The sequence below is a fragment of the Streptomyces sp. NPDC040622 genome, assembly GCF_055593965.1.
The window spans coordinates 1-57,671 of the sequence record NZ_JBVIXD010000004.1; the positions used below are offsets into that span (position 1 = coordinate 1).

Here is a 57,671-nt window from a genome sequence, read left to right on the forward strand (position 1 = left end):
GGGTGAGGAAAAAAGGGCAAAGAATTTTCCACCCCACGCGAAAAAGAGAAGAGAGGGGCGGGGTGGGGGTCTCCCCCTTTGTTTTGTGGGCCGCCCCCCGCCGCGGGGCCGTAGGAGTGGGTCTTCCCGGCCCGGTGCACGGCGTTCGACGTGCCCCGGGCTCCCGGTCGAAGCCCGTGTCCGCCCCGGCAGTTGACATCGGCGACGCGGCCCGGCGGGTCCTAGGACTCGCCCTCCCCCTCGTCCGCCTCCGCCGGGGGCCCCGGAGGCCACGGCAACGCGGTGAAGATCGGGAGCAGGGATTCCTCCTCGTAGTCGAGGTGTGCGGTCAACTCGTCCGACATCCGGGTCAGTTCGGCGCGGAAGCGTACGGGGTCCGCGCCACCGACGTCGGCGAGGAGCGCGGCGAGTTCGCCCTGGATGCGGGCGACCGTCCGGTGTTCCTCGGCGAGCCGGTCGAAGGTCTCGCGCAGCTCGGGGTGGTAGCCGGCCATCACCGGGAACAGATGCGTGTCCTCGCCGGTGTGGTGGAACTCCAGGGCGTCGCAGAACGCCAGGCAGTGCTGGCGGATCTGCAGGCCGAGGCCCGGCGACGGCGGCACCCCCGGCCCCTGGTGGGCGGCGAGCGCGGCGAAGTGCGCGTCGGTCTCTTCGCGCACGTGCCGCAGCTGTCCGCGCAGCCAGCGGTGGACCTGGACCATCTTGTCCGCGAAGTTCGCGGGCTCCGCGGGGATGTCCGCCTCGTGCGCGGGACGTTCCAGGACGACGACGGGCAGAGTCCGGCCGGTCCGCGCCTGGTAGTCCCCGTATCCGGGTTCGGCGGCGACCACCCGCGCGAAGAGCCGCTCGCGCCGCTCCCCTTCGGCGGGGACGGCGACGGCCTCGAACTCCTCGGTGCCGAGCTCGACGGTCACCGTGGGGTGGGCGAGGACGTTGCGGTACCAGTCGGGGTGGCGCGGGCCGCCCAGGTTCGACCCGACGATCAGCAGCAGGCCGCCTTCGCGGACGAGGCCGAGCGGGGTGGTGTGCGGCTTGCCGGACTTCGCGCCGGTGGTGGTGAGCAGCAGGAGCTCGCTGCCTTCGAAGGGGCCGCCGACCTCTCCGGCGTGGGCGCGGAACTCGTCGATGACGGACTGGTTGAAGGGTGTGGGCATGACGGTGTCAGGTCTCCGTACGCAATGTTCGGGACCGCGTCGGACGCGGTGAAGGGGAGAGAGGGCCGCGCGAGAGGCGTGGCCGGGGCGCGCGAAGGCGCACGGGTCAGGCGAATGCCTCGGAGGGTGAACTCACGACGTACTCATCGGCGTCGTCCTTGAGTGAAGGTGCTCGCCCGGTTCGCCGACCTGCCCACTGCTCTGTGGTCGGCGCCACGCGGCACGAGCACCATTACAGACACCCACTCCCCCGTGTGTCAACGCGGGGCCTCTCGCCCCCGGCCCACGCGGTCCCTCACACCTGCGACCGGTACAGGCCGAACTCCGCGATCCGCACCGTGGCCCGTGACCGCGTCACCCGCAGCCGCCAGCGCCGCGCCGTCACCGGCTCGGGGAGCGTCAGGACGCGGCTCGCGCCCACCGTGTCGACCTCGGTCACGGTCCGCCAGCCGTCCCCGGCGCGCGCCTCGACGACCGCGTGTTCCAGCTGCTGGCCGTGCCGGATGTCCTCCCCGAGCCGGATCCGGTCGACCTCGCGGTCCCTGCCGAGATCGAGGGTGACCGTGCCGGCCGAGCGGTCGTGGTGCGGACGCCTGCCGCCCGCGAGGTCCCGCGGGAGCTCGCGCCGGATCCGCTCGCGGAACTCCCGCAGGCGCGTCACGTCCGCGTCGGGCAGCAGGCCGCGCCTGTCCGGCGGGACGTTCAGGAGGAGGACGGAGTTGCGCCCGACGGAGCGGAACCAGATGTCCGTCAGCTCGTCGACGCTCTTGGGCTGTTCGTCCGCGTGGTAGAACCAGCCCGGCCGGATGGACACGTCGCACTCGGCGGGCCACCACTGGAGGTACTGGGCGACGGCGCGCGCTGCGGCGAGCGCCTCGCGGCTGCCCTGGTCGGGGGCGTCGTACCGGAGGGCGTAGTCGATGCTGCCGTTCCCGGAGTCCTTGACGGGGACGACGCTCCACTCGTTCTCGCGCGCAAGGCCGCCCTCGTTGCCCACCCAGCGCACGTCCGGGCCGCGCACGGCCATGGTGGCGTTCGGCGCGAGCGCACGGATCAGCGTGTACCAGCTGTCCCAGTCGTACGTCTCCACCTTGTCCGGCGGGATGCGGCCCTGCGCGCCGTCGAACCAGACCTCGTCGACGGGGCCGTACTCGGTGAGCACTTCGTAGAGCTGGTTGAGCATGTGGGCGCCGTAGTCGGTGGCGTCGAGGGTGAAGGTGCGCGGGCCGTCGCCCGCCCGGTCGTCGTCCGGGACCAGAGTGGGGATGGTGCGGGCGGAGCGTTCGCTGCCGTTGGCGTAGACGCCGTCGAGGTACTGGTTCTCGTCGGCGGGCGAGATGTAGACGCCGACCTTGATGCCGTACCGGCGCAGCGACCCGGCGAAGGAGCGCAGTACGTCGCCCGCGCCGCCCTGCCAACTGCTGCTGATGACACCGTGCTTGGTGTAGCGCGAGGGGTAGAGGACGAACCCGTCGTGGTGCTTGACGGTGAGGATGGCGAGCTTGAAGCCGCCGTCGCGCAGGGCGCGCGCCCACTGGTCGGTGTCCAGGCCCGACGGCTGGAAGACGTCCGGGTCTTCGTCTCCCGTACCCCATTCGAGGCCGGTGAACGTGTTGACGCCGAAGTGCAGGAAGGCGGTCTGCTCCAGCTTCTGCCAGGCGATCTGGCGTGCGGTGGGGCGGACTTGGGAGGCCTTCGCCACCAGGGTCTCGGGCGAGTCGCCGGGGCCGAGGCGGATGCGGTACGGCGGTTCGGCGCCGCCTGGCCCGGCGGTGGCCGCGGCGGCGAGCGAGGTGCTCGACGCGGCGGCGGCCGTGGTGACGGCGGCGGCCATGAAGAGGCGTCTGCTGACGGTCATGGTGGCCGGACTCCTTCGGGACGGAACGGGGGGCGGGGAGCGGAAGGCGGGAATCAGCGTGCGGCGGTCAACGTCCAGGTGCTGGGCGCCTGTTGGTCGTCCGGGTACTGCAGGAGCCGGCCGTCCTTCGTGACGTGCGCGGCCATGCGCGTGATGGCGTTGGTCAGGCGGTGCCCACCCGGGGCCTGCGCGATCTCCCACCGCTGCAGGGTGTTCTTCGCGTCGCACGTCTCCTCGGTGACGGCGGTGCCCGGCTCCAGCGGCACGTTGAGCGTCAGCTTGCCGCTGCGGGTCTCCAGGCACTTTCCGCCGGCCGTCGTGCGCAGCGTCACGTAGCCGTCAGCGGTGTGCGCGACCTCGACGTCGCGGGGCTCGGCACGGCCCGCCGTGTCGCGCAGGGTGTACGTCCCCTCGGCGACGGAAGCCTTCGCCAGGTCGCGCCAACCGGGTGCGTGGCCGACGGATCCGGCGCGGGACACGAACTCCGCGTACGTCGGGTCGGGGTGTGCGGCACCCCAGGTGACCTGCGCGATGTGGGCGAGCGGCAGCTCGGTCGCGGCGGCGACCTCGTTCTCGGTCTCGCCGCGGCCGTTGTCCGGCCACAGGCTGATCTTGGCGCCGGTGATGCCGTCGCTCGTGGCGAGCTTCTCACCCTCGAAGCTGCGCGGGTCCCACCGCCGGCCGTACAGCTTCCCGGTATCGGTGTGGAAGCCGCCCCGCACGAGGTAGAGGGAGTAGGCGGCGTTCATCACCGGGTAGCCCTGCTCGATGAGCCGGCTCGGCTTCGTCTTCACGTCGAGCCAGTGCTCGACGGTCGTACCGGCTGCCACCGGAACGGTGTTGTCGCCCGTAAGACCGTCGTTCCAGATGCGCAGGCGCTTGCCCTTGCTCGCCGCATGGGCGTACACGCGGTTCACGAAGTCGATGAAGGCGTCCTGCGGGGTGGCGTTCTCGCCGTACTTCTTCTTCGCGTACTCCAGGACCTGCGGGTACTTGGCGAAGTCGGAGCCGAGCATGTACTCGTCGGCGCCCATGTGCCAGGACGTGGCCGGGAAGACTTCGGCGTACTCGTCGACGAGGCTCTTGTAGTAGGTGAGGGCCGCGTCCTTCGTGATGTCGAGGCGGGACGGCTGCGGTTTTCCGTCGGAGTCGGTGAGCTGCAGGTCCGGGCGCTCCGCCAGCCACGGGTCCATGTGGCCGGGTGAGTTGATCTCCGGGACGATCGTGACGTGGTACTTCTCGCCGAGCGCGACGAGGCGGCGCAGCTCGCCCTTGGTGTAGTAGCCCCAGGAGTTGGCCTCGGGGTGCCGGTCGCTCTTGACCTTGAGCTCCAGGAGCAACTGGTTCTGCTTGCGGTACGCCATGTCGCGGACGAGGTTCTCCAGCCACGGCACGGAGACGTGGACGTAGCAGGCGCAGACGCCGACACCGCGCTCCTTGTAGCGCGGCACGTCGACCGTGCGCCCGGCCGGTACGCGGTCGTTCCCGACGAGGAGCTGCAGCAGGGTCCGGCTGCCGTAGAAGGCGCCGGTCTCGCCCGCGCCGGTGATCTCCAGGCGCTTTCCCGCGCGGAGTTCGTACCCCTCGGAGCCGAGGGGCTTTCGCGCGCGATCGACGTCGATGACGATGTCCCCGGTCCGCGGAGCGCCGCGCGTCAGGGCGGGGCGGCCCTTGCCCGCGTCCGACAGGTCGTCGGCGAGGGTGTCGGCGACGCGCCGGGACTCGGGGTCGCGGGCGACGAGCCGGGTACCGGGCCCGTAGCGGTAACTCCCCTCGGCGGGCGTCCAGTCGGTGAGGGCGGGGACGGTGCGCGGCGTGTCGGGGGCGGCGCCTTCCTCGGCACCGAGCGCCGGTACCGGGGCCGCGACGATGAGCAGAGCGGCAGCGAGAAGCGAACGCAGTGCAGTCATGAGGTCCGATGATTCAAGCGCTCCACAAGGGTGTCAATGCACCGTTCGTCAAGAGGACTTGGATATTTGCGTGGCACCCACGGGCCCCACGCGGGTGACCTCACCGCCACCCAACACCGATCCATCGGATGTATTCCGGCTGCATCGGCCGGAACCGACCCGCGATCGGACTCTACTTCGGCGGCGGACCCGGGTTGTAGAGGATCTGCCGGCACACAGTGGCGGTGACGAGCCAGACGATCGCCCAGGCGGGCAGGCCACCGCCGAACGCTCCCAGCAGCAGGGAGAGGAGTACGCGGGGCACGGCCCAGCCGGCGTACCAGCCCCGCGGACGGGGGCCGTGGGCCAGCGACGCGACGAGACCGATGAGGAAGTAGCAGCCCATCGCGCCGCACAGGAGCCGGCGGGCCGTGCCCGGCAGGTGGCTGTCGGCGTGGGCGACGGCGGCCCCGAGGGCGGCGGCGAGCACCGCCATGGCGGCGGTGACCAGCGCGTGGAGAAGCATCGTCAGCCGCGGCGCGAGGGTCCCGTCGTGCAGCTGGGGGATGCCGTTGGAGCCGTACAGGAGGCTGAGGGCCCAGATCGCGGCGAGGAGCGCGAGCGCGCCGAGCCCCGTGGCGGCCAGGGGGAGGTTCCACCGCTCGTGCTCGGCGGTGGCGTCGATGACCTGGATGACGCCCTCCCCCAGCACCAGGATGATGTAGAGCCCGAGGCGCTCCGCCAGATGTGCGGGGTCGACCCGCGCCTCGACGAGCTCCGGCGCCGGGCCGTCACGGTGGTGACGGGGTGCCGGCCGCTCGGCGTGCTGGGCCTGCTGGGCTTCTGCGTGCCGCAGGAAACGGTCGCGGCTGGAGACCAGGAGCACCACGAGGTCGACGACGAGGCCGAACGCCCACAGCCAGTACCGCCACGGGTCGGCGACGAACAGGGAGATCAGCCAGGGCAGGGCCCCGGCGCCCGCCTGCGCCAGGGGCCAGTCGGTGACGATGCTGCCGCGCCGCCAGATGTGGCCGGCGAACCAGCGCAACCCGACGTAGGCGACGACGAAGGCCGTGGCGTGGGCGGTGTGGACTCCGGTCGAGGGTCCCTGCGCCGTCGTCGGTCATGGACCGATCATCCTCCGGAACAAGGCCCGGAGCACGTGGAGCAGGGAGTACGGGGCCACCGGCCCGGGCCGGACACAGCGGTGCCCCCGAGCCGTGGCAGGCCGGGGGCACGTGGCGAAGCGCTGCGGTCCGATGCCGGGCCGGGCCCGGGATCAGTGCCGGATCAGTCGATACCGGGGAGGATGTGAGGCTCGGCGAGGTCGTCCTCGTAGCCGGCCAGACGGATCGGGGCCGCCTTGGCCCACGCCTCCAGATTGCGGAGCTTCTGGGGCCGTCCGGCCCGCTCGCCGCCGCGTTCCGCCGGTCGCTTTTCGTGCTTCGTCAGATCTGGTGTCACCGCGCACTCCTTTGTGTCGCGTAACGAAAGGGCAGAGGCAGTTCGGTCGCGGTGGCGCCGGTTTCTGGCGGGACCGCAGCCGTGGTGCCGGCCTGTCCCCGGGGCGGCCGAGGGATGCTTGTGGATCTCTCGTGGCCGCCCGTTCGCACTACATTAACCAAATGAGCGGCGCCCCGCTCGATGGGGGCCTGAGTCGGGGTGGAATCCGGACAACACGCCTGCTCGGGCGTGCGGGGCCCGTGAGGCCGGGGATCCGGGAGAACGACGTGGGGCGGGGTGCCGGCCGGGCCCGGCGCATGCCGGGCACACGCCGCCGCCGATCGGCCACCGCCCGTGACGGCGGCGGGCGTTGGTGTCCATCGGGCGCGCCGGTCACGCATCGCGCCCGACCGGTCACGACTGGCTGAAAGGGGACAGCCGGTCCGGTCCGCGCTCCGCGCGCCGACCGAACCGGCTGTCCGAGATCCGAGACGCCCGTCTCAGCCGCCTGCCGTAACCAGCGGCCTGGCCGCTGGTTACGGAGCGTCGGCTACCACTTGCCCGGCTCGTAGTCCTTCAGGAAGACGCCGTACACGTCGTCGCCCGCCTCGCCGCGCACGACCGGGTCGTAGACGCGGGCGGCGCCGTCGATCAGGTCGAGCGGGGCGTGGAAGCCCTCCTCGGCCAGGCGCAGCTTGTCGTAGTGCGGGCGCTCGTCGGTGATCCAGCCGGTGTCGACCGAGGTCATCAGGATGCCGTCGGACTGGAACATCTCCTGGGCGCTGGTCCGCGTGACCATGTTCATCGCGGCCTTCGCGGCGTTCGTGTTCGGGTGTCCCGCGCCCTTGTAGCCGCGACCGAAGACGCCCTCCATCGCCGAGACGTTGACGATGTGGGCGCGGCCGCTCGGCGCCTTCTTCGCGGCGTCGGCCATGGCCGGGCGCAAGGCGCTGATCAGGATGAACGGCGAGGTGTAGTTGCACAGCTGGGTCTCGAGGAGCTCCACCGGGGAGATCTGCTCGATGGTCTGCACCCAGGTGTTGGAGTCGACGACGTCCGGGACCAGGCCGCCCGCGTCGATGGCGGTGCCGTCGAGGTGCCGGGCGACGCTGGCGTTGCCCGCGACGAGGGCGAGATCGGCGACCTTCTGCGCGTCCAGGCCGCTGGTGCCGATGGGCAGCGCGGCGATGCCGTCGACGGCGCCCGAGTTGAAGGCACCGATGACGGAGTGGGCGGGCAGTTCACCGGCGGGCAGCGGCGCGCTCTCGCCCTCGACCAGGGCGGCGTAGGCGGAGGGCAGGCGGCGCACGGTCTGCGTGGCGTTGTTGATCAGGATGTCGAGCGGTCCCGCGGCGGTGACCCGCTCGGCGAGCGCGACGGACTGGGCCGGGTCGCGCAGGTCGATGCCGACGACCTCCAGCCGGTGGATCCAGTCCGCGGAGTCGTCCATCGCCTTGAAGCGGCGGATGGCGTCCTTGGGGAACCGGGTGGTGATCGTCGTGTGGGCGCCGTCGCGCAGCAGCCGCAGCGCGATGTACATGCCGATCTTGGCGCGGCCGCCGGTGAGCAGCGCGCGCTTGCCGGTGAGGTCCGCGCGGGCGTCGCGCTTGTTCCGGTTCAGGCGGGCGCAGTCCGGACAGAGCTGGTGGTAGAAGTAGTCGACTTCCACGTACCGGGCCTTGCACGTGTAGCAGGAGCGCGGGCGCTGGAGTATCCCCGCGATCCGGCCCTCCTCGGTCTGCGAGGAGGGCAGCAGCCCCTCGGTCTCGTCGTCGATGCGCTGCGCGGAGCCGGTGGCGGTGGCCTCGGTGACGGCCTTGTCATGGGCAGTCTTGGCGGCCCGGCGCTCCTGGCGGCGGCGCTGCTTCACCGTCCGGTAGATGCCGGCCGTGGCCCGGCGCACGGCGATCGCGTCCGGGTGGTCGACGTCGAGCTTGTCGAGCTCGTCGAGCACGCTGAGGCAGACGGCGAGACGGTCCGGGTCGATGCCGGGGCCGTGCACGACGGCCTCCTCCTGGCTTTCGTCTGTCACCGTCATCGCCGCTGTCCTCGTGTCCATCCGTGCCACGGCGCATCTGGTCGTCCGCGGAAGCTCCAAAAGGAGGAGTTTACGTAGCGGTCGGTCCGCTCACCAAACCCGTGTCCCGTGCGCACACCGCCGCGAGGGCGTCGAGCTCGTCCCGCAGGCCGCGCGCGAGGAGCTCCAGGTCGGGCACGGCCGCGGCGTCCGCGATCAGGCCGTAGTGCACCCGGCCCCGGTAGGTGGAGACGGCGACGGCGAGCGACTGCCCCCGCGCGAGCGGCGCGAAGGGGTAGACCTCGGTGAGGCGGCAGCCGCCGAGCCGCAGGCCGATGCCGGGCAGCGGAACACTGGTGACGAGGATGTCGAAGAGCAGCCGGGCCGCCTGGGCGACGACGGGTCCGCCGAGCCGGTGCCCGAGCGAGGGCACGTGTTCGGCGAGCAGCGCCACGGCTCCGGCGCCCCGCTCGGGCCCCGCCTCCTTGTTGCGGTCCATGGCGGCGCGCACGCCGCGCAGCCTGGCCAGGGGGTCCTCGTCCCCGACGGGGAGGCGCACCAGATAGCCGGAGAGCCGGTTGCCCGGGGGCTGCGCGGTGCGCGGCCGGCGCCGGGAGACGGGGATCAGGGCACGCGGCTCGACGCCCTCGCTGCAGTCGCCGCGCTCGTCGAGCCAGCGGCGCAGGGCGCCGGCGACGACGGCGATCAGCACGTCGTTGACGGTGCCGCCCACGACCTTGCGCACCTGGTGCACGTCGTCCAGGTCGAGGACGACGCCTGCGGTGCGGCGGGTGCCGGACGCGTCCGAGGTGAGCGCGGCGCAGGAACGTACACCCAGGCTCGCGCGAGCGACGGAGGTACCGATGCCGAGCGCCTGGCCCACCTCCGCGACCGTGCCGCGCACACGATCCGGCAGGGTGCGCGGGTCCAGGACGGACCACGGGGAAGGGGCGGGGGCCGGCCGCCGTTCGCGCGAGGGCGGCAGGTCGACGGGGTCGAGGAGGGCCGCACCGAGCGTCAGCGCGCGCAGCCCGTCGGCGAGGGCGTGGTGGAACTTGAAGAGCACCGCGAACGACGTGCCGTCGGCACCCGGCAGCACGTGCACCTCCCAGGGCGGCCGGTCCCGGTCGAGGCGCTGCCGCATCAACTCCCCTGCCGCGGCGTGGAAGTCGGCCACCGGCGCCGCGAGCCGCACGTGTTCCAGCGGGTCGAAGGCGGGCACCGGCACCCGCATCGCGCCGCCGACGGGCAGCCAGACGGAACGTATGCGCATGCGAAGCCCGGGGACGGCTGCCGCGCGGGCCGCGAGGAGCCCGGCGGCGCGGTCCGCCGCGCCGGGCCCTTCGGCCTCGAAGACACCGAGTGCGCCCAGATGCATGGGGTGTTCGGCGGTCTCGATGTTCCAGAAGGCCAGATCGAGAGGTGCGAGCAGGTCAGAGCTCTGAGCAGAGGATGAAGTCACGGACTCGCTCTCGCGTCGAGGACGATGCGGGGGATGTCGAACGTGAAGTCAATCGCTCCGGACAACTACGGTCAAGTACGGTCGCGCTACGCTGAGTTAACAGCAGATTAAGACCCCGTCCCCCTGGGGACGGCGAGGCCTCTGCGACCCGTGTGGTGCAGAAGCGAACCCTCCGGCACGCCACCGGCGCCCTCTTCGGCCATGAATAAGCGCGCCTTCAATAAACCTGCACATCGAATGCGCACTCCGGTCACTCCATTCGGCGCACACGCACCGCTTATTTTCTTGCAGTGACCACCGAACTTGAGTTTTGGCGTGGAGGTGTCCGATTTGTTGGAAGGAGTCGCTCCGCTTCCTTGATTTCCTTCTGTGAATCTTGTGAAGGAGCTGCCACCACGCGGTGAACCCGCCTGCACGCAGCGGTGATTCATGACCGCCAGGGCGGTCGGCCGTCGCTTCGTCGATTGGATGTACGAGCTGCGAACGTGCTTTGATCCTGGCTCCGCGGAAATCGAATCCCCAGATTCCGTGGAACTGGAAACACCTCCGCAATATTCATGAGAAGGGCTGCTCACACCATGAACAACGTCCCCCAGGTCGAGACCCTCGAGATTTCCGACGCCGACCTCGACAACGTCTCCGGTGGCCTCGTCGCCGGTGTCGCGAGCAACGTGACCAGCACCGTTGACTCCGTCGCCCCGGTCTCCGACGTCGTCGGCGGCGTCGTCGGCACGGTCGAGGGTGCCACCGGCCTCAACACCGGCGCCGTCTCGGGTCTGGCCTCCGGCCTGACCGCCGGTCTCTGAGCCTTCCGCTCATCGAGACGCCATGATTCGTGAGCCCCGGAGCCTTGGGCTCCGGGGCTCATGGACGCGACAGGCACAGTGAGGAAAGCGTTCCGTGCAGTTCCGCCAACAGGCCCTGTCCAAGCTGCAGTCGCCCGAGGAACTCGACCTTCCGGTGCGCTACGCCCGTCCCCAGGGCCTGCTCGTCCTCGCCGTCACCCTCGTCGTCATGGCCGCCGCGGGCGTCTGGGCCGTGACCGGATCGGTCTCCTCGACGCTCCGGGCACCCGGCATCCTCACGCACGGCCGGGGCAGCTACGTCCTGCAGAGCCCCGTCACCGGCCAGGTGACCGACGTCCTGGCCGAGGAGGGCAGGCAGCTCGCCGCGGGCGCCCCCGTGCTCAAGGTCCGTACGGAGAAGGGCGACAGAGTCGTACGTGCCATCACCTCGGGACGGGTGACCTCGCTCGTCGCCCGGATCGGCACCGTCGTCACCACCGGCGCCGACGTCGCGACCCTCGAACGCGTCGCGGGCCGGGACGACCCCCTCCTCGCGATGCTCTACGTACCCGCCGACAGCGCGGCGACCGTGCCCGTCGGCGCCTCGGTGGACCTCACCGTCCAGTCCGTGCCCGCCCAGGAGTACGGGACGCTGCGCGGACACGTGAAGGCGATCGGGCGCGCCGCGCAGAGCCGGCAGAAGATCACCGGCTTCCTCGGCGACCAGGAACTGTCGGGACGGTTCACGAAGGACGGACCCCCCGTGGCCGTCCTCGTACGCCTCGACACGTCCGCTCACACCGAGTCCGGCTACGCCTGGTCGACCGACGGCGGACCGCCCTTCGCGCTCGACTCCATGACCCTGGCCACCGGCGCCTTCCACCTCGCCGAGCAGCGCCCGATCGATTGGCTGCTTCCGTGACCGCACCGCTCCCCTCCCCGGCGCACCAGCAGCAGCTGCCACCGCCCGGCGGCCGCCGCAGGCACCGCCCCGAGCCCCCGCGGCGCGGCCGCCGTGCGGCGCCGCGCCCCGCGTCCAAGGGCAGGCGCCCCGAGACCGTGCGCACGCCCACCGTCCTGCAGATGGAGGCCGTGGAGTGCGGCGCCGCCGCGCTCGCCATGGTCCTCGCCCACCACGGACGGCACGTCCCGCTGGAGGAGCTGCGCATCGCGTGCGGCGTCTCCCGCGACGGCTCGCGGGCCAGCAACGTCCTGAAGGCCGCGCGGAGTTACGGCCTGACGGCGAAGGGCATGCAGATGGAGCCCGCCGCGCTCGCCGAGGTGAAGGCGCCCGCGATCCTGTTCTGGGAGTTCAACCACTACGTCGTGTACGACGGTGCGGGGCGACGCTTCGGCCGCCGGGGCGTGTACATCAACGACCCGGACAAGGGGCGCCGGTTCGTGCCCTCCCAGGACTTCGACACCAGCTTCACCGGTGTGGTCCTGGTGCTCGAACCGGGTGCGGGCTTCCGTCCGGGTGGCCGCAGGCCCGGCGTCCTGCGGGCCCTGCCCGCCCGGCTGCGCGGCACCACGGGCACGATGGTCGCGGCCCTCCTCGCCAGCCTGCTGCTCGTCGCGGTCGGCGCGGCGCTGCCGGCGCTCAGCCGGACGTACATCGACATGTTCCTGATCGGACATCAGACCTCGCTGCTCGGCGCGCTGTTCACCTCGATGGGCACGATGGTGGGCCTCACCGTGGTGCTGACCTGGCTGCAGCAGGCCAATCTGCTGCGCGGCCGCATCATCTCCTCCACACTCGGCAGCGCCCGCTTCCTGCGCCATCTGCTGCGCCTTCCCGTCACGTTCTACGCCCAGCGCAGCCCCGCCGACCTCGTGCAGCGCCTCGCGTCCAACGACACGGTCGCCGAGACCCTGGCCCGTGACCTCACGGCCGCCGGGGTCGACGGCGTCGTCGTCCTCCTCTACGCGGCCCTGCTGTGGACGTACGATCCGCAGCTCACTCTCGTCGGTGTCGGCATCGCCCTGCTGAACGTCGTGGCCATGCGCGTCGTCATCCGGCTGCGCGCCACCGGCACCCAGAAGCTGCGCGCCGACAGCGCGAGGCTCACCAACACCTCGTACACCGGCCTGCAGTTGATCGAGACGATGAAGGCCACCGGGGGCGAGAACGGCTACTTCCGGCGCTGGGCGGGACAGCACGCCACCACCCTGGAGGAGCAGCAGCGCTTGGGCGTGCCGAGTGCCTGGCTCGGGGTCGTTGCACCGACACTCGCGACTCTCAACAGCGCGCTGATCCTGTGGATCGGCGGGCTGCGCGCGGTCGAGGGCCATCTCTCGATCGGGCTGCTCGTCGCCTTCCAGGCGCTGGTCACGCGGTTCACCGCGCCGATCACCCGGCTCAACGGCGTCGCGGGCCGCATCCAGGACTTCGCCGCCGACCTCGCCCGCCTCAAGGACGTCGAGAACTTCCCCGTCGACGCGCTGTACTCGCGCTCCGAACCGGCCGCGAGCACCCGGCGTCTGAAGGGCCATGTCACCCTCGACGACATCACCTTCGGCTACAGCCCTCTCGACAAGCCTCTCCTGACCGGTTTCTCGCTGTCGGTCGGTCCGGGGCAGCAGGTGGCGCTCGTCGGCGGATCCGGCAGCGGCAAGTCGACGGTCTCCCGGCTGATCTCGGGCCTCTACAGCCCGTGGGAGGGCACGATCCGCATCGACGGGCAGCGCCTTGAGGACATCCCGCGCGGCGCGCTCTGCGCCTCCGTCTCCTTCGTGGACCAGGACGTCTTCCTCTTCGAAGGCACGATCCGCGACAACGTCGCCCTGTGGGACCCCTCCATCCCGGACGACGCCGTCGTCGCCGCCCTTCAGGACGCCTGCCTGTACGAGGTCGTGGCCCGCAGGCCCGGCGGCATCCACGGCCGCGTCGAGCAGGACGGGCACAACTTCTCCGGCGGACAGCGCCAGCGCCTGGAGATCGCGCGGGCCCTGGTCCGCCGCCCGAGCGTCCTCGTCCTCGACGAGGTGACCAGCGCCCTGGACGCCGAGACCGAACAGGTCATCATCGACAACCTGCGCCGCAGGGGCTGTGCCTGCGTCGTCATCGCCCACCGCCTGAGCACCGTGCGCGACAGCGACGAGATCGTCGTCCTCGACCACGGCCAGGTCGTCGAGCGCGGACGCCACGAACACCTCGTCACCGCCGGCGGCCCGTACGCCGACCTGGTCAAGGAGCACTGAGGTGAGCTCGGTACCGCAGCAGCACGGCGCCCATGCCCACGACGCGGTCGCCGCGGCCTTCGGCGCGCTCGGCACACACGCCGACTGCACGGGCCTGCGCAGCGTGCACCTCGAAGGCCCGCAGGTCCTGTGGCTCGTCGTGGCCGGCGCCCTCGACCTGTTCGCCGTCGACGCCGCCCAGCAGGGCCACTGGCACTACCTGGGGCGTCTCGAACCGGGCACGCTGCTCCTCGGCCCGGTCGAGGGGCCCCGGCACACCCTCGTCGGCCGCCCCCTCCAGGGCTGCGAGCTGCGCCGCATCCCGCTGCGCGAGCTGTACCGCCCGGACTACGGCGACACCTGGTCCTCCGAGCAGCGGTTCCCCACCCAGTACGACTCCCAGGACGCGGCCCTCAGCATCCTGGAGCACGCCTTCGCGCTCGGCATCGGGCGCGGCCACCGGGTCCTGTTCGAGGCGCCGCTCGACGGCCGCACCGCGGGCGACGAGGTGGCGACCGACGACGACGTCCTCTGGATGCCGGTCGCGCCGGGGAGCGTCCAGTACGGCGCCGCCTACAGCGAGCAGGCCACGGGCGACCTGCTCGTCGACGCCGCGATGTGGCAGCGGATGGTCAATCAGCAGTACCGGCTGCTCGCCACCCTCGACCGGTGGATCGAACGCCTGGAGCGGGCCCACGAGGACCGCACGGCGGCCGGCATCAAGGCGGGCGAGAACGTCCGCGAGCAGGCCGACCGGACCCTGATCGCCTCGATCGGCCGCTCGGGCGGGCGCGGTGCGCGCCGCGCGGGGGCCGGGGGCGACCACGACGCGACGTACGCCGCCTGCCGCCTGGTCGCCGAGGCCTCGGGCATCACGCTGTCCGGCGCGGTGCGGGGCGGCGCGGTGAGCGAGCGGATCGACCCGGTGGAACAGGTCGCGGTGGCCTCCCGGATCCGCACCCGCGCCGTCCGCCTCGACGGCGCCTGGTGGCGCGAGTATGCGGGCCCGCTGGTGGGACACCGTGCCGCGAGCGGCGCGCCGGTCGCGCTGCTGTGGCGGCGCGGCGGGTACGAGTCGGTGCATCCCACGTCCGGGCGGCGCACCCGGGTCGGGCGGAGCAACGCCGACGAGTTCGAACCGCAGGCCGTCATGTTCTACCGGCCGCTGCCGGAGCGGCCGTTGACGCCGTGGCGGCTGTTCCGCTTCGGGCTGCGGGGCACCGGCGGCGACCTGCGCAATCTCGCGCTCGCCGGTCTGGTGACAGTCGCGGTCGGTGCCCTGGTGCCGATCGCGACGGGCCAGGTGCTCGGCGTGTTCGTACCGAACGCCGAGAAGAGCCTCATCGTCCAGGTGTCCCTGGCCGTCATGATCAGCAGCATCGTCTCCGCGGCGTTCATGCTGCTCCAGAACCTCACCGTCCTGCGGATGGAGGGGCGCATGGAGAGCACGCTCCAGCCGGCGGTCTGGGACCGTCTGCTGCGGCTGCCGACGCGCTTCTTCGCCGATCGCTCCACCGGTGAGCTGGCGAGCGCGGCAATGGGGGTCAGCGCGATCCGCCGGGTCCTCTCGGGAATCGGACCCGTCGTCCTGCAGGCCGGGTCGGTCGGCGCGATGAACGTGGTCCTGCTGCTGGTCTACAGCGTGCCCCTCGCCCTGGCCGCGCTGGCGATGCTGACCGTCATCGCCGCCGTGTTCCTCGCCCTCGGCCTGTGGGAACTGCGCTGGCAGCGGCGCCTGGTGGAACTCGGCAACAAGCTCAACAACCAGGCGTTCCAGACCCTGCGCGGCTTGCCGAAACTCCGGGTGGCCGGGGCGGAGAGCTTCGCGTACGCGTCCTGGGCCGGGGAGTTCGCGCGCAGCAGGGAGCTGCAGCAGCGGGCCGGTCACGTCAAGAACCTCACGACGGTCCTGAACTCGGTCTACCTGCCGCTCTGCACGCTCGTCATGTTCGTGCTGCTCGCGGGCCCGGCCCGGGGCAGCCTGACCGCGGGCGAGTTCCTCACCTTCAGCACCGCCGTGACGATGCTCCTGACGTCCGTCACCCAACTCACCGGCGCGCTGCTGTCGGCGGCCTCGGTGCTCCCGATGTTCGAACAGATCAAGCCGGTGCTCGACGAGGCACCGGAGGTGCGCGCGGGAAGCACGCAACCGGGTGAGCTGCGGGGGGAGATCGAGGCACGCGGCCTGTCCTTCCGTTACACCGACGACGGCCCGCTGGTCCTGGACGACGTGTCCCTGGCGATCCGCCCCGGCGAGTTCGTGGCCGTCGTCGGCCCGAGCGGCTGCGGCAAGTCGACGCTGCTCCGCCTCCTGATCGGCTTCGACGAACCGGTCTCGGGCAGTGTCCTCTACGACGGCCAGGACCTGTCGGCGCTGGACCGTTCGGCGGTGCGCCGCCAGTGCGGGGTGGTCCTGCAGAACGCCCAGCCGCTCACCGGATCGATCCTGGACTGCATCTGCGGCGCCGAGTCGTTCACGCAGGAGGAGGCGTGGGAGGCGGCAGCGATGGCGGGGCTCGCCGAGGACATCAAGCGGATGCCGATGGGCCTGCACACGATGATCTCCGGCGGCGGGGCGGTCTCCGGCGGCCAGCGCCAGCGGCTGATGATCGCCCAGGCCCTGATCCGCCGCCCCCGCGTCCTCTTCTTCGACGAGGCGACGAGCGCCCTGGACAACGAGACGCAGCGCACGGTCATCGACAGCACGCGCGCCCTGAACGCCACCCGCGTCGTGATCGCCCACCGCCTCTCCACCGTCCTGGACGCCGACCGGGTCCTCGTCATGTCGGAGGGCCGCGTCGTGCAACAGGGACCGCCCGCCCAGCTGCTGGCGGACACGGGCGGGCGGCTGCACGAACTGGTGCGGCGGCAGATTCGATAGGCCCGGGGACCCGCCCAGCAGCGGAGGCCTGGGCGGGGAGGTCGACGTACTGCGCCCGCGGTCTCCGGCCCGCCCCAACGGCGGACCGGAGACGGTGACTCACGAACTCACGAACTCACGGGCAGCAGGTCAGCACCTCAGGAGCTCGGGCAGCCGGGCACCGTCGCCTGCGACGCGTCGCGGATCAGCGCGTCGTGCGCCGCCTTCACCCGCTGCACGTCCGGCTTGACGACCTTGCGGTCGTAGGTGAGCAGGCCGTTCAACTCGCCCTCCACATCCGTGATCTGGGTGTAGACGGCGCCGTTGTTGCCCTTGCAGGCGAGCGCGCGCACCTCGTCGAGCTTGGCGATGTAGTCGTCCGTGTAGGTGGCCGGATCCACGTCGACGTAACTCTGCTGCACGGCCCACGCGTGGCCGGGCACCGCGAGGCCGAGGCCGCCGTACTCGCCGCTGACCAGGGCCCGTTTGCCGTCGGGGTGCGGCGGCAGCGCCGGGCTCGGGTAGCCGTGCTCGTCCATGATGTCGCCGGCGCCTCCGTCGGCCCCCAGGTTGAGCCCCGACATGTTGTTGACCAGCCGTGTCGGGTCCCAGGCCTTGGCCTGGTCGGCGACGCGGCCCACGTCGTACTGGCCCCAGCCCTCGTTGAAGGTGACCCACATGATGACCGAGGGGCTGCTCGCGTGCTCGTCGATCATCTGCTTCATCTCGCGCTCGTACTGGGTGCGGGCCGCCGTGTCCGGGGTGCGTCCCGCCTTCATGGCGGGCATGTCCTGCCAGACGAGGAGCCCCAGCTTGTCGGCCCAGTAGAACCAGCGGTCGGGCTCGACCTTGATGTGCTTGCGGACCGAGTTGAAGCCCATGGCCTTGTGCATCTTCAGGTCGTACGCGAGCGCCTCGTCGCTCGGCGCGGTGTGCAGGCCGTCCGGCCAGAAGCCCTGGTCGAGGGTGGCCATCAGGAAGGTGGGTTTGCCGTTGAGGACGGTGCGCGGGGTGCCGTTCACCTTCTCGACGGCGATCGAGCGCATCCCGAAGTAGCTGGTGACGCTGTCCCCGCCGACCTGGACCCTCAGGTCGTAGAGGAACGGGTCGTCCGGCGACCAGAGCCGGGGATCGGCGATCTTGAGCCGCAGCGGCTGTCCGGTGCGGCCGCTGATCTCGGCGACCTTCTTGCGGCCCTCGTACGCGGCGGCCTTGACCGGCACGCCGTCGCGCACGCCCTTGGCCTCGACGGTGACGCGCTGGCCCGGCACGTCCGGCGTGATCTTGAGGGAGTCCGCGTGGTCGGCCGTGACGGGCTCCATCCACACGGTCTGCCAGATGCCGGAGGAGGGGGTGTACCAGATGCCGCTCGGGTCCAGGCGCTGCTTGCCGACCGGCGGGTTCGCGCCGCCCTCGGCGTCCGTCGGGTCGTACACGCCGACGATCAGTTCCTGGGTGCCGCCCGGCTTCAGCGCGTCGGTGACGTCGGCGCTGAACTTGTCGTAGCCGCCCTTGTGTTCGGCTACCTTCTTGCCGTTGACGTACACCTCGGACTGCCAGTCGACGGCGCCGAAGTTCAGGTTGAGCCGCTTGCCGCTGCCGATCCGCCAGTCCTTGGGGACGGTGAAGGTGCGGCGGTACCACATGCGGTCCTCGTGCCGCTCCACGCCGGAGAGCTGGGACTCCACCGGGTAGGGGACGAGGATCTTCTCCGCGAGCTTCTTGCCGACCGGGGGCTTCTCTCCCGCGTCGGCGGCGGCGAACTGCCAGGAACCGTTGAGGTTTCGCCAGTCGGAGCGCTTCAGCTGCGGACGGGGGTACTCGCGGTGGGCGTTGCCGGGGGTGACGTCGTCGGCCCACTTGGTGCGCAGCTGGTACTCGGAGTGGTTGGGCCCGCTCGTCCAGAACTGGCCGACGGCGTCGCCGTCCGCGCCGGTCAGCCCGCCCTTGCCGTCGTACTGGATGTCGGCGAGGCCGGGGGCGTCGCCGCCCTTCTTGCCGACCACGGGTTCCTTCAGGCCGACGATCAGGCTGCGGTCGTCTGCCGGGTCGGCCTTGACCGTGCCCAGCGGCCACTTGGCGCCGCCGATGACGGCGTCGAGGTGGTCGGTGAGGGAGGCCGGCGGGGCGGTGAGCCGCTGGGCGAAGTCCAGCTTGAGGCTGCGGCCGTCCTTGAGGACGGTGGCGTCGATGGCGCCGTCATAATCGAAGTCCGCGGGGATGCGCAGGGCGGACCGCGGGACGGCCTTCTTCTCGGCGCCGGGCTGCGTCCACTTCAGGCGCAGGTTGGAGCCGCCGAAGTGCTCGAAGTACTCGACCTTGATGTCGTAGGCCTTGCCCGCCTCCAACTGCAGGGCCTGGGAGGTCTGTTCCTTGTCCCAGTCGTCCTGCCAGTGGTCGATGGCGAGCTTGCCGTCGACCCAGAGGCGGAAGCCGTTGTCACCGATCATCGAGAAGGTGGTGGCGCCGGACTTCTCGGGCACGATCCGGCCGGTCCAGCGGACGCTGGCGTCGTCGGCCTTCCCGGTGGTGGCCTTCAGGCGTGACTCCAGGTTGCCGAAGTCGATGTTCGGGTCGAGGCCGGTGGCCTTGAGCTCGTCGAAGTCGAAGGCACCGGGGGCGGACTGGGTGTAGTACTCCCCCTTGAGACCGTGGATCTCGGCCGGGTCGTCGGCGGCGGTGGCGGCGGGGACCGCGGTCAGACCCGCGACGCCGAGAGCACCTGCGAGCAGCAGGGCGAGGCGTCGGCCGAGTCGTCCGGGGCGTCTGGGATGTCGTCTGGTGCGCACGGATCCTCCTTGGTGAGGAAGGGTGGCGGCTCGTCGCTGCAGTCTGTACAACGAATCTGTACAACGTTGGAAGGAACGGCAGTTGGCATGACAGCACGCCCCCCGGCGCGCTGTCCAGGGTCACGACGAACGCCCCGGACGAACGGGGCGGCCACCGACGCAGGGAGATCAGGTGCGGGTAAGCCTCAAGGACGTCGCGGAGCACGCGGGCGTCTCCATCAAGACCGTCTCGAACGTGGTGAACAAGTATCAGCACGTCACCCCGGCGATGCGGGCCCGCGTGCAGGAGGCCATCGACGAGCTCGGCTACCGCCCGAACTTGACGGCACGTCATCTGCGGAAGGGGCGTACGGGCATCATCGCGCTCGCCGTCCCCGAGCTCGGCAACCCGTACTTCGCCGAACTCGCCGGCGCGGTCATCGACGCCGCGGCCGAGCACGACTTCACCGTCCTCCTCGACCACACCCAGGGCACCCGTGAGCAGGAGGTGCTCGTCAGCCAGGGCTTCCGGGCCCGGGTCATCGACGGCCTGATCCTCAGCCCGCTCGAGCTGGACGCGGAGGATCTGCGCGGGCGCGAGGACGACGTGCCGCTGGTGCTGCTCGGCGAGCGCCAGTACGACCTTCCCCACGACCACATCGCCATCGACAACGTCGCGGCGAGCCGCACCGCGGTGCGCCACCTCATCGGCCGCGGCCGCACCACGATCGCCTTCCTGGGCGCCCGCACGGACTCCGCGAACAGGCCCGCCCACCTGCGACTCGCCGGATGGCGCGAGGAGTTGACGTCCGCCGGGATCGCCGCACCCGAGTCCCTGGTGGGCCCGGTCGGCGGCTGGGACCGGTGGGACGGGGCGAAGGCGATGGCACGGATGCTGGACGCGGGGGTGCGGCCGGACGCGGTGTTCGCGTACAACGACCTGGTGGCGATCGGTGCGATGCGGGTACTGCACGAGCGCGGTCTTCGCGTGCCGTGGGACGTGGCGGTGGTGGGGTTCGACGACATCGCGGAGGGACAGTTCGGAGCCGTCACACTCACCACGGTGGCGCCGGACAAGCAGGCCATCGCACGTCTCTCGGTGGAGTCGCTGCTGCACAGCCTGGCGCACCCGGACGAGCCCGCAGGACGTGAACTCACCGCGGACTTCCGCCTGGTCGAGCGGGAGAGCACGCTGGGCAGACGCTGAGCGGACACCTCGCGTGCGCGGGGCCCCGCCGGTCGGCGAAGAATGCGCGGAGGGTTTACAGGCCTCTTTCAACGATGTAAAAAGCTCCCCGTAACGCCGAGTTGACCGTAAGTGCCATCTCTCCCGTGAGCGCTCTCAGTGCCGGGGCCGTGCCGTTTGGGGACTTCGATGAAGCCGACCACACTCCTCAGCCGTACCTCAGCAAGAACCCTCGTCGCCGCCGGCCTCACCGCCGGCCTCGTCTTCACTGCCGGCTGCGCGAAGTCCGAGGACGACGACTCCGGCGGCGACAGCGCCTCCTCGCAGGAGCAGAGCGATGCCGGGCAGGAGGTCTCCTCCGAGGGCGGGGGCAGCGGCAAGACCTGCGGGGTCGACGCGTACGGCGGCAAGAAGCTCGACCTGAAATCGGCCACCGTGGGCTTCTCCCAGTCCGAGAAGGAGGCCAACCCCTTCCGCATCGCGGAGACGGCCTCCATGCGGGCCGAGGCGAAGAAGCGCGGCGTCAAGCTGCTCACCGCCAACGCCCAGTCGCAGTTCTCCAAGCAGATCAGCGACGTGCAGGACCTCATCGCCAAGGGCGCCGACGTCCTCGTCATCGCCCCGCTGAACTCGGACGGCTGGGAGCCGGTGCTGCGGGCCGCCGGCGCCAAGCACATACCGATCGTCACCATCGACCGGAAGATCAACGCGACCGCCTGCAAGGACTACGTCAGCTTCATCGGCTCCGACTTCGTCACGCAGGGCGAGCGCGCCGCCGACCGCATGATCGAGGCGACGGGCGGCAAGGGAAAGATCGCGATCCTGCTCGGCGCCGCGGGCAACAACGTCACCACCGAGCGCACCAAGGGCTTCGAGCAGCGCATCAAGGAGAAGGCCCCGAACCTGAAGGTCGTCTTCAAGCAGACCGGCGAGTTCGCGCGGGAGAAGGGCCAGCAGGTCACCGAGCAGCTGATCCAGTCCAAGCCCGACATCACCGGGATCTACGCCGAGAACGACGAGATGGGCCTCGGCGCCATGAACGCGCTCAAGGGCGCGGGCAAGAAGCCCGGCGACGTGAAGATCGTGACGATCGACGGCACCAAGGGCGCCGTGCGCGGCATCGTCGACGGCTGGATCGACGGTGTCATCGAGTCCAACCCGCGCTTCGGCCCGCTCGCCTTCCAGACCCTGGACACCTTCACCAAGGGGCAGAAGGTGGCACCTGACATCGTTATCAAGGACAGCGCCTACACCAAGGACAACGCCAAGGCGGACCTGGGCAAGGCCTACTGACATGCTGTCAGTCACCGGTCTGACCAAGACGTTCCCGGGCGTGCGCGCCCTGGACGCGGTCGACTTCACGGCGCGCGCGGGCGAGGTGCACGCGCTGATCGGCGAGAACGGCGCGGGCAAGTCCACGCTCATCAAGGTCCTGACGGGGGTGTACCGGCCGGACACGGGCGACCTGACGTACGACGGCCGCCCCGTGTCGTTCTCCACCCCGCTGGAGGCGCAGCACGCGGGCATCTCCACCATCTACCAGGAGGTCAACCTCGTCCCCCTGATGAGCGTGGCCCGCAACCTCTTCCTGGGCCGCGAACCACGCGGCCGGCTCGGCCTGATCGACTTCGGGCGGATGCACCGCGAGGCCGACGAGGCGCTGCGGGGGCTCGGGGTCCGGGTCGACGTGCGCCGCCCCCTGCGCGAACTCGGCGTCGGCGCCCAGCAGATGGTGGCCCTGGCCCGTGCGGTCTCGGTGGACGCGCGCGTCGTCGTGATGGACGAGCCGACGTCCTCGCTCGAACCCCGCGAGGTGCGCACCCTGTTCGGCGTGATCCGCATGCTGCGCGAGCGCGGCATCGCGGTGATCTACGTCAGCCACCGCCTGGACGAGCTGTACGAGGTGTGCGACGCGGTCACGGTTCTGCGCGACGGCAAGGTGGTGCACACGGGCCGGCTGGCCGAGCTCGACCGGCTGCGCCTGGTGGCGCTGATGCTCGGCCGCGAGATCGAGACCGTACAGGACGAGGGGCTCACCCAGTTCACCGGAGAGCACGAGACGGACTCCGAACCAGTGTTGCGTGCCGAGGAGTTGACCGTCCGCCACCAGCTGGACAAGGTGTCCCTCACCATCCGGCCCGGAGAGGTCGTGGGCCTCGGCGGGCTGCTCGGCTCGGGCCGCAGCGAGACGGCGAAGGCCATCGCCGGCGCACTGCCTCCCGACTCCGGGCGCGTCGTCCTGGCGGGCTCGCGGATCCGCACCGGCTCCACACCGGCCGCCATCCGCGCCGGCATCAGCCTGCTCCCCGAGGACCGCAAGGCGGAGGGCATCGTCCCCGGCCTCTCGGTCCGCGAGAACATCGCGCTGGCCGCGCTGCCGCGCCTGTCCCGCTTCGGCCTGGTGCACGAGGACCGCATCGACGCGATCGTGGACACCTTCATGAAGCGGCTGCGGATCAAGGCGTCGAGCCCGCACCAGAAGGTCGGGGAGCTCTCCGGCGGCAACCAGCAGAAAGTACTTCTGGCCCGCTGGCTCGCGATGCACCCCAAAGTACTGCTGCTCGACGAACCGACCCGCGGCATCGACATCGGCGCGAAGGCCGAAGTGCAGGGCCTGATCGACGAGTTGGCGACCGATGGTCTCGGCGTCCTGCTGATCTCCTCGGACATGGAGGAACTGATCGAGGGATCGGACCGGGTCGTCGTCCTCAAGGACGGCGCGGTGGTGGAGGAACTCACCGGCACCGAGGTCACCGAGGACCGCCTGCTCCGCGCCATCGCCGCCGCACCGACCACCACCGGAGGCCGCGGTGACTGACCACTCCCCCACCGCGCTCGCCGTCCCCGCGGGACCACCGCCGGACAGCGGCACGGCCCCTCGTGACCGGGAGCGCGTGCTGCGCCTCCTGCAGGACTACGGCGTCTACCTCGGCGTCGCCGTCCTCCTCCTCGTCAACATCCTCTTCACCCCGCACTTCCTGTCCGGCGAGAACTTCCGCACCCAGGCCGTCCAGGTCGCCCCCGTCCTGGTCGTGGCCCTCGGGATGGCCCTGGCCATCGGCAGCGAGGGCGTCGACCTCTCCGTCGGCTCGGTGATGGCGCTGTCCACCTCCCTCGTCTCCCTCTACCTCGGCTACGGGATGTGGATCGCCCTGGCGGCGGCGGTGCTGGGCGGCATGGCGGTCGGCGTGGCCAACGGCTCGCTCATCGCACTCGTCGGCGTCCAGCCCATCGTCGCGACGCTCGCGCTGATGGTCGCGGGCCGGGGCCTCGCCCTGGTCCTGCTCCCCCAGCTCAAGGACGTCCGCGACCCGACCATGGCCTCGCTCGGCTCCGGCGACGTGCTCGGCATTCCCTATCTGGTGCTGATCGCGGCGGGCCTCGCGGTGCTCGTCGCCTTCGTCGTGCGCCGCACCACGTTCGGCAGGCAGCTCCTCGCCATCGGCGACAGCCGGCCCGCCGCGCTGCTCGCGGGACTGCCGGTGCGCCGCGTGCTCATCATCGTGTACGTCGTCTCCGGCGCCCTGGCCGCGCTCGCCGGCGTCCTGGCGACAGCCCGCCTGAGCGCGAGCGACCCGACGTCGCTGGGCAATCTCATGGAACTCTCCGCCATCACCGCGGTGGTGGTCGGCGGCACACCGCTGAGCGGCGGGCGCGTGCGGATCGGCGGCACGGTGGCGGGCGCCGTCCTGATCCAGCTGCTCACGGCCACCCTCATCAAGCACGACCTGCCGCCGTCGTGGACACAGATCGCCCAGGCCGTGGTGATCGTCCTCGCGGTCTACGCGGCACGCGAGAGGGGCAAGCGATGACCACCGACACGAGGAGTCCGGCGGACCCCATGAGCAAGGTCGCCGAGGAAGAGCCGGCCGCGGGGCCCTCCCGGTCCGAGCGGCTCAGCGCGCTGGCCCAGCAGCACGGCGCACTGGTCACCCTGCTGGTCGCGGTGGTCGCCGCGTCGATCGGCTTCGACACGTTCCTGACCGGTGACAACCTGCAGAACATGGCGGTGTCCTCCGCGTTCCTCGCGGTGGTCGCCCTCGGCATGACCTTCGTCATCGTCACCGGCGGCATCGACCTCTCCGTGGGCTCGCTGTTCGCGCTCGGCGGGGTGCTCGCCGCGTGGGGGTCCCAGTACGGCACGGCCGTGGCGCTGCTCCTGCCGCTCGCCGTGTGCGGGCTCATCGGCCTGGTCAACGGGCTGCTGATCGCCCGCTCCCGGCTCGCGCCGTTCATCGTGACGCTCGCGGCGATGCTGGGTGCGCGCGGCATCCTGCTGTCGGTCACGGACGAGGGTTCCACGACGTACCTCGTCGACAAGGACTCGTTCTTCGCGACGCTCGGCCAGGGCAAGGTGCTCGGCATCGGCGCCCCGGTGTGGATCACGGTCGCCCTGTTCGTCGCGGGCGCGGTGGTGCTGCGCCGCACCCGGTTCGGCCAGTACGTGTACGCGGTCGGCGGCAACGAGGACGCGGCGGCGCTGATGGGCGCGCCGGTGGCCCGTACGAAGATCGCCGTCTACACGGTGTCGGGGCTCTGCGCCGGGCTCGCCGGGGCGCTCAACGCGGCCTGGCTGGTCTCCGGGGTGACGATCCTCGGCTCCGGCATGGAGCTGGAGGCGATCTCCGCGGTCGTCATCGGCGGCACGCTGCTCACCGGCGGGTTCGGCTTCATCAGCGGGTCGCTGGTCGGTGTGCTGCTCCTGAAGGTGATCCAGAACGTCATCAACCAGATCGGCTCGCTCGACTCGGCCTACCAGCAGGTGGTCAGTGGCGCATTCCTCGCGGTGGTGGTGATCGCGCAGACGTGGCTGGGGCGCAGGCGCCGGGTGCTGTGAGCGGCGCCTGCCCCGCGGCGGCCGCTCAGAGGGGCACGATCTGCCCCTTGCCCAGCGCGATCACCCCGCCGGGCGACACCGTGTAGAGCTCCTCGTCCCGCTCCGGGTTGACGCCGATGGTGGCGCCCGGCGGCACGTCGACGTTCTTGTCGAGGACGGCGCCGCGCACCACGGCTCCCCGCCCGATGCGGACGTTGTCGTGCAGCACGGAACCCTGGACGACCGCGCCCTCCTCGACGGTCACGCCGGGTGAGAGGACGGAGCGGGTGACCTGGCCGCGGATGACGCTGCCGGGGCTGACGATCGACTCGCCCGCGATGCCGCCCGCGCAGAACTTGGCGGGCGGCAGGCCGCCGGAGTACGTGTAGATGGGCCAGCGGCGGTTGTCCAGGTTGAAGACGGGATGGTCGGAGATCAGGTCCATGTGGGCTTCGTAGTACGAGTCGAGGGTGCCGACGTCACGCCAGTAGCCGTGGTCGCGCGGGGTCTCGCCGGGGACGTGGTTGCCGTCGAAGTCGTACACCTGGGCCATGCCGCGCCCGGTCAGCAGCGGCAGGATCGAGCCGCCCATGTCGTGCGCCGAGTCCTCGTCCTCGGCGTCCTGCTGGAGGGCGTCGAGGAGGGTCTTGGTGGTGAAGAGGTAGTTGCCCATGGAGGCGTAGACCTGGTTCGGGGCGCCGGGCAGGCCCGGCGGATCGGTCGGTTTCTCCAGGAAGCGCTCGACCTTCGTCCCGTCGCGGGCGGGCGTGATGATGCCGAACGAGGACGCCTCCGCGCGCGGCACCCGGATCCCTGCGACGGTCACCGCGGCACCGTTCTCGATGTGCTGCTGGAGCATCTGGCGCGGGTCCATGCGGTAGACGTGGTCGGCGCCGAACACCGCGATGTAGTCGGGCTGTTCGTCATGGACGAGGTTGAGGGACTGCAGGATGGCGTCGGCGCTGCCCAGGTACCAGCGCGGGCCCAGGCGCTGCTGGGCGGGCACGGGCGTGACGTAGTTGCCCAGCAGGCTCGACATGCGCCAGGTCTTGGACACATGGCGGTCCAGCGAGTGCGACTTGTACTGCGTCAGGACGCAGATGCGCAGGATGTCGGCGTTGACGAGGTTGGAGAGCACGAAGTCGACGAGGCGGTAGGTGCCGCCGAACGTGACCGCTGGTTTGGCCCGGTCGGCGGTGAGCGGCATCAGCCGCTTCCCCTCCCCGCCGGCGAGCACGATTCCGAGCACCGAGGGTCCACCGCGCATACCGGCCTCCTACTTGTCGGCTATCTGTCGGCGTGCAGGATCTCCTCGTACACCTCGACCGTGCGCCGGGCGACCGTGTCCCAGCCGAACTCCCTGAGGGCCCGGTGGCGCCCGGCCGCGCCCATGGCCCCGGCCCGTTCGGGGTCGGTGGCCAGCCTGTTGAGGAGCAGCCCGAGGTCGTGCTCGAAGTCCTCTGGGTCGCTCTCCCGGTACGGGACGAGGAGCCCCGTCGTGCCGTCGCTGACCACTTCGGGGATGCCGCCGATCCGTGAGGCGACGACAGCGGTGCCGCACGCCATCGCCTCCAGGTTGACGATGCCCAGCGGCTCGTAGACGGAGGGGCACACGAACACGGCAGCGTGGGTGAGGAGTTGGACGATCTCGGGGCGCGGCAGCATCTCGGGGATCCACTGGACGCCCGCGCGGGTCCGGCTCAGCTCCTCGAAGAGCGTGCGGAACTCTCTGTCGATCTCGGGGGTGTCGGGGGCTCCCGCGCACAGGACGAGCTGGACGTCTCGGTCCAACCGCCGTGCGGCGCGCAGCAGATGGGGTACGCCCTTCTGCCGGGTGATGCGGCCGACGAAGAGGACGTAGGGCCGGCCGAGGTCGATGCCGAGCCGGTCAAGGACGTCGGTCTCGGGGTCGGGCCGGTACAGCTCCGTGTCGATGCCGTTGTGCACGACGTGGACCTTGGCCGGGTCGACGGCCGGATAGCAGGCGAGGATGTCCTCGCGCATCGCCCCGGACACCGCGACGACCGCGTCGGCGGCCTCGGCCGCGGTGCGCTCCGCCCAGCTCGACAGGGCGTATCCGCCGCCCAGTTGCTCGGCCTTCCAGGGGCGCAGCGGCTCCAGGGAGTGCGCGGTCATGACGTGCGGTACGCCGTGCAGGAGCTTGCCGATGTGGCCGGCGAGGCCGGCGTACCAGGTGTGGGAGTGGATCACCTCGCACCCGGTGAGGGCCGCCGCCATGGACAGGTCGACGGAGAAGGTCCGCAGCGCGTCGTTGGCGCCGTCCAGCGCGGGCCATGCGCCGTGGCGCACCAGGCCGTCCGCCGCGCCCTGTCCCCAGCAGTGCACGTCGAGGTCGGTGAGGGAGCGCAACTCCCGTGCGAGGAACTCGACATGGACGCCGGCTCCGCCGTAGACGTCCGGTGGATACTCCCGGGTGAGCAGCCCCACCTTCACGTAGCACCCTCCGTCGTCCGTCCGATGCCGGCCGCGCCACCTCATGGTCACCCAGACGGCGCCTCGGGGGAAGACCGCTGCGGCGGGCGCTCGAAGCAGCAGTCGCCGCACAGCCCGCCGCCGGGGCAGCGGTAGTAGAGGCAGCAGCTGCGGCGCCGGAAGGCCGTGCCGCGCAGGGTGCCGGTGTCGCGCAGGCCGGGGTGGCCGAAGAGTTCGGCGGCCAGGCCGAGGGCCCGTTCGCCGGCCTCCGTGCGCCCCGATCGTCCTGCCCAGCCGTGCAGTTCACGGGCGGCGCCGGCGAGCGCGGAGCCCGCGTTGCCCCGCAGCAGCGCGGCGGACACCCGGTGGCGGGCGCGCAACGCCTCGGAGAGCGGCGCCAGATGGCCGTCCAGCACGACCTCCCGTACGGTCGCCGCGTCGCCCGGCAGCGTGCGTACGCCGGTCAGCCACAGGTCGTCGGGCGAGGTGCCGTCGGCGTCCCAGTGCAGCAGGGCGGGGTCGAGGTCGGGCACGCGGCCGTAGAGTGCGGCGGAGCCGAGCGCCACGGACCAGAGCCGGGCGGCGAGCCCCAGCTGGGCCACGGACACGGCGATGCGGTCCTCCGGGGCGCCGAGCCGACCTGCGACCTTCGCCACGCGGAAACCGATCGGATCACCGGGTTCCGGTGCCGCGTACACCTCGGAGAGGGGCCGGGCGCCGCGGGGCGGCGGGTCCGCGCGCAGGGCGAAGAATCCGCCGACGGAGCCGAGTTCTGCCAGGTCGATGAGGGTGGTCACGACAGAAGTACAGCAAGTCGCGGCGCGCCGGCCGACCCTGGGGTGCCCTAAGGGGTCACTCTCCGCGCCCGATTGGTAACCCCTCTTGGGGAGGACATCGCCAAGGTCGTACTCCATCGGTAGTAGGACCGATTGCCTGCTCAGGTACGACGACGCGGAGGCATTTCGGCGTCATCGTTGTCATCATGGAAGCAGACCGATCGCCGGTCCGGGATCACCGGACGCACCGCACCCAGCGGAGCACCTCATGAGTGCTTTGGCACTGTCCGTGCTGCTCTCCCTCGTCTCAGCCGTGGCCTACGCGGGCGGGGCGATCCTGCAGGAGCGCGTGGCGGCGACGACACCGGGGCAGGGATACGCACCGATGCGCCGCGGCGCCTGGTGGATCGCGATCGCCCTGAACGGCCTCGGCGCCCTCCTGCACGTGGTCGCGCTCGCCTACGGCCCCCTGAGCGTGGTCCAGCCGCTCGGCGCGCTGACCATCGTCTTCGCCCTGCCCATGGCGGCCGTGTTCGTCGGGCGCCGGGCCGGGGCCACCGCCTGGCGCGGCGCGCTCATGGCGACGGTGGGCCTCGCCGGACTCCTCTCGCTCACCTCGTCGTCGGACTCCCAGACCCTGACCGGTCCCGAGCGCCTCGTGCTCGGCCTCATCACGGGCGGCGGCGTGCTCGCCCTGATGGTGGCGGCGCACGCCGCGCACCGGCACCCGGTGGTGCGCAGCGTGCTCCTGGCGTGCGCGGCCGGTGCGGCCTTCGGCATCGCCTCGGTGTTCACGAAGACGGTGGCGGTGGACTGGGACCGCGAGGTCGCGCTCGTCGAGCAGCTGCCGAGTCTCGGCGTGATCGCGGTCCTCGCGGCGGCCGGTGTGCTGCTCTCGCAGGCCTCCTACCGGGGCGCGGGCCTCGCGGCGCCGCTGTCGACGGTGACCGTCGTGAATCCGGTGGTCGCGGCGGCGGTCGGCCTGACCCTCTTCGGAGAATCCTTCCGGCACGGCGCCACGGGCACCGTGCTGGCCCTGGGCTGTGGCGTCGTCGCCGCCTGCGGTCTGATCCTGCTGACCACGGAGCGGATCGCCCGCGAGACGTCGACGGCCACCACGACCGTGGCCGAGGGGCGTCCGGCCACGCACGGCGGCCCGTCCGCGCGTCCTGCGGGGCCTGTGGCGGCCTCCGACGCGACGGACGGGCCCGGGGCCCGTCCCGCCGCCGACGCGCTCCCCGCGGTGCCGTCACAGCAGCCGACCGCGACGCACCACCGGGTCCGGCCGCGGCAGCGGCGGCGCGAGCGCATCGGCTCCTGACCCGCGTGAGCCGCGGTGAGGCGCCCCCGCCGGATCGGTGAGGGCGCCGTCGTCAGATCCGCGTCAGATCCGCACCCCGCGTGCCCGCAGATACGCCAGCGGATCGACGTCGGAGCCGAAGCCGGGCCCGGTGCGGACCTCGAAGTGCAGATGCGGGCCCGTGCTGTTCCCGGTGGACCCGGACCGGGCGATGCGCTGTCCGGCGACGACCTGCTGCCCGGCCTTCACGGAGAGCGCCGACAGGTGACCGTACTGGCTGTACTTGCCGTCGGCGTGCCGGATGACCACCTCGTAGCCGTAGCTGCCGCCCCAGCCGGCGGAGACGACGCGGCCCGCGGCGACGGACTTCACGGAGGTGCCCGTGGCCACGGGGAAGTCGACGCCCGTGTGGTAGCCCTTCGACCAGGAACCGCCCGCCGCCCGGTAGGGCGTGCTGGGCGAGGCCGCGACGGGGGCGAAGGCGCCGGGCGAGGCCTTCTTCTCCGCCTGTGGCTTCGTGGCCTGCTGGGGCCGCGGGTTCTCGCGCTTCTTCTCGGCGGCCGCCGCAGCCTTCCTCTCGGCCGCCTTCCTCTCGGCCGCCTTCCTCTCGGCCGCCCGCTTCTCGGCCGCCCGCTTCTCCGCGGCACGCTTCTCGGCCGCCTGCTGCCGGGCCCGCTCGTCGACGCGGTCCTGCGTCCGCTCCTTGCCCCGGTCGGCGGGCCGTTCCTTGGTGGCGCCCCGCCCGTGGACCGAGAGCCGCTGGCCCGGCGTGATCAGGTCGGGGTCGTCGCCGATGACGCGCCGGTTGGTGTCGTAGAGCCGCTCCCAGCCGCCCCGGACGCGGCGTTCGTCCGCGATGCCGGAGAGGGTGTCGCCGCGGACGACCGTGTACATCTCGGCGGTGCCCGCGGCGGACTGCGGGGTCACCTCGGGCTTGACGTCCTTGACGTCGCGCCCCGGCCGTTCGGGCTTGGCAGGCGCCTTGGCCGGGGTGACGTCGGGCGTGCCGCCGCCCCTGGCGAGTCCGGCCTTCGCCGCGCAGACCGGCCAGGCCCCGGGGCCCTGCGCGTCGAGGACCTTCTCGGCGACGGCGATCTGCTGGTCCTTCGAGGCCCGGTCGGCGCGCGGGGCGTAGGCCGTGCCGCCGTACGCCTCCCAGGTCGACTGCTTGAACTGGAGGCCGCCGTAGAAGCCGTTGCCGGTGTTGATGCTCCAGTTGCTGGTGGACTCGCAGGCCGCCACCTTGTTCCAGGTGTCGACGTCGGCGGCGCCCGCGGTGCCCGCGACGGTCAGCGGGAGCGCCATGCCCGCGCCGCCCGCCGTGACGGTCAGCGACGCGCGGTTGATGCGGTTCGGCTGATATCGGCGGTGCCGACCCCGAACGGCCATGGGAGCCCCCTCAGACGCACGTCATCACGGATTGCACACAGCGGTCACACGACAAGGCCGCAAGCTAGCCGGTCCGACCGATCCGTGACAAGAGCCCCGCGCATGGGGGACGTTGAATATGTCAGTGCCTCAAGTGCTCCTTCAGCCACCGCAGTTGGACTCCCTGCTGGTAGGGCCCGCCGCCCTCGTGCTCGTTGAAGGCGTACACCTCCATCGAACGCTCGCTCCCTGCATACGCGTTGAAGGCAGCGAACACGGTGGAGGGCGGGCAGACCATGTCCGCCAGGGCCGTGGAGAAGAGGGCAGGCGCACGCCCGCGCGCGGCGAAGTGCACGCCGTCGAAGTACGACAGGGTCCGAAAGACGCGCTCCTCGCCGTCCCTGCGCGCCTTCAGGTAGTTGGCGATCTCGGCGTAGGGCAGCCGGTCCGTGAGGGTCGTGGCACGCGCGAAGTGGCAGAGGAAGGGCACGTCGGGCGCGATGGCGGCCAGGTCGGGGACGAGCCCGCCGACCGCGAGGGTGAGGCCGCCGCCCTGGCTGACCCCGAGCGCCGCGACCCGCGCCGCGTCCACCAGCGGATGGGCGCGGACCGCCTCGACGGCCCGCACCGCGTCGACGTACAGGCGCCGGTAGTAGTAGTCGTGCGGGTCCTCGATGCCACGGGTCATGAACCCGGGGTGCGCGGGCCCGCTGCCCACGGGGTCCGGGGTGTCGCCCTGCGCCCACCCGGCGCTGCCCTGCCCCCGGGTGTCCATCACGAAGTGCGCGAACCCGGCCGCGGCCCACAGCAGGTGCATGTGGGGCAGCCCGCGTCCGCCTCCGTAGCCCATGTACTCGACGACCGCGGGCAGCGGCCCCGCCGCTTCGGCGTCCGCGGGCAGAACCAGCCATCCCTTGACGTCCTGCCCGCCGAACCCGGCGTACGTGACGTCCAGGACCCGCACGCCCGTCAGGGGCAGGTCCACCGGCTCGAACCGCGCGTCGAGTCCGTGTTCGCGGGCCTCCGACAGCGTCTTCTCCCAGAAGGCGTCGAAGTCCTCGGGCTCGGGCACGTCGGGCCGGTACTGGCGCAGTTCGTCGAGGGGCAGGTCGAATTGGGCCACGAGGCGGCTCCTCCTTCGTACGGGAACGTAGGAGGTCACGCTATGCCAGCCGATCTTCGGCCGACAGGGAGTTGTCCCGGCCGGGATCGCCGGACGGCCGGCGGCCCACCGAGGGGGCAGGGCGTGGACCCGGGGCCCACGCCCTCGACGTCGGAGATCGACCCCGCGAGGAGACCGATCCCGTCAGCGGAGCGGCCCCGGCTGGGGCTCGGGCGCCGGGTCGGGGCCCGGCGGCTGGGGAATCGGGGACGGCGGCGGGTCCGGGCTGGGCCGGGGCTCGGGGCGCGGCACGGGGTCCGGATCCGGGAAGGGCCGCTCCGGCTCCGGCGGCGGCACGGGATCAGGGTCCGGGAAGGGCCTGACCGGCCCCGGCGTCGGCGCGGGATCTGGGAACGGTTGAGTCATTGCACTCCTCCAGCAGTGGTACGCCAGCGGCTCCTCCCCGCGTACCCGACAACCCCGGAGCCAAGCCTTCCACGGTTCCGTGTGCCCTGCCCGTGGCGGGCACCCGAAGGGCGGGCGCTACCTCGCCGCCAGCGCGGCGGCCGCCGCGAGCCCAGGTCGGGGGCTGGCGAGCACCGGCACCCGGACCTCGGCAACGAGCTCTTGAGCCCCCGCCATGGAGGCCTGTGCCAGCACGATGGCGTCGACGTCGCGCACCGCGCGCACGGCCCTGGCCACGCCCTGCGCGTACCCCTCGACGTCGCCCGCCTCGAACAGCGCCCACACCTCGTCGTCGACGACCTCGGCCCGCACCGACACGTCGCGCCCGGCCCGCCGGGCCTCCTCCCGGACGAGCTCAGAGGTCGGCCCGACGGTGGAGGCGACGGCGGCGAGCACGACGACCCGGGAGCCCGAGGCGACGGCCTCGGCCACCATCGGCCGGTCGACGCGGAGCACGGGAACCCCGACGCCCGCACCGACGTCCTCCGCCACTCCCCCGATGGTGGAGCAGGTGCAGAGCACGGCAGTGGCACCGTCACCGGCGGCCCGCACCAGGGCGGAGCGCACGGCGGGCGCGACCGCGTCCGTCCCCTCGCGCCGGGCGCGCGCCAGGAGTTCCTCCTCGACGTGGTGCCGCAGCTCAAGTCCCGGATGGTCCGCGTCCCGCAGGCCGTCGAAGACGGGCACGTGGACGGGTGAGGTGTGCAGGAGCGCCAGCGTCACCACGCCGAAGGGTCCTTCTCGACCTTGTCCAGCGCGGCCCGCAGCAGTTCCTCGGAGGCGGGCGGCGCCTGCTCGGGGTGCCGCTCCGCCCACGTGACGACGTACGGGCACAGGGGCGCGACGGCCACGCCCTCCCGGGCCGCGAGGGCGTACAGCTCACCGGCGAGGCGGCCCGCGATGCCCTTGCCCTCGTGGGCGGAGTCCACCTCGGTGTGCACCGGCACGAGTGCCGCCTCCGGAGCGTCCAGCGTGAAGTACACGATGTGCCCGACGACTTCACCGCCCTCGGCTCCACCGTCCGCACCGTCGCCGGCCTCGACGGCTTCGAGTACTCCCCGGGCCCGATCGTCACGGATGTCGATACCGCTCATCGTCACTCCTCACCACGCGGTGCCGAGCCCGGTCGTGGGGGTGGTCAGGCGGGAACCCGGCGGCTCGACGGGTTGCGCACCATGTCCGGGGCGCCCGGCACGGGCTCCGCCGGGTCGTCCCCGAGAGCCACCGCGCGATTGCCCTCGTCGACGTGCACGACCCTCGGCCGCAGCGCCCGCGCCTCGGCGTCCTCGACCTGGGCGTAGCTGATGATGATCACCTTATCGCCGGGGTGGACCAGGTGCGCGGCCGCACCGTTGATCCCGATCACACCGCTGCCCCGCTCGCCCTCGATCGTGTACGTCTCCAGGCGGGCGCCGTTGGTGACGTCGACGATGTGGACGAGCTCGCCGGGCAGCAGGTCGGCGGCGTCGAGAAGGTCCGCGTCGATGGTGACGGACCCGACGTAGTGCAGGTCGGCCTGGGTCACCGTGGCGCGATGAATCTTGGACTTGAACATGGTTCGAAACATGATCAACTATCCATTCATGCAGGTAGGGCGCATGGCGTCCTAGAGAAGGGCCAGCAAGGCGCCGGCATGAGTCCCCGGGTCGACCTCGGGGCTCGTGCAGGAAGAGTCTCACGGCGGGAACGGCCCTCGCACGTGGCATGGGCCGTTTCTTCAAGAACGGCTCTTTCCGATGACCGCCGCGGCCGACCACTGACCTGTGCTCTGCGCGTACACCTGCTCGTGCGAGCGGGCAATGCCGAGGAAACCAGGTCGACCCGGCGAACGTTCGCCCGGGTCGGGGCCAGACTCCAGTCCGCCAGACCCTTGTTCGCATTTGACTTTCAGTTCGAATAATTTTGAGCACACGCTACCCACATTGAATGTTTAGGAAACAATTTTGAATTTTTCCCCCTGATTGGGCAGCACATAAAACATGTCCCGAAATTTCCTGTCACGCATCAGGGAATGGCTCCACCGCCTCGCCTGTGGAGCCGTGCATTGCGCGTGGAAAGCGGCCGGAGAGCTGGGGCGCGTCACAGCGTCCCGGCCGGCGCGATTCCGGTTCGCGCAACTCGGAGACGGAGCCTGCCTCGCCTTTCCACCGGGAGCCATCTTCGGCGAACAGTGCATCGTCATCGGGGCTGACACCTTGGTGGGGGTCGAGGTCAGCATCTCGGCCGGGTTCCTGCCCGGACAGGATCTGGGCACGGAACCCATCATCGAGATCGGCCGGAGGTGCTCCGTCGGCCGGGGCTCCCACATCGTGGGCCATCGCTCGGTACGGATCGGCGACGACGTGTTCATCGCCCCGTACACGTACATCACCGACCAGAACCACACCTTCGACGACCCTGACCGGCCGATCGGCATTCAGCAGCCGGTCAACCATCCGGTGTCCATCGGCGACGGCTGCTGGCTGGGCACAGGCGCCATCGTCCTGCCAGGCACCCAGCTGGGCCGCAACGTCGTGGTGGCGGGGGGAGCCGTCGTTCGCGGCACCTTCCCCGACCACTGCGTCGTCGCCGGAGTCCCCGCCCGCGTCATCCGCAGGTACACCCCCGGCCACGGGTGGCAGCCACCGTCCGCAACCCGAAGGAAGGCAGTATGAAGAAGCCACCGGAAGGCGACATCGCCATCATGATCGTCGGCGATTCCATCAGCCACGGCAGCAGCGGTGACTGGACCTGGCGCTACTTCTTCTGGAAACACCTCAAGAACCACGGGGTCAGCGTGGACCTCGTCGGGCCGAAGGCCACTCTGGACAACATCCGTACGGCCGAGGTCGGCGACGACGACGACACCTATGCCGATCCCGAGTTCGACCGGGACCACGACGCGCAGTGGGGCCGTCCCTATCTCACCGAGAAGGACGAGATTCACGCCAAGGTCACCGAGTACGAGCCGGCGTATCTGCTGGCGCTTCTCGGCATCAACGACCTCTTCTGGTACGGCGTTCGGCCGCAGCAATTCGCCGACAACCTGAGGGAGTTCATCCAGAACGCGCGCCGGGCGGCGCCGGAGGTCCGCATCATCGTGGGCACCGTGATGGAGACCCGGAAGGCACTGGACGAACCGGACTTCGCCGCCCTGGTCGAAGCCACCAACGAGCGGATCCGGGCAGTGGCGGCCGAGGAAGATGTCGACGTCGCCGACACCGCTGCCGAGTTCAGGGCCGACGAGCACACCTGGGACGGTACCCACCCCAACCCCAACGGCGAACTGCGCATCGCCGCGGCCTTCGCCGACCGGCTCTCCCAGTCGCATGGTCTCGGAGCCACCTACTCCCGCCCCTACCCCGTCCTCGACGGGGTCGATCCCCGCGCCAAACGGCCCGTCGACTGACCCGAGGACCGGCTCGTCCGGTATTCGCCTCCCGTACTCGTCGAGTTGATTGACGTCGACTCGTACGGCGATGCGATGTTTCTCTTCCTGCGCGGCGCATGAGACGGGTAGACCGATGCATCTTGCCTTTCGAATGGATGTGACCCGGCGAGAGCAGATCGCGCGACGTGTGCGATCTCTCACGGAATCGCGCCTGTTATCCGCCTTGACGATGACAGTCATCCTCGCGAATTCCGGCCTCCTCGGCCTGGAGACATACTCGGGAATGAGCGAGCGGTGGCACGCCTCACTGCGTGCCGTGGAGCTCGCTTTTCTCGCCTTCTTCACGCTTGAGGTTGTTCTCCGGGCGCTGGCACACGCCGACCACCCCAAGGAGTTCTTTCGTGAGCCCTGGAACATCTTCGACGCAGTCCTGATCCTCTGCGCCCTCGTTCCGGCAGTTGGCGCCAACACCACGCTGCTGCGTGTCCTGCGACTGCTCAGGATCCTGCGAGCGGCCCGGTTCCTTCCACAGATCCGCATCATCCTCACCGCGTTGGTGAAGAGCGCGGCCGGTGCGGCCGGTTTCCTCGCCGTCGGCCTCATGGTGCTCTACATCTACGCGATGGTGGGGTGGATGTGCTTCGCCCGTGCCGATCCGGCGCACTACGGGTCGATCGGGCGAGCGGCACTCACGCTGTTCATCCTCATGACGCTCGACGACCTCGGACAAGCGGTTCGTTCAGGACTCGAAATCTCTCCATGGTCGTTCCTGTACTACGCCTCCTACGTACTGCTGAGCTCCTTCATGCTGGTCAATCTGTTGATCGGCGTGGTCGTCAATTCGCTCGAAGAGGCTCGTGAAGCGGAGAATGCGGCGGAGTCCGCCGGAGCGGGGAACACGGAGTCCGAGAACACGGCGTCCGAGAACACGGCAGGAGTACTCCCTGAATCGCCGCGACTGTCAGATACCTCCGACCAACCTCCAGACCCGACGAGCGTTCAGGACCGTTTCGCGACAGCCCGCCGAGCCCTGGACGATGCCGAGCGCCTCTCCCTGGGAGCGTTGACGCACCAGTCGAAGGGACCCCGCTCCGAGCGCTGATCCGGGGAAGCGTCCTCATGGGCCAGGGGTTGACTGCCGTACAGGGACACCACCCGCGCTCCGACGCACCCGCCGCCTGCGTGGTGGTGGAGGACGCCGGGCCGGCGTCCTCCACGACAAGCGCCAACTGCCCGTACTCATCAACGAGCGGTAGCCGTCCGCCCTTGCGGCAAACCGCTCACGGAGTCAGCGGGGGCGCCTCCTCCCGCGCGCGGAGGCACGGCGGTCGGCCCGGGCCTGTGCCGCGGCCCGGGTGGGGGGTGGCGAGGCGGGGGTTTCGAGGAACGCGGCAAGGCTCGCGACGGTGGGGTGGCGGAAGAGGTCGACCATCGAGAACTCGCGGTTCAGGGCCGTTTCCAGGAGGTTGTGCACGCGCGCGAGGTGCAGGGAGTGCCCGCCGAGGTCGAAGAAGTTGTCGTGCGGGCCCACGCGGTCGAGGTGGAGGATGTCGCACCACGTACGGACGACGAGTTCCTGGGTGGGCCCCGCCGGTGCGGCGCCGCCCGAGGACGCGTCGTTCCCGGCGTCGACCGGGATGCAGGTGGTCGGGTGGCCGTAGCGGTCGGGAAGGGTGGCCGGCGGCTGATCGGACGGCGTGGCGGTGTGCGCGCTCAGGCGGTGCACCAGGCGTGCGGGCGCGTCGACCCGGCCGCGGATGAACGGCTTGGACGCGTCGAGTCCGATCAGTACGTGGGAGCGGTCGTGACGCAGGGCGTGGAGGAAGGCACGCAGTCCCTCGCCGCGGCCGATGGGGTGGTAGCCGCGGGCCCGGCTGGGTTCGGTGAGGTGGTGGCCCCGGCTCATGCCGGTCTCCTCCCACAGGCTCCAGGCGAGGCTGCGGACACGGCGGTCCGCGCTGCCGTGCGCCCGCGCGTCCAGATGTGCGTTGGCGGCCGCGTACGCGCTCGCCAGCGCCGCGCCCAGCGCGCCGTTGACGGAGGAGAAGCCGATGAGAACCGCTTCCGGGCTGTCGGTGAGACAGTCGAGGAGGACCTGCGTGCCGGTGGTCTTGGGCGCGAGGACCTCGGCGAGGTCGTCGACGCTCTGAGTGAGAAACGGCTGTTGCCGGAAGGTTCCCGCGAGATGGAGGACCGCGCAGGGCTCCTGTGACCACCGTGCGCGGGCCAGCTCCACGGCGGCGCGCGTCTGGTCGGCGTCGCACACGTCGGCGGCGACGTAGAGGACGTCGTCGCTGCGGGCCTTGAGGGCTCTGAGTGTCTCCGTACGGGACCGGGCCACGAGGTCGTCGGGCGTCGCGGAGTCGGAAGGCAGCCCCGCGGAGTCCGCGGGAAGGCCGGACGATTCGTCAGGAAGCGGGGTGCGGCCGAGGATGAGCAGCCGTGCGTCGTAGGCGTCGAGCAGGTGGGCGCAGATCTCGGCGCCCAGGCCGCCCAGCCCCCCGGTGACGACGTACAGACCTCCGTGCCGCAGGGGCGAGCCGGTCCCGGCAGGGGATTTCGGCAGCTGGGCCAGGCGCGGGGTGAGACGGCGCCCGTCCCGTACGGCGGCTTCCGACTCGCCGGGGCGGGCGGCGAGTTCGGCCAGCAGGTGCGCGAGGTCCGCGTCGGGGCTGCCGTCACCGGGCAGGTCGAGGTGGGAACCCGTGAGCCAGGGGATCTCCTGGACGAGGCTGCTGAAGAGCGCGAGGCGGGCCGCCCGGTCGCGGTCGGGGCGGTCGCCCGGCACCGCGTGCTGGGTGTGGCGTCCGGCGACGCGCAGGGTGACCCCGCCGTCGGTGCCGTCCTCCTCGCGGCGGGCGGCGAGGGCCTGCACCAGGTGGATCAGGGCGGCGGTGCCGGCGGGGACGGGCGTGGGCGGACCGGCGGGGTCCTGCGCCGCGTAGGTGGTGAGGTCCACGATCTCGCCGGGGACGAGTCCGTCGGCGGCGAGGGCGGCGAACAGCCGGTCGTGGTCGTCCCGGTGGTCGGGGCGTATGCGGTAGTGGCCGTGGGCGAGCCGGGTGTGCTCCTCGCCCGGGTCGACGCGGGCGGCGGGACGCCCGTCCTCGGCGAGCCGGGCCAACAGCGCGTCGGCGAGGCCGAGTCGGTCCGCGAGGACCAGGACCGTGGTGCGGGAGAAGGGTCCTTGCTGCGGACGGGCGGGACGCCAGCGCCGTTCGTAGAACCAGTTGGGCAGGGTCCGCTCGTTGCCCAGGGCGAGGTCGGTGGTGCGGATCAGCTCGCTGAACGCGCCCGTGTGGAAGCCGTCGCGCAGCCGGGAACGCTGGATCTTGCCGATCTCCGTCTTGGGGATGTCCTCGCGGGCCACGGGCAGGACGTGGCTGGGGTTGAGGCCCGTGCGCCGCACAAGGTGGGCGCGGATGTCCCGGATGCTGTCGGCGAGGCCGGCCGGGCCGCCCCGCAGGTGGACGAAGAGGACGAGCGTGTCGGTGGTGGCGCCGGGGTCGCGGACCGCGCACGCCGCGGTGAAGGAGTTCTCGACGCTGTCGAGTTCCTCCACCACGGACTCGATCTCGTGGCAGTAGTGGTTGACGCCGTTGATGATGAGGACGTCTTTGGCGCGGCCGGTGATGGTGAGGGCGCCGTCTCGCAGGACGCCCAGGTCGCCCGTGTCGAACCAGCCGTCGGACGTGAACGCGGCCGCGTTGGCGTCCGGGTTGTCGTGGTAGCCGGAGGTGACGGTCGGCCCCTTGACCAGCAGGCGTCCCGGCACGCCCTCGGCCAGGGTGGTGTCGTGCTCGTCGACGATGCGCAGGGTGGTGCCGGGCAGCGGGCGGCCGACCTCGGTGAAGGAGGCGTCGTCACTGGTGGTGTCGAGGGTGAAGGCGTCGGAGTACGTGACGGCCGACGACGTCTCGGACATGCCCCAGGAGGGGCGCATCGCGGTGGCGGGAAGGCCGAAGGGCGCCAGCGCGGACAGGAACCGCCGGGCGACGCGGGGCATGATGGCTTCGCCGGCGTTCTGGATGAAGCGCAGGCACGACAGGTCCCAGCCCGCGTCGGCGGCATCCGCGACACGGTCGTTGACGAGTCCGAAGGCGAAGTTGGGTGCCCAGGTCAGCGTCACCCGGTGGGCGTCGACCGCCTCCAGCCAGCGCAGCGGCTCCTGCAGGATCCACGCGGTGGGGGCGTGGATCTGGCGGCAGCCGAGGTAGACGTCCCGGACGTGGAACATCACGATGCCCCCGACGTGGTCCAGGGGCATCCAGTTGAAGGACACCTCCCCCGCGCCGAATCCGTTGGCGGCGCCGGTGGCCGCGGAGCGGGCGAGCACGTTGCGGTGGCGCAGCGCGACGGCCTTCGGGGCGCCGGTGCTGCCCGAGGTCAGCAGCAGCAGCGCCACGTCGTCGGGGCCGACCGGGTGCGGGGCGCCCGGGTCGGCGGCACGGAGTTCGTCCAGGACGCCGAGGCGCGGCACGGTGGTCCAGGCACGGCGGGCGGCCGTCTCCGCCAGGGCGGCGGCGGTGCCGGCGTCCGTCAGGACCATGGGCGATCCCAGCAGTTCCAGGGCTCCCGCCAGCCGGTCCACGGCGGGGCCGTCCTGGGCGGGCGAGATGGGCGCGAGCGGAACGGGGACGATGCCGCCGAGCACGCAGGCCCAGAACGCGACGAGGAAGTCACGGTGGTCGGGGCACTGCAGGAGGGCTCGGTCACCGGCGCTCAGGCCGGCCGCCTGCAGCCCGCCGAGCACGCGCGCGGCCTCGGAGGCGAGCGCGGCGTAGTCCAGTGTGCGCGTCTCGCCCTGGTCGTCGATGAGCAGGATGTCGCCCTCGGCGGTGGCCGCGGCGCGACGCAGTGCCTCGGGGAGGGTCGCCACGTCGGGTACCGCGGTGCCGGGCCCGGTGAACAGGGCAGGACGGGTGGCCGCGGCGTCGGCGGCCGACGGGGCGTCGGAGGCGGCATGACCGGCCGGACCGGCCTCCCCCGTGCGGTCCTCGGCGAGCGGCACGGAGGTTCCGGTGTGGACCCGGTCCTGCGGGCTCGCCGCGGGGTCGTCGGTCAGGGTGACCTTCGCCGTGGGCAGGGCGCGCTCCCACTGCCGGATCAGCTCCTCGTCCAGGACCGGCAGGGCGCTCAGGGCGGCTTCGTCCAGCTCGCCGCCTCGGGTGCGGGGCAGCGAGGTGACCGCGACGCAGGCGCTCGGCACCAGGGCGGCGGGCAGGAGTGACGCGGCGTGGGCGCGCAGCCGGGCGGGGTGGAAGGCGCCGACGGGCACCACGTAGGCCACCAGTTCCTCGACACCGTCGGTGGTGGTCCGGGGCAGGACGGCACAGGCGCCGAGCGATTCCTCGCGCAAGAGGGCGTTCTCGATGTCGGCGCGCGGTGCGGTGAGGCCGTCGCGGCGCACCCGGTCGACGGCGTCGTCGAGGGTGAGGCGGCCGTCGGGCAGGAGGCGAGCGCGCCAGGAGGTGGGGTGCGTCGCCCCTGGCACGTGCAGCAGGCCGGGGATGCCGGTCGCGAGCGGGCGGGTGCGGGAGTCGACGACGGTGGCGGGACGGTTCCCCGGCGTACCGCTGCCGAGTTCGTGGTCGGTCAGGCCCGGGGTGCAGTGCAGGGCCGCGACGTAGCCTCCGGCTTCGGGCAGCGGCCACAGGCGGTGCAGTGCGGCGCCGGCGCCGGCGTGGAAGCGGTCGGCGAGGCGGGCGGTCAGCCGGCCGCCGTCGGTGTGGACCAGGCGCAGCCCGCGGGGTGCGTCGTCCAAGGCGGTGGGCGGCAGGAACGCGACGGTCGCCGGGGTGTCGTCGGCCCACGGGGCCGGGTGGACGGACGCGCCGTGCAGCAGGGGCCACAGCAGGGCGTGCACGGCGGAGAGCAGGGCGCCCGGCCGGTGGTGCAGGACGATGTCGTCCCCGGTCAGGGGGGTGCGTCGCTGGAGCCAGTCCACGGTGTCGCAGAGCTGGGCGTGGGTGACCCGCACGGGTCCGTGGTCGCCGTGGACGACGACGGCCGGGTCCGTGGGACGTACGGGCGGGCCCTGCGGGTCGTCGGCGCCGTCGGCCCGGGCGGCCGGCAAAGACGTGAGGTCGAGTTCGGGCAGCGGGTGCGCCCAGGGCGGCGGTCCCTCGGTGAGCAGAACCTGTGCCTCGCTGTCGGCGAGGAAGGCGTGGGCCGCCGCCTCGGGCAGTGCGGGGTCCACGGGGACGCAGACCGCGCCGAGCCGCAGCAGGGCGAGCGCCGTCGTCACGGAGGCGGGGCCCGGCGGCAGGCACAGGGCGGCGCGTGCGCCGTGGCGCAGTCCCCGGGCGTGCAGCCAGTGGGTGGCGGCCCGGACGCGTTCGGCGAGGTCCGCGTAGGTGTACTGGTCGGTGGCGGTGGTGAGGGCCGCGGCCTGCGGGGTGCGCAGGGTCTGGGCGGTGAGGCGGGCGGGCACCGTGTCGGGTGCGAGGGCGGGGAGGTGCGGGAGGGTGTCGGTGTCGTGCAGGGGGAGGTCCGCCACGGGGCGTTCGGGGGCGCGGACGGCTTCGGCAAGAAGACGCCGCAGATGATCCGTCAGGCCTCGGACCGTGGCCTCGTCGAAGAGGTCGGTGCTGTACACGATGGTCCCGCGCAGTTGCCCCTCGTCCTGCCACAGGTGGAATTCGAGGTCGAAGCGGGTCGACGCGCGCGGCAGCGCCTCGGCCTTCAACCGCGCACCGGGCAGGGCGCGTTCGGTGTCCGGGGTGTTCTGCAGCGCGAAGAGGGTCTGGAACAGCGGCGTGCGGCTCGCGTCACGGTCCGGCTGGAGGTCCTCCACCAGCTTGTCGAGCGGAACGTCCTGGTGGGCGAAGGCACCGGCGCACATCTGCCGTACGCGGGCGAGGAGTTCAGCGAAGGACGGTTCGCCGGACAGGTCTCCGCGCAGCACGAGGGTGTTGACGAAGAGGCCGAGCAGCGCCTCGGTCTCGACCTGGTCGCGGCCCGCCACCGGGGACCCGACCAGCACGTCGTCCTGGCCCGTGTACCGGTGCAGCAGCGCACTGACACCCGCGAACAGGGTCATGAACAGGGTGGCCCGATGGACGCGCCCGAGGGCGGTGAGCGCCTCGGTCAGCTCGGCGGGCAGGGTGAGGTCGACGCGGGCGCCCCGGAAGGTCTGCTCCTCGGGACGCGGACGGTCCACGGGCAGCCGCAGGGTCGGCAGCTCGCCGCCCAGCTGGGTGCGCCAGTAGGCCAGTTGTCGCTCCAGCTCGTCCCCGGCCAGCCGGTCGCGCTGCCACTCGGCGAAGTCCGCGTACTGGATCTCCAGGGCCGGCAGCCCGGTGGGCTCGCCCGAGAGGTGTTCTCGGTAGAAGGCGGTCAGCTCCCGGGTGAGGAGGTTGAGCGACCAGCCGTCGGTGATGATGTGGTGCTGACAGAGGACCAGCAGGTGCCGGTCGGGGCCCGTGGTCACCAGCGCCGCCCGCAGCAGCGGTCCTCGGGTCAGGTCGAAGGGCCGGTCCACCCAGTCCAGGGCCCACTGGCGCTCCTGCTCGGGCGTCAGCGCCACGGTCTCCAAGGACGCCTCGCCGGCAGGGGCCACCACCTGGTGCGGTTCGCCGTTCTCCGTGGTGAAGGTGGTACGCAGGATCTCATGGCGCGCCACCACCTGCTCCAGGGCGAGCCGCAGCGCGGCCACGTCCACCCGGCCCGACCAGCGCAGCGCGAGGGGGATGTTGTAGTACGGGTTCTCCCGCTGCAACTGGTGGAAGAACCACATGCGCTGCTGGGCGTACGAGGCGGGGAACCGCAGCGGCCCCGCGTCGGCGGGAGTGGTGGACTCGGGATGCTCGACCAGGGACACGGCTACTCCGTCTTGTCGGTCTTGGCGTGCTGATCGGACGTGTCGCCCGGGGCGGCCGGGGCGGCCGTGGCCGTCGCGGCCGTCGGCAGGCCTCGGCGGGCGCTGCGGCGGATGCGGCCCGCGGCGGGCGGTGCGGCCTGTTCGAGGAGGAGGACGAGGTCGGCGACGGTGGGCGCGTCGAAGATGCGGCGCAGCGACAGGTCGGCGCCGCAGCGGTCGCGCAGCCGCGCCATCAGCTGCATGGCCAGGAGCGATTCCCCGCCCAGGTCGAAGAAGTTGTCGTGGATGCCGATGCCGTCGATGCCGAGCACCTCCTCCCACACCGCGACGACCTCTTTCTCCCGTGCGGTCGTCGGGGCCGTGTGGGCCACGGACAGGTCGGGGCGGCGGTTGAAGGAGCGGCCGACGGCGGCGGCCCGCGGACCGGCGGAGGCGTCGGTGCGGGGCACCGCGCCGCGGCGGGCGACGACCAGGGTGTGGTCACCCTCGTCGTCGGTGCCGGAGCGGGGGAAGACGGTGACGTCGGCGAGGCCCTCGGCGGTCAGCAGTTCCTGCCACACCTTGGGGCCGACCAGGGGGGAGCCGTCGCGCAGGTCGTCGTCGAAGTACCACCAGCCCTCGTACAGGCCGGTGGTCATCAGCGACCAGCGCTGCTGCCGGGACGCCTCCAGGAGCATCGCCACGCCGTCGGGGACGAGGAGTCCGCAGGCGTGGCGCACCGCTTGGCGCAGGTCGGGGGTGGCGTGCAGCACGTTGAAGGCGAGGACCAGGTCGAAGGAGGCGGCGGGGTAGCCCTGCGGTGCCGGATCGCGGGTGACGTCGAGGACACCGAACTGAAGGCCCGTCAGCCCTTCTTCCTCGGCTCGGCGCTGGCCGTCCAGGACGAAGGAGCGGCCCAGGTCCGTGAAGTGGTACTCGACGCCGGGCAGTGAGCGCAGCTCTTCGGCCACCTCCCAGGTGAGGTAGCCGCGTCCGGCGCCGACCTCCAGGATCCGCACGGGCCGCCCGTCCGCCTCGGCGGACAGCCTGGCCACCGTGCGGGCGATGAGCCGTCGGTAGAGCGGGATGTCGCTGAAGGCGAGCCGGCGGTCGATCAGGGCCCGCTGGCGCTCGTCGCTGCCGTCGGGCAGCAGCACTTCGGTGCCCGCCAGGGTCCCGGAGAGGACCTGCGGGTAGTTGCGTACGCAGTGGTCGAGGTAGGCGAGATCCTCGGCCTGGTCGGGGTGGGCGCGGACGATGGCGGCGGTGAGCGCGGCCGGATCGCCGACGGAGGCGGCGGCCTGCGTGAAGCGCAGCCGCCCGGCGTCGGCGGTCAGGATGCCGTCGTCGGTGAGCAGGCCCAACAGGGCGTCCACGAAGGGACGGTAGGCCGGGACGGTACGGAACGCCGCGTGGACGGCGTCACGTTCGACGACGGCTCCGGGGGCGGTGGGGATGCCTGCCCGGCGCAGCAGCTCACAGACGTGGGCGGACGCCAGGGTGTCGAGGTTCGCGGTCAGTTCGGCGGGAAGCCGGCGGGCGGCGTGCTCGGCGCGCAGGTCCTGTTCGGCGCCGGTCATCCAGTCCAGGTGCGCGCGGAGGTCGACGGGGAAGCGTTCCGCTCGCGGGGAGGCCTGGGCCCCGGCGGGCGGCTGGACGTCGATCCAGTGCCGGGCGCGGGCGAAGGGGTAGCCGGGCAGCGGGACGCGCCGCGGCCCGGGGCCGGCGGGCAGGGCGCTCCAGTCGACGTCCGCGCCGTGGCTCCAGGCCTCCCCCACGGCGTGGAGCAGGGCGCGGCGGTCCGGTTCCTGGGCCTGGGGATGGCGCATCAACGGCACGACCGGCGTGCCCGGGCCCGCCTGGCTCCGGACCAGTGTGGACAGCGCGCGGCCGGGGCCGACCTCCAGCACGAGCGGGTCACCCTCGGCGAGCAGGGTGCGCAGGCCGTCCGAGAACCGCACGGGATCCCGGGTGTGGCGCACCCAGGCGGCGGGGTCGGTGGCCTGCTCGTCGGTGGTCCAGGCGCCGGTGAGGTTGGAGACGTACGGGATGCGGGGGACGCCGAGTTCGACGGTGCCCAGCGCCTGGGCGTAGGTGTCGAGCACCGGGTCGAGCAGCGGGGAGTGGGCGGCCGCGCCGAAGCGGATGCGCCGGTGGTCGACGTCCTGTTCCGTCAGCCGTCGTTCGGCGCGGGCCAGTGCGGACTCGGGTCCCGCGAGCACGCAGGCGCGGGGGCCGTTGACCGCGGCGAGCGACAGTTCCGGGTCGACCCTGACCGCCTCGCTCTCGTCGAGGGCCACGCCCAGCATGCCGCCGCCTCCCGCGGCGCGTGCGAACAGTTCCTCGCGTCGGACGACCAGCGGCAGTGCCTCCTCCAGGCGCAGCACCCCGGCCACGCATGCCGCGGTGTACTCACCGAGGCTGTGGCCGAGCAGCGCGGCGGGGCGCAGGCCCCAGGACGTCACGAGCCGGGCCAGCGCGTACTCGGTGGCCAGCAGTGCCGGGAAGACGCCGCCGGTCGTGGGTTCGTCCTCGTACAGCATGTGCCGCAGATCGGTGGGCAGGTGCGGGCGCAGGATCTCGGCGCAGCGGTCGATCTGCTCGCGGAACACGGGTTCGCCGTCGTACAGGTCACGGCCCATGCCCAGGTGCTGCGATCCCGCGCCGGGGAAGAGGAAGACCACGGGGCGTCCGGCGACGGCCTGGTGGGCCGGGCCGCCCGGGGCGAGCGCGCGGGCCGCCTCCGCGGTGTCGCGGGCGACGACGGCGCGCCGGTAGGGGTGGGTGCGGCGGCCGGAGCGCAGGGTGTGGGCCACGTCGGCGAGGGCGAGGCCCGGTTCGTCGTGGAGGCGGCGGCCGATCCGCCGGCCGAGGTCGTCGAGCGCGTCGGGCGTGCGGGCGGAGAGCAGGAGGACGTGCTCGTGCTCGGCGCCGCTCTCGGCGCGGGGTGCGGGGGCGGGGGCCTCCTCCAGGATGACGTGCGCGTTGGTGCCGCCGATCCCCAGGGAGCTGACGCCGGCGCGGCGCGGGTGGGGCCGGGCCTCCCACGGCCGTGTCGTGGTGGGTACGTAGAAGGGGGTCGCGTCGAGCGAGAGGTGCGGGTTGGGCGTGCGGTAGTTCACGGTCGGCGGCAGCGTGCGGTGCTCGAGGGCGAGGACGGCCTTGATCAGGCCCGCGATGCCCGCGGCGGCGTCCAGGTGCCCGATGTTGCTCTTGACCGAGCCGAGCGCGCAGTAGCCGGTGCGGTCGGTGTCGAGCGCGAACGCCCGTGTCAGCGCCGCGACTTCGATGGGGTCGCCGACCGGGGTGCCGGTGCCGTGCGCCTCGATGAGGCCGATGGTGTCGGCGTCCACCCCCGCCAGGGTCCTGGCGGTGACGAGCACCTCGGCCTGGCCGACGACGCTGGGGGCGGCGAAGCCCACCTTGCGGTCGCCGTCGTTGTTGACCGCGCTGCCCTTGATGACGGCGTGGATGTGGTCGCCGTCGGCGAGGGCGTCGGCCAGCCGCTTGAGCAGCACGGCCCCGACCCCCTCGCCCCCGATCATGCCGGTCGCGTCGGCGTCGAAGGGACGGCACCGCCCGTCCCGGGAGAACGGCCCGTCCTGTACGTAGCGGTAGCCCTGGCGCAGCGCCGGGTTGAGGGACACACCGCCGGCGAGGGCGACGTCGCACCGCTCGTCGAGCAGGTCCTGGCAGGCCAGGTGCACCGCGACGAGCGAGGTCGAGCAGGCGGTCTGCACCGACAGGCTGGGGCCCTTCAGGCCGAGTTCGTACGAGACGCGGGTGGCCAGCGTGCTGTTGACGTTGCCGAGCTGTGCGTGGTGCAGGGCCAGGCTGTCCCCGGCGCGCACCCGCGGGTAGACGTGGTCGAGGAAGTAGCGGCTCTGCTGGGCTCCCGCGTACACGCCCACCAGGCCTTCGGTGGTGCCCGGGCCGTAGCCGGCGTGCTCCAGGGCGTGGTGCGCGCATTCGAGGAAGAGCCGCTGCTGCGGGTCGAGGAGTTCCGCCTCGGCGGGCGGGTAGCCGAAGTACTCGGCGTCGAACTCGTCGATGCCGTCGACGACGGAGGCCATCTTGACCAGGTAGGGGTCATCGAGCTGGGCCGGGTCACCGCCCGCGGCGACGTAGTCGGCGTCGCTGAGCGGCGCGACCGCCTCGCGGCCCGCCGTCAGGTTGTCCCAGAAGGCCGCCAGGTCGCGCGCGCCGGGGAAACGGCCCGCCATACCGATGACGGCGATGTCCGTGTCGGCGTGTCCCTCGTCGGGCGCCTCTGCGCCGGATGACAGTGCGCTGCCCGCACTGTCCGCACTGTCCGCACTGCCTGCGTTGTCTGTCCTGTCTGCGCTGCCTGCGTTGTCTGTGCTGTTCACGGTCCTCATCACGTCCTCTCACCGGGGACCCGGTGGGTCCCGGCCGTGCCCGCCGCTCCTCGTGTCCCGCGCTGTTTGCGGCGTCGGGCCCGGGCCCGTACGCGTTCCAGCTCGGGATCCCCCGCACTGCCCGGATCCCGGGAGAGATGGGCCGCGAGCGCGGCCACGGTGGGGTGGTCGTACAGCTCCACCAGGGGGATGTCCCGGCCCAGGCGGCGTTTGTACAAGTTCTGCGCGCGCACGAGCAGCAGTGAGTGCCCGCCCACGTCGAAGAAGTTGTGCCGGGTGCCGATGTCGGTCCGGCCGAGCAGTTCGGTCCACACGGCGGCGACCTCGCGTTCGAGGTCGCTCTCGGGGCGGACCACGGTGACGGCGGGTGCGGGGGCCGGCTCCAGGGCGAGCAGGGCGGCGCGGTCCGTCTTGCCCGCGGCGGTCAGCGGCAGCGCGGGCAGCAGGCGCAGTTCGCCGGGCACCGCGTAGTGCGGAAGGCGGGCCGCGAGCCACTCGCGCAACACCGCCTCGCTCACGTCCTGTTCGGGCACGCACCACGCCGCGAGCAGGCCCCCGCCCGCTCCGCCCGTTTCGCCCGTTCCCGAGGGGCGTACCAGGGCCACGGCCTGGCGTACGGCGGGGTGGGCGGCAAGGGCCGCCTCCACCTCGCCCAGTTCGATGCGGAAGCCGCGGACCTTGACCTGGCTGTCGGCGCGGCCGATGAACTCGATGCGCCCGTCGTCGCGGTAGCGGGCCAGATCCCCGGTCCGGTAGAGGCGGCCCCCGGGCTCGGCGGCGAACGGATCGGGCACGAACGCCTGGGCGGTGCGCGCCGGGTCGTTCAGGTAACCCCGGGCCAGCGGCATGCCGCCGATGTGGATCTCACCCACCACGCCCACCGGGACGGGCCGCAGAGAGGGATCGAGCACGTACAGACGGGCGTTGGGGTTGGGCCTGCCGAGGGTGACGACCGCGCCGTCCTCGTCCTCGTCGAAGACCTGGCAGCTGATCCCGATGGTCGTCTCCGCAGGTCCGTAGCCGTGGTACATGGTGGCGTCGAGACGCTCGCGAAAGCGCCGGTAGAGCGCGGGCGTCAGAGCCTCGCCGCCGCACCACAGGTGCCGGATCGAGCGGGCGGACCGGGAGATGTCGTCGCGTTCCAGGAGGACCTCGAGCATCGAGGCGACGATGTAGAGGAACGTGACCCTTTCCCGCTCGATCAGACCGGCCAGATACCCCACGTCGCCATGCGCGCCGGGGTCCGCCAGGACGAGTCGGGCGCCGTTGACCAGAGGCAGGAAGATCTCGTTGACGGAGATGTCGAAGCCCATGGGCGCCTTGTGCAGGACGCGGTCGTCGCCGGTCATGCCGAGGAGCGCGGACTGCCACACCAGGCGGTTGGAGATGGCCTGGTGACGGATCATCACGCCCTTGGGGACGCCTGTCGAACCGGAGGTGTGGATGACGTAGGCGATGTTCTCCATCGCCGGCTCGCGGCCGGGGGCATCCGGCCCGCCGACCGGCGTCAGGGGCTGCGCCAGGTCCAGCACGGGCACGTCCAGCGGGGGCGGCGCCGCGGTGTGCCGGCCGTCCGTGAGCACGAGCAGGGGGCCGCTCGCCGCCACCACGGACCGCAGCCGCAGGGCGGGCCAGTCCGGTTCCAGCGGCATGAACGCGCCGCCGGCCTTGAGCACCGCTAGGAGCACCACCACCAGCGAGGGCGTGCGCACCAGATGCACACCCACGATGCGCTCGGGGCCCACTCCTTCGGCCCGCAGGTGAGCGGCCAGCTCATCGGCCTGTACATCCAGTTCGCGGTACGTGAGCGTGGTGCTCCCCGCGGCGACGGCGACCAGGTCCGGGGTGCGTGCGGCCTGTTCCTCCACCAGCCGGTGCAGCGGTCGCGTCTCGGCGGGGTCGTCGCCGGAACGGCTCCATTCGGTCAGCGCCCTGCGCTCCTCGGCTTCCGTGAGGAGCCTCAGGTCGCCGAGCGGCACGTCGGGGCGAGTGGCCGCGTCCCGCACGAACGTCACAAGGTGCCCCAGCATGCGTTCCAGGGCGGTCGCCGAGAAGAGATCGGCGCGGCCGGTGAGCCCGAAGGCGAGCCCTTCGGAGGACTCCCGCACTTCGAGGACGAGCGGGAAGCGGGCGGTGCCGTTGTGGTGCGGGTGCTCCGCGAACGTGACGGTGGGGGTCACCACCCGGCGGGGCCGTGCGGTGACGAAGGAGAACACCGCGTCGAACAGCGGGGCCTGGCCGACCGCGTCGGCCGGCCGCAGCGCCTCGACGACGCGGTCGAAGGGGACGTCCTGGTGCGCGAAGGCGTCGGCGCAGGTGTCGCGGGTACGGCTCAGGAGCTCGCGGAAGGAGGCGGCGCCCGCGAGGTCGGTGCGCAGCACGACGGTGTTGCCGAAGTTGCCGACGACGTCCTCGAACTCGGTCCGGCCGCGGTTGACGACGGGTGAGCCGACGGCGATGTCGCTCTCGCCGCTCCACCGGTGCAGGACCGCCTGGTAGGCGGCGAGCAGCGCGGTGTGCAGCGTCGCGCCGCTCGTGCGGGCGAGTTCGCGCAGGGCACGACTGTCCTCGGCGCCGAGCAGGGTGTCGCACCGGATGCCGTCCGTGCCGACGGGCCCGGCCGCGTCGGTGCCGTCGGTGCGGGGGTGGTCGGCGGGCAGGGCGAGGGGAGCGGTCCTGCGGCCCAACCTGCTTTTCCAGTAATCCAGTTGACGGCCCCAGGTGCCGTCGTCGAGCCGGGCCCTCTCCCACCGGGCGAAGTCGGCGTACTGCACGGACGGGCGGTCCGGCAGCGAACCCCCGGTGCCGCTCGCGACGGCGTAGCGGGCCGCGAGTTCGTCCAGGACACGTCCCCAGGAGGTGTCGTCGAAGGCGATGTGGTGGACCGTCATGGTGAGCAGGTGGTCGGTCGGCGTGAAGCGGAAGAGCCGCAGGCGCAGCGGCGTCTCCTCGTCGAGACGGAAGGCCCGGCGCCCCTCCTTCTCGATGGCGCGTTCCGCCGCGAGCGCACGCTCACCTTCGGGCAGGGCGCCCAACTCGCTCACGTGCAGCGGGACCGTCTGCCGCGGGGGCAGGACTTCCCGCGCCGGCGCCCCGTCGTCGCCGACCGGGTAACGGGTGCGCAGGATCTCGTGGGCGGCCAGCAAGCCGGTGACGGCTTCGGCCAGCGCGACAGGGGCGAGGTCACCGGTCAGGCGTATGCCGCCGCACAGGTTGTAGGCGATGTCGTCCGGCCGCAGGTGCCGCAGGAACCACATGCGCTCCTCGGCGGCGGTCAGCGGCGCGGGCACCGGTACGTCGGTGCCGTCCCCGGGCTCGTGGGCCGCGATGGGCACGTAGGCCGAATCCGGCCGCCGCAGTCCCGCCTCGGCCAGCATCAGCCGGGTGAGTTCGCGCCTTTGCTCCTCGGGGGATATCTGGGTCCGGTCCTCGGTACTCGTCACTGCGCGGATCCCCTGTTTTCTCTCTTCGGGACAGCGGTCCTGGTGCCCTGATAGGGATTCCCGGAATTCCCGGAATCGTGGTTCTCCGATGGCGTCGGTAACCCTCTCCATCGGCCCGGGCCGAACGTAGCAGCGGGGTGTGCGGACGTCGTCCAACTCCGGTAGCCATCGGCGTCTCCAACCGTGGTTCCGCCTCGCCTGCCACTGTCTCGGCTCCCTTGTCGAAACCCTGGCCCATATGTACGATCGCGGCTCCCCAGGCCCCCGGTAATTAACCGGAGAGTGCCGGGCGAAAGGCGATGCCCCTTTGCTGCGCCACGGGCAAAAGACATGCGGGAGAAGGAGCATGACGGCCGAGATGACAGGTTCCGAGCGATGGCTGCGCCGGCACCCCGCGCAGCCGGGCGCCCCGCGCCTGGTGTGCTTTCCGCACGCCGGCGGCGGCGCCAGTTCCTACCAGGGGTGGGCGCGGGAACTCGCACCCCGGGTGGAGGTTCTCGCGGTGCGGTATCCGGGACGCGAGGACCGGTTCGACGAGCCGCCCGCGTCGAGTGTCGAAGCGCTCGCGGACGAGATCACCGCGGCGCTGGCGGCGACCGCGCAGGAGCCGTTGGTGCTGTTCGGGCACAGCATGGGGGCCGCCGTCGCCTTCGAGGTGGCCCGACGGGTCGAGAGGACCTGTCCGGGCGGGCTTGCCCGCCTGTGCGTGTCGGGGCGGCCGGCACCGCACGCGGCCCCCTCGTCGGCGGTCCACCTCTTGTCGGACGAGGCCCTCGTCGAGGACCTGCGCGCGATGGAGGGCACGTCGGACTCCGTCCTCGACAGCGCCGATTTCCGGTCGTTGTTCCTGCCCACCATCAGGGACGACTACCGGCTGATCGAGACCTACCGGCCGGACCCGCGGGCTCGGATATCCGCCCCGGTCTCGACCTTCTGCGGCACGGACGACCCGCATGTCCGCCCCGGGGAAATGCTGCGCTGGACCGAGGTCAGCGACGGGAAGTTCGACTCGCGGGTCTATTCCGGCGGGCACTTCTACCTGCACGAACGGCTTCCCGAAGTGGTCGCCGACGTGGCCCGGATGCTGGGCGTGGCCCAGGGGCGCGCAGTTCGTTCGGCGTAGCCGGGGTGGGGCGCCCGCATCCGGGCGCCCCACTCGGCCAAGACGCCGTCAGGCGGTGGAGCGGGGATCCGCCACGGTGCCCGCGACGCCCATCTCGTAGGCGAGGATCACCGCGTCGACCCGGTTGCGCAGGGCCAGCTTGCGGCAGATGCGGTTGAAGTGCGACTTGACGGTCGCCTCCGAGAGCACCAGCACGTCCGCGATCTGCTGGTTGGTGAGCCCCTGCGCGACGAGTTGGAAGATCTGCAGCTCGCGGGGGGTGAGGAGGGTGAGTTCACCGGACGGCCTGAGCGCGGCGGGCCGGTGGGTGCAGCGCAGCGCCTTGAGCACCTGGCCCACGATGCCCGGACTCATGGCGGCGCCGCCCCGGGCGACGTCCCGTACGCCGGAGACGATCTCCGAGGACTCCCTCTTGAAGAGGAAGCCGCGCACGCCCGCGCGGGCGGCGCCGAGCACGCGCCCGTCGGCCAGGCCGCCCTCGGAGGCCAGGAGCACCACTCCGGTACTGCCGTCGAGGCGCTCCCCGACCAGCCGGCGGACCACGTCGAGCACGTCGGGACCGGGGAGGTCGGCGTCCATGAGCACCATGTCCGGCCGGTGGGTGCTCGCCAGGGCCAGCAGGGAGGTCCCGTTGGCCGCCTCGCCCTGGACCCGGAACGCCGGGTCGCTCTCGAAGAGCGCCCGCAGCCCGCGGCGCACCAACGGCTGCTCGTCACCGAGCAGAAGCCTTATGTGGCTGTTCCGCACGCCAGGTCTGGGCCGCGGTGACATCGCTTCCTCCCGACCGTCCACGGCTCGAATCGCAGTCACGCCCCGCATTACCAGTCCCCCATCAGACGAGTCATCACATCCGCCGGTGCGCCTGCCACGCACGGAACAGCATGGGCTGTTATGAGCCACAGCCTATGTGAGCCTTACACAAATTTGACGGAATCCTATCTTCCGCTTTTAGGTTGGCGTGATTTTCCCTCCCGCAAGGGCGACAAGAGTCTCCGGCGGAGCCGCCACTTCCGCGCCAGTGACGAGCTCGCGCACTTTTTACAATATGAAAACTGTTATCACTGCGGATTGCGCCTACTCTTATTCAGCCACCGCCCCTTCTTCCTTACCGACACCACATGCCGGACCAACCCGTGCATACAGCAAGGAATTTGACCGAGCGGCTGTTATTCCGTGACTCCGGCCGAACAGGCCCAGGCGCCGGTTTACACGTGATGACGGTCACGTCGCGGTGGCCTGATCACGCCCACTGGATCGAGCGCAAAATCTCCTCGTGACGCCCGACGGCCTCGGCGCCCTCGTCGCCGTCCGCGCCCGGCAGCGACTCCAGGAGCACGAAGCGCCCCGGCATCACGGACTCGGCCCCCTGCGCGCGCACATGGGCCCGCAGTTTGATCGGGCTCAGGTTCTCCACCCGCCCGTACCAGGGCCGGTTGACGGGCCGTCGCGGTGGCGCCGGCTCGTCGGGGAAGCGGACCTCAGGGGTCTTTGACGCCTCGTCGATGCGCACCAGGCTCACGTCGAAGGCCCCGTCGGGCAGGGACCGGGCCCAGCTGAGACGGACGGCATAGGGCAGTTCGTCGCCGAGGGCCCAGATCTCCTCCGGATCGACGCCGCTGCCGGCTGCGGCGCGCGCCCGGGCGAGCACCTCGCCCGCCACGGCGGGACGGTCGGGCCGCGCGAGCAGTTCGGCGGCCACATGGTCGGACAGGACGCGCGCGTTGGGCACGCCGAGCAGCCCGAGCACCGCCGGACGCTCGTCGTCAAGGTGGCGTCGCAGTTCGGCCGCGCCCCAGCGGTCCCGCTCCCACGGCTGCCACTCGGGCACGACGGCCTCGCCGGCGGGCAGGCGGTCGAGGCGGATCACGACGTCGTAGCGGAACCGGTTCATCTCGGTCCGGCGCGCTCCCCTGCGCAGCAGCACGGCCACGTGCGCGACGCGTGGCAGCCGGCCGACGAGGGCGGTGAAGTAGCACGGGTCGATGATGAGTTCGGTGCCCGTGCAGCAGCGCCGCTCGACGAGTGCCTGGACCTTCTCGCTCGGGGCACGCTCCGGGGCCCGGGACAGTTCGAGGCCCGCGCTGAACGCCCGGTTCAACGCCGCCGACCGCACGTCCCCGATGAAGAGGAAACCGCCCTCGTCCACCGCGTCGACGGCCTGGCGCACGACCCGCTCCAGGTACTCCTCGTCCGGGAAGTACTGCGACACCGAGTTCACCACGAACCCGTCGACGGAGCGCGGGGACACCGCCGAGAGGTCGTCGGCGGGCCCCTGGAACACCTCCACGCCGTCCGGCAGCCCGCCCGCGAACGAGCCGCGGATGCGCTCCACCGCACCGGCCGAGATGTCGCTGGCCAGATAGCGCTCGGTGCCGGGCGCGAGGCGGTGCAGCAACAGACCCGTGCCACAGCCCACTTCCAGGATGCGCCGGGCACCCAGGCCCTTGATCCGGGTCACCGTCCCGTCCAGCCAGGCACGCATGTCGTCCTCGCTGAGCTCACCCCCGGTGTAGCTGCTGAGCCAGCCCCGGATGTCGAAGGTCGGGTCGTCGGAAGCCGGTTGGGAGTAGACGTGGTCGTACACGCCCTGCCACTCGGCCACGTACTGCTGACCCAGGGCGGCCCCGTCGTCCGTGACGGCGTCGTTGCGGCGGGGGACCACATAGGCCGTACGCACCGGCACGCCGTCCGGCCCCTCCTCAGTCAGTACGACGGAGCGCTCGACACCGGGGTACGCGTCGAGGACGCGCTCGAGTTCCGCGGCGGCCGCGGCGGCTTCGGAGGTCCGCGCGTCGACAGCGGGCATGTGATTCTCCTTCTTCTGGAGGCTCGGAGGCAGCGCGATGTTTACTGGCATGCCGTCAGAAGTGTGCATTCCGGCGGTCGTCCGCCGGAATGCGAAAAGAGGGCTCGGATTCACCCGTAAGACCGTCACAGGGTGCCCCACATGCTATCGACCCCACGTGCCGACAGGAAGGTGATTGTCCGTCGGGCGGCGCAGTACATCCCACGGTTTACGCAACGGACCCTTCTTGCACACTCAGTTGCAGGGAGGAATGCCTACTCGGGTTGGAAGACCCGCGCCCGCGGCCACTGGTAGCGTCCTCGCCGATCGGTGCCCGGGGCCAGGGCAGCGCAAGTGAAGAGCTACCGTCGGGGTGATATTCACATGGCAGAGAACGTCATCGGCGAAATACCCGAGTGGGGATCCGAATGCGTTCGGGAATTGCAAGAGACGCTCCTGTCCAACACCTCCCCCTTCCCCTGCACTTTCGCGGTGTCGGGGACCAAGCGGGACAGTCTCCGCTTCGGCTTCGTGGCGTCCCTCGACGACCGGAGCAGCTGGAACACGCTCGGCGACACGCTCACCGAGTACCTGGCCGGCTACCGAGAACTGGGCCGTGAGACCTCGCTGATCGTGTTCTTCCGGCCGGACGGCCGCACGCGCACGATGGACGAGTACCAGGAGAAGTTCTGGTCGGTGCTCCAGCATCTGCACGACACGGACGAGAGCCCGTGGCCCGCGGAGGTACCGCGGGACACGGAGGACCCCTGGTGGGAGTTCAGCTTCGGCGGCACCCCGATCTTCGTGGTCTGCAACACCCCCGCGCACGTGCTGCGCCGCAGCCGGCACAGCCCTGTCTTCTTCATCACCTTCCAACCACGGTGGGTGTTCGAGGAGTTGGGTGCCGACACCCCGCCCGGGGCCGCCGCACGGCGCATCATCCGCAAGCGGCTCAGCCGCTACGACGCCGTCGAGGCGTCCCCGGAGCTGGGCTCGTACGGCGACCCGGACAACCGGGAGTGGCGACAGTACTTCCTGGCCGACGGGCCGCAGGGGGAGACGGCCGCGGCAGGCCGCTGCCCCCTCCGGTCCCGTGACGCCGAGCGCGTACCCGCGGGTCAGGCCACCGGGCTCGACAGCACCATGCGTTTGGATCCGAGAACGGTCGGCGACGTGTAGGGCACGGGCGGCTCGGCGAAGTGCAGTTCACCGCTGCGCTCGAGGAACATCCCCAGCGCGATCCGGGCCTCCATCCGGCCCAGCGGTGCGCCGATGCAGAAGTGGATGCCGTGGCCGAAGGAGAGGTGCGGGTTGGGGCTGCGGGTGATGTCGAAGGTCTCGGGATCGGCGAACTGCCGCTCGTCGTGGTTGGCCGAAAGCACCCAGGAGGCCACCATCACGTCGGCCGGGATGTCCACCCCGCCGAGCGTGGTGTCCCGCGTGGTCAGCCGGTACGCGAGCGGGGCGGGCGGGCTGTACCGCAGCACCTCCTCCAGCGCACCGGGGACGGCCGAGGGATCCTTGCGCAGTACGGCGAGGGCCGCCGGGTTGTCGTCGAGGCAGAGCAGACCGTTGCCGAGCAGCAGGGTGGTGCTGATGTGTCCGGCGAGCAGCATCATGAGCGTGATGGTGAACACCTCGCTCTCGCTGAGCCGTTCGCCGTCCACCTCGGCGGACACCAGCCTGCTGAGCACGTCGTCGGCCGGCCTGCGGCGCCGGTGGGCTGCGTGGTCGAGGATGTAGTCCTGCATCTCCAGGAGCAACGCGGCCATGTTTTCGGGCAGTTGCAGCCGCTCGGCGTCGACCGCGCCCGCGTCGTGGTTCGCGGTGACCAGGGCATCGGCCCAGCCGCGGAACATCGCGTGGTCGGCGGCGGGGACGCCGAGCAGTTCGGCGATGACGGTCACG

General features: G+C 71.7%; 36 protein-coding genes and 1 pseudogene (1 of these 37 running past the window's edge). 15 read left to right on the forward strand and 22 right to left on the reverse strand.

The genetic code is table 11. The annotated features are described in order from the left end of the window. Nucleotides 1–221: 221 nt before the first annotated feature. From ACZ592_RS12125 to ACZ592_RS12155, 7 genes and pseudogenes are all read right to left on the reverse strand, one after another. Nucleotides 222–1,154 (reverse strand): nitroreductase/quinone reductase family protein, encoded by a 933-nt coding sequence (locus tag ACZ592_RS12125; RefSeq protein WP_471581433.1) that lies wholly within the window; start codon nt 1,152–1,154, stop codon nt 222–224. Nucleotides 1,155–1,449: 295 nt separating this feature from the next. Continuing rightward, nucleotides 1,450–3,012: an alpha-L-fucosidase gene (locus ACZ592_RS12130; RefSeq protein WP_471581434.1), complete on the reverse strand. Its 1,563-nt coding sequence runs from the start codon at nt 3,010–3,012 to the stop codon at nt 1,450–1,452. A gap of 53 nt (nt 3,013–3,065) precedes the next feature. Next, nucleotides 3,066–4,922 (reverse strand): family 20 glycosylhydrolase, encoded by a 1,857-nt coding sequence (locus ACZ592_RS12135; protein WP_471581435.1) that lies wholly within the window; start codon nt 4,920–4,922, stop codon nt 3,066–3,068. 172 nt (nt 4,923–5,094) lie between these two features. Beyond that, nucleotides 5,095–5,970, reverse strand: a pseudogene (locus ACZ592_RS12140) (low temperature requirement protein A); the annotation flags it as partial. A 221-nt stretch (nt 5,971–6,191) separates the two neighbouring features. After that, entirely contained in the window at nt 6,192–6,365 is a 174-nt protein-coding gene (locus ACZ592_RS12145) for a hypothetical protein (RefSeq protein ID WP_167355632.1), read from the reverse strand. A 529-nt stretch (nt 6,366–6,894) separates the two neighbouring features. Beyond that, on the reverse strand, nt 6,895–8,382 hold the full coding sequence (locus ACZ592_RS12150) for an SDR family NAD(P)-dependent oxidoreductase (protein ID WP_471581436.1): 1,488 nt from the start codon (nt 8,380–8,382) through the stop codon (nt 6,895–6,897). A 70-nt stretch (nt 8,383–8,452) separates the two neighbouring features. After that, complete coding sequence (locus ACZ592_RS12155; RefSeq protein WP_471581437.1) at nt 8,453–9,823, reverse strand: wax ester/triacylglycerol synthase family O-acyltransferase; 1,371 nt, start codon at nt 9,821–9,823, stop codon at nt 8,453–8,455. A gap of 578 nt (nt 9,824–10,401) precedes the next feature. Between ACZ592_RS12155 and ACZ592_RS12160 the strand changes: the two genes are divergently transcribed. The 4 genes from ACZ592_RS12160 (at nt 10,402) to ACZ592_RS12175 (ending at nt 16,669) form a co-directional block, all read left to right on the forward strand. Beyond that, a complete protein-coding gene (locus tag ACZ592_RS12160; protein ID WP_471581438.1) occupies nt 10,402–10,629 on the forward strand; it encodes a type A2 lantipeptide in 228 nt (75 codons plus the stop codon). Nucleotides 10,630–10,723: 94 nt separating this feature from the next. Further along, a complete protein-coding gene (locus ACZ592_RS12165; protein ID WP_471581439.1) occupies nt 10,724–11,530 on the forward strand; it encodes a biotin/lipoyl-containing protein in 807 nt (268 codons plus the stop codon). Next, nucleotides 11,527–13,809 carry an NHLP family bacteriocin export ABC transporter peptidase/permease/ATPase subunit gene (locus ACZ592_RS12170; protein WP_471581440.1) on the forward strand — a complete coding sequence of 761 codons (2,283 nt, stop codon included), beginning with the start codon at nt 11,527–11,529 and terminating at the stop codon, nt 13,807–13,809. The genes ACZ592_RS12165 and ACZ592_RS12170 overlap by 4 nt, the downstream gene beginning before the upstream one ends. 1 nt (nt 13,810) lies before the next feature. Further along, on the forward strand, nt 13,811–16,669 hold the full coding sequence (locus ACZ592_RS12175; RefSeq protein WP_471581441.1) for an NHLP bacteriocin export ABC transporter permease/ATPase subunit: 2,859 nt from the start codon (nt 13,811–13,813) through the stop codon (nt 16,667–16,669). A gap of 137 nt (nt 16,670–16,806) precedes the next feature. On the opposite strand, the gene ACZ592_RS12180 is transcribed toward ACZ592_RS12175, so the two are convergent. Beyond that, nucleotides 16,807–19,437 carry a PA14 domain-containing protein gene (locus ACZ592_RS12180; RefSeq protein WP_471581442.1) on the reverse strand — a complete coding sequence of 877 codons (2,631 nt, stop codon included), beginning with the start codon at nt 19,435–19,437 and terminating at the stop codon, nt 16,807–16,809. A gap of 172 nt (nt 19,438–19,609) precedes the next feature. Between ACZ592_RS12180 and ACZ592_RS12185 the strand changes: the two genes are divergently transcribed. From ACZ592_RS12185 to ACZ592_RS12205, 5 genes are all read left to right on the forward strand, one after another. Beyond that, nucleotides 19,610–20,623, forward strand: a complete 1,014-nt coding sequence (locus tag ACZ592_RS12185) for a LacI family DNA-binding transcriptional regulator (protein ID WP_471581443.1) — start codon at nt 19,610–19,612, stop codon at nt 20,621–20,623. Between the two features lie 168 nt (nt 20,624–20,791). Further along, on the forward strand, nt 20,792–21,895 hold the full coding sequence (locus tag ACZ592_RS12190; RefSeq protein ID WP_471581444.1) for an ABC transporter substrate-binding protein: 1,104 nt from the start codon (nt 20,792–20,794) through the stop codon (nt 21,893–21,895). A gap of 1 nt (nt 21,896) precedes the next feature. After that, nucleotides 21,897–23,420, forward strand: coding sequence for a sugar ABC transporter ATP-binding protein (locus ACZ592_RS12195; RefSeq protein ID WP_471581445.1), 1,524 nt, complete (start codon nt 21,897–21,899; stop codon nt 23,418–23,420). A gap of 76 nt (nt 23,421–23,496) precedes the next feature. After that, the gene (locus ACZ592_RS12200) at nt 23,497–24,414 is read left to right on the forward strand and encodes an ABC transporter permease (protein WP_471581908.1); all 918 of its coding nucleotides are present in this window, start codon (nt 23,497–23,499) and stop codon (nt 24,412–24,414) included. A gap of 29 nt (nt 24,415–24,443) precedes the next feature. Further along, a complete protein-coding gene (locus ACZ592_RS12205) occupies nt 24,444–25,439 on the forward strand; it encodes an ABC transporter permease (protein WP_471581909.1) in 996 nt (331 codons plus the stop codon). A gap of 25 nt (nt 25,440–25,464) precedes the next feature. Here ACZ592_RS12205 and glgC read toward each other — a convergent pair whose 3' ends face one another. From glgC to ACZ592_RS12220, 3 genes are read right to left on the reverse strand one after another with little or no spacing between them, the layout of a single operon-like run. After that, nucleotides 25,465–26,685 (reverse strand): glucose-1-phosphate adenylyltransferase, encoded by a 1,221-nt coding sequence (gene glgC, locus ACZ592_RS12210; RefSeq protein WP_471581446.1) that lies wholly within the window; start codon nt 26,683–26,685, stop codon nt 25,465–25,467. 20 nt (nt 26,686–26,705) lie between these two features. After that, nucleotides 26,706–27,872, reverse strand: coding sequence for a glycogen synthase (glgA, locus tag ACZ592_RS12215; protein WP_471581447.1), 1,167 nt, complete (start codon nt 27,870–27,872; stop codon nt 26,706–26,708). A gap of 47 nt (nt 27,873–27,919) precedes the next feature. Then, nucleotides 27,920–28,648 carry a (2Fe-2S)-binding protein gene (locus ACZ592_RS12220; protein WP_471581448.1) on the reverse strand — a complete coding sequence of 243 codons (729 nt, stop codon included), beginning with the start codon at nt 28,646–28,648 and terminating at the stop codon, nt 27,920–27,922. 247 nt (nt 28,649–28,895) lie between these two features. On the opposite strand from ACZ592_RS12220, the gene ACZ592_RS12225 reads away from it, so the two are divergent. Then, nucleotides 28,896–29,948, forward strand: coding sequence for a DMT family transporter (locus ACZ592_RS12225; protein WP_471581449.1), 1,053 nt, complete (start codon nt 28,896–28,898; stop codon nt 29,946–29,948). A 63-nt stretch (nt 29,949–30,011) separates the two neighbouring features. Here ACZ592_RS12225 and ACZ592_RS12230 read toward each other — a convergent pair whose 3' ends face one another. From ACZ592_RS12230 to panD, 5 genes are all read right to left on the reverse strand, one after another. Continuing rightward, the gene (locus ACZ592_RS12230; RefSeq protein WP_471581450.1) at nt 30,012–31,316 is read right to left on the reverse strand and encodes a transglycosylase family protein; all 1,305 of its coding nucleotides are present in this window, start codon (nt 31,314–31,316) and stop codon (nt 30,012–30,014) included. 121 nt (nt 31,317–31,437) lie between these two features. After that, the gene (locus ACZ592_RS12235) at nt 31,438–32,418 is read right to left on the reverse strand and encodes an acetylxylan esterase (RefSeq protein ID WP_471581451.1); all 981 of its coding nucleotides are present in this window, start codon (nt 32,416–32,418) and stop codon (nt 31,438–31,440) included. A 522-nt stretch (nt 32,419–32,940) separates the two neighbouring features. Beyond that, entirely contained in the window at nt 32,941–33,585 is a 645-nt protein-coding gene (locus ACZ592_RS12240) for an aspartate/glutamate racemase family protein (RefSeq protein ID WP_471581910.1), read from the reverse strand. Beyond that, a complete protein-coding gene (locus ACZ592_RS12245) occupies nt 33,582–33,956 on the reverse strand; it encodes a GNAT family N-acetyltransferase (RefSeq protein ID WP_471581452.1) in 375 nt (124 codons plus the stop codon). The genes ACZ592_RS12240 and ACZ592_RS12245 overlap by 4 nt, the downstream gene beginning before the upstream one ends. A 44-nt stretch (nt 33,957–34,000) precedes the next feature. Beyond that, a complete protein-coding gene (panD, locus tag ACZ592_RS12250) occupies nt 34,001–34,429 on the reverse strand; it encodes an aspartate 1-decarboxylase (protein ID WP_471581453.1) in 429 nt (142 codons plus the stop codon). A 631-nt stretch (nt 34,430–35,060) separates the two neighbouring features. Here panD and ACZ592_RS12255 point away from each other — a divergent pair. From ACZ592_RS12255 to ACZ592_RS12265, 3 genes are all read left to right on the forward strand, one after another. Next, complete coding sequence (locus ACZ592_RS12255; RefSeq protein ID WP_471581911.1) at nt 35,061–35,516, forward strand: acyltransferase; 456 nt, start codon at nt 35,061–35,063, stop codon at nt 35,514–35,516. Beyond that, nucleotides 35,513–36,250, forward strand: a complete 738-nt coding sequence (locus tag ACZ592_RS12260) for an SGNH/GDSL hydrolase family protein (protein WP_471581454.1) — start codon at nt 35,513–35,515, stop codon at nt 36,248–36,250. Before ACZ592_RS12255 ends, ACZ592_RS12260 begins: the two co-directional genes overlap by 4 nt. A 211-nt stretch (nt 36,251–36,461) precedes the next feature. Continuing rightward, on the forward strand, nt 36,462–37,334 hold the full coding sequence (locus tag ACZ592_RS12265) for an ion transporter (protein WP_471581455.1): 873 nt from the start codon (nt 36,462–36,464) through the stop codon (nt 37,332–37,334). 186 nt (nt 37,335–37,520) lie between these two features. Here the strand turns inward: ACZ592_RS12265 and ACZ592_RS12270 are convergent, their stop codons facing one another. Genes ACZ592_RS12270 through ACZ592_RS12280 form a run of 3 tightly spaced genes read right to left on the reverse strand, consistent with a single transcriptional unit; the run spans nt 37,521 to nt 51,855 of the window. After that, nucleotides 37,521–44,054, reverse strand: coding sequence for a condensation domain-containing protein (locus ACZ592_RS12270; protein WP_471581456.1), 6,534 nt, complete (start codon nt 44,052–44,054; stop codon nt 37,521–37,523). A 2-nt stretch (nt 44,055–44,056) separates the two neighbouring features. After that, the gene (locus ACZ592_RS12275; RefSeq protein WP_471581457.1) at nt 44,057–48,403 is read right to left on the reverse strand and encodes a type I polyketide synthase; all 4,347 of its coding nucleotides are present in this window, start codon (nt 48,401–48,403) and stop codon (nt 44,057–44,059) included. Between the two features lie 8 nt (nt 48,404–48,411). Continuing rightward, on the reverse strand, nt 48,412–51,855 hold the full coding sequence (locus ACZ592_RS12280; RefSeq protein WP_471581458.1) for a non-ribosomal peptide synthetase: 3,444 nt from the start codon (nt 51,853–51,855) through the stop codon (nt 48,412–48,414). A gap of 346 nt (nt 51,856–52,201) precedes the next feature. On the opposite strand from ACZ592_RS12280, the gene ACZ592_RS12285 reads away from it, so the two are divergent. Beyond that, nucleotides 52,202–52,978, forward strand: a complete 777-nt coding sequence (locus ACZ592_RS12285; protein WP_471581459.1) for a thioesterase II family protein — start codon at nt 52,202–52,204, stop codon at nt 52,976–52,978. A 48-nt stretch (nt 52,979–53,026) separates the two neighbouring features. Here the strand turns inward: ACZ592_RS12285 and ACZ592_RS12290 are convergent, their stop codons facing one another. Next, complete coding sequence (locus tag ACZ592_RS12290; RefSeq protein ID WP_471581460.1) at nt 53,027–53,725, reverse strand: LuxR C-terminal-related transcriptional regulator; 699 nt, start codon at nt 53,723–53,725, stop codon at nt 53,027–53,029. Between the two features lie 493 nt (nt 53,726–54,218). Continuing rightward, nucleotides 54,219–55,784, reverse strand: a complete 1,566-nt coding sequence (locus tag ACZ592_RS12295) for a class I SAM-dependent methyltransferase (protein WP_471581461.1) — start codon at nt 55,782–55,784, stop codon at nt 54,219–54,221. Nucleotides 55,785–56,147: 363 nt separating this feature from the next. Between ACZ592_RS12295 and ACZ592_RS12300 the strand changes: the two genes are divergently transcribed. Continuing rightward, nucleotides 56,148–56,942, forward strand: a complete 795-nt coding sequence (locus ACZ592_RS12300; RefSeq protein WP_471581462.1) for a YqcI/YcgG family protein — start codon at nt 56,148–56,150, stop codon at nt 56,940–56,942. Here the strand turns inward: ACZ592_RS12300 and ACZ592_RS12305 are convergent. Next, nucleotides 56,882–57,671: the 3' portion of a cytochrome P450 gene (locus ACZ592_RS12305; RefSeq protein ID WP_471581463.1), read on the reverse strand. Its footprint extends 296 nt past the window's final position; the window shows 790 of its 1,086 coding nt (coding positions 297–1,086); the start codon falls outside the window, past its right edge — the gene reads right to left on this strand; it ends in the stop codon at nt 56,882–56,884. The genes ACZ592_RS12300 and ACZ592_RS12305 overlap by 61 nt on opposite strands.

What these genes read in the sequence shown, in the direction of transcription:
- ACZ592_RS12125 (WP_471581433.1), bottom strand. Translation starts at nt 1,154, where the DNA reads ATGCCCACACCCTTCAACCAGTCCGTCATCGACGAGTTCCGCGCCCAC.
- ACZ592_RS12130 (WP_471581434.1), bottom strand. Translation starts at nt 3,012, where the DNA reads ATGACCGTCAGCAGACGCCTCTTCATGGCCGCCGCCGTCACCACGGCC.
- ACZ592_RS12135 (WP_471581435.1), bottom strand. Translation starts at nt 4,922, where the DNA reads ATGACTGCACTGCGTTCGCTTCTCGCTGCCGCTCTGCTCATCGTCGCG.
- ACZ592_RS12150 (WP_471581436.1), bottom strand. Translation starts at nt 8,382, where the DNA reads ATGACGGTGACAGACGAAAGCCAGGAGGAGGCCGTCGTGCACGGCCCC.
- ACZ592_RS12160 (WP_471581438.1), top strand. Translation starts at nt 10,402, where the DNA reads ATGAACAACGTCCCCCAGGTCGAGACCCTCGAGATTTCCGACGCCGAC.
- ACZ592_RS12190 (WP_471581444.1), top strand. Translation starts at nt 20,792, where the DNA reads ATGAAGCCGACCACACTCCTCAGCCGTACCTCAGCAAGAACCCTCGTC.
- ACZ592_RS12195 (WP_471581445.1), top strand. Translation starts at nt 21,897, where the DNA reads ATGCTGTCAGTCACCGGTCTGACCAAGACGTTCCCGGGCGTGCGCGCC.
- ACZ592_RS12205 (WP_471581909.1), top strand. Translation starts at nt 24,444, where the DNA reads ATGAGCAAGGTCGCCGAGGAAGAGCCGGCCGCGGGGCCCTCCCGGTCC.
- glgC (WP_471581446.1), bottom strand. Translation starts at nt 26,685, where the DNA reads ATGCGCGGTGGACCCTCGGTGCTCGGAATCGTGCTCGCCGGCGGGGAG.
- ACZ592_RS12225 (WP_471581449.1), top strand. Translation starts at nt 28,896, where the DNA reads ATGAGTGCTTTGGCACTGTCCGTGCTGCTCTCCCTCGTCTCAGCCGTG.
- ACZ592_RS12230 (WP_471581450.1), bottom strand. Translation starts at nt 31,316, where the DNA reads ATGGCCGTTCGGGGTCGGCACCGCCGATATCAGCCGAACCGCATCAAC.
- ACZ592_RS12245 (WP_471581452.1), bottom strand. Translation starts at nt 33,956, where the DNA reads ATGAGCGGTATCGACATCCGTGACGATCGGGCCCGGGGAGTACTCGAA.
- panD (WP_471581453.1), bottom strand. Translation starts at nt 34,429, where the DNA reads ATGTTTCGAACCATGTTCAAGTCCAAGATTCATCGCGCCACGGTGACC.
- ACZ592_RS12260 (WP_471581454.1), top strand. Translation starts at nt 35,513, where the DNA reads ATGAAGAAGCCACCGGAAGGCGACATCGCCATCATGATCGTCGGCGAT.
- ACZ592_RS12265 (WP_471581455.1), top strand. Translation starts at nt 36,462, where the DNA reads ATGACAGTCATCCTCGCGAATTCCGGCCTCCTCGGCCTGGAGACATAC.
- ACZ592_RS12285 (WP_471581459.1), top strand. Translation starts at nt 52,202, where the DNA reads ATGACGGCCGAGATGACAGGTTCCGAGCGATGGCTGCGCCGGCACCCC.
- ACZ592_RS12295 (WP_471581461.1), bottom strand. Translation starts at nt 55,784, where the DNA reads ATGCCCGCTGTCGACGCGCGGACCTCCGAAGCCGCCGCGGCCGCCGCG.
- ACZ592_RS12300 (WP_471581462.1), top strand. Translation starts at nt 56,148, where the DNA reads ATGGCAGAGAACGTCATCGGCGAAATACCCGAGTGGGGATCCGAATGC.